Source organism: Paenibacillus sp. FSL R5-0749, from assembly GCF_038595085.1.
In the GTDB taxonomy this organism is placed as follows: Bacteria; Bacillota; Bacilli; order Paenibacillales; family Paenibacillaceae; genus Paenibacillus.
The window spans coordinates 3,053,301-3,110,971 of the sequence record NZ_CP152005.1; the positions used below are offsets into that span (position 1 = coordinate 3,053,301).

Annotated in this window: 47 protein-coding genes (1 of these 47 only partly in view); 42 read left to right on the top strand and 5 right to left on the bottom strand. The window is 45.7% G+C overall.

Annotated features, from left to right (window positions below):
* Window positions 1-104: 104 nt before the first annotated feature.
* The 4 genes from MKY85_RS13610 to MKY85_RS13625 are packed head-to-tail and all read left to right on the top strand — an operon-like array spanning window position 105 to window position 5,061.
* Window positions 105-1,094 carry an ABC transporter permease subunit gene (locus MKY85_RS13610; protein ID WP_342572911.1) on the top strand — a complete coding sequence of 330 codons (990 nt, stop codon included), beginning with the start codon at window positions 105-107 and terminating at the stop codon, window positions 1,092-1,094.
* Window positions 1,095-1,109: 15 nt separating this feature from the next.
* Window positions 1,110-1,997, top strand: coding sequence for a carbohydrate ABC transporter permease (locus tag MKY85_RS13615; RefSeq protein ID WP_342572913.1), 888 nt, complete (start codon window positions 1,110-1,112; stop codon window positions 1,995-1,997).
* 37 nt (window positions 1,998-2,034) lie between these two features.
* Window positions 2,035-3,678: a sugar ABC transporter substrate-binding protein gene (locus tag MKY85_RS13620; RefSeq protein ID WP_339242370.1), complete on the top strand. Its 1,644-nt coding sequence runs from the start codon at window positions 2,035-2,037 to the stop codon at window positions 3,676-3,678.
* 36 nt (window positions 3,679-3,714) lie between these two features.
* Entirely contained in the window at window positions 3,715-5,061 is a 1,347-nt protein-coding gene (locus MKY85_RS13625; RefSeq protein WP_342572914.1) for a glycoside hydrolase family 30 beta sandwich domain-containing protein, read from the top strand.
* 113 nt (window positions 5,062-5,174) lie between these two features.
* Here the strand turns inward: MKY85_RS13625 and MKY85_RS13630 are convergent, their stop codons facing one another.
* On the bottom strand, window positions 5,175-5,582 hold the full coding sequence (locus MKY85_RS13630; RefSeq protein ID WP_244660886.1) for a hypothetical protein: 408 nt from the start codon (window positions 5,580-5,582) through the stop codon (window positions 5,175-5,177).
* Window positions 5,583-5,889: 307 nt separating this feature from the next.
* Between MKY85_RS13630 and MKY85_RS13635 the strand changes: the two genes are divergently transcribed.
* Together MKY85_RS13635 and MKY85_RS13640 are read left to right on the top strand one after the other, a co-directional pair.
* Window positions 5,890-6,879 carry a hypothetical protein gene (locus tag MKY85_RS13635; protein WP_342572918.1) on the top strand — a complete coding sequence of 330 codons (990 nt, stop codon included), beginning with the start codon at window positions 5,890-5,892 and terminating at the stop codon, window positions 6,877-6,879.
* Between the two features lie 57 nt (window positions 6,880-6,936).
* The gene (locus MKY85_RS13640) at window positions 6,937-8,025 is read left to right on the top strand and encodes a glycoside hydrolase family 99-like domain-containing protein (protein ID WP_342572920.1); all 1,089 of its coding nucleotides are present in this window, start codon (window positions 6,937-6,939) and stop codon (window positions 8,023-8,025) included.
* A gap of 26 nt (window positions 8,026-8,051) precedes the next feature.
* Here the strand turns inward: MKY85_RS13640 and MKY85_RS13645 are convergent, their stop codons facing one another.
* Window positions 8,052-8,897: an AraC family transcriptional regulator gene (locus MKY85_RS13645; protein WP_339260947.1), complete on the bottom strand. Its 846-nt coding sequence runs from the start codon at window positions 8,895-8,897 to the stop codon at window positions 8,052-8,054.
* Between the two features lie 122 nt (window positions 8,898-9,019).
* Between MKY85_RS13645 and MKY85_RS13650 the strand changes: the two genes are divergently transcribed.
* A complete protein-coding gene (locus MKY85_RS13650; RefSeq protein ID WP_342572922.1) occupies window positions 9,020-10,477 on the top strand; it encodes an alpha-L-fucosidase in 1,458 nt (485 codons plus the stop codon).
* Between the two features lie 122 nt (window positions 10,478-10,599).
* On the opposite strand, the gene MKY85_RS13655 is transcribed toward MKY85_RS13650, so the two are convergent.
* Window positions 10,600-11,529, bottom strand: coding sequence for a ChbG/HpnK family deacetylase (locus MKY85_RS13655; protein ID WP_339260951.1), 930 nt, complete (start codon window positions 11,527-11,529; stop codon window positions 10,600-10,602).
* A gap of 360 nt (window positions 11,530-11,889) precedes the next feature.
* Between MKY85_RS13655 and MKY85_RS13660 the strand changes: the two genes are divergently transcribed.
* Window positions 11,890-13,275, top strand: coding sequence for an exosporium glycoprotein BclB-related protein (locus tag MKY85_RS13660; RefSeq protein WP_339260953.1), 1,386 nt, complete (start codon window positions 11,890-11,892; stop codon window positions 13,273-13,275).
* 130 nt (window positions 13,276-13,405) lie between these two features.
* On the opposite strand, the gene MKY85_RS13665 is transcribed toward MKY85_RS13660, so the two are convergent.
* Complete coding sequence (locus MKY85_RS13665; protein ID WP_339260955.1) at window positions 13,406-13,840, bottom strand: hypothetical protein; 435 nt, start codon at window positions 13,838-13,840, stop codon at window positions 13,406-13,408.
* A 1,002-nt stretch (window positions 13,841-14,842) separates the two neighbouring features.
* Between MKY85_RS13665 and MKY85_RS13670 the strand changes: the two genes are divergently transcribed.
* From MKY85_RS13670 to MKY85_RS13820, 31 genes are all read left to right on the top strand, one after another.
* The gene (locus MKY85_RS13670; RefSeq protein WP_342572925.1) at window positions 14,843-20,095 is read left to right on the top strand and encodes a S8 family serine peptidase; all 5,253 of its coding nucleotides are present in this window, start codon (window positions 14,843-14,845) and stop codon (window positions 20,093-20,095) included.
* A 201-nt stretch (window positions 20,096-20,296) separates the two neighbouring features.
* The gene (locus MKY85_RS13675) at window positions 20,297-21,058 is read left to right on the top strand and encodes a YheC/YheD family protein (protein ID WP_339260960.1); all 762 of its coding nucleotides are present in this window, start codon (window positions 20,297-20,299) and stop codon (window positions 21,056-21,058) included.
* A 187-nt stretch (window positions 21,059-21,245) separates the two neighbouring features.
* Window positions 21,246-22,418: a GntR family transcriptional regulator gene (locus tag MKY85_RS13680; protein WP_339261411.1), complete on the top strand. Its 1,173-nt coding sequence runs from the start codon at window positions 21,246-21,248 to the stop codon at window positions 22,416-22,418.
* Window positions 22,419-22,639: 221 nt separating this feature from the next.
* On the top strand, window positions 22,640-23,941 hold the full coding sequence (locus tag MKY85_RS13685) for a glycoside hydrolase family 125 protein (protein ID WP_342572928.1): 1,302 nt from the start codon (window positions 22,640-22,642) through the stop codon (window positions 23,939-23,941).
* A gap of 96 nt (window positions 23,942-24,037) precedes the next feature.
* Entirely contained in the window at window positions 24,038-25,417 is a 1,380-nt protein-coding gene (locus tag MKY85_RS13690; RefSeq protein WP_342572930.1) for an extracellular solute-binding protein, read from the top strand.
* A 67-nt stretch (window positions 25,418-25,484) separates the two neighbouring features.
* Complete coding sequence (locus MKY85_RS13695) at window positions 25,485-26,351, top strand: sugar ABC transporter permease (protein WP_091016580.1); 867 nt, start codon at window positions 25,485-25,487, stop codon at window positions 26,349-26,351.
* A gap of 22 nt (window positions 26,352-26,373) precedes the next feature.
* The gene (locus MKY85_RS13700) at window positions 26,374-27,198 is read left to right on the top strand and encodes a carbohydrate ABC transporter permease (RefSeq protein ID WP_339242395.1); all 825 of its coding nucleotides are present in this window, start codon (window positions 26,374-26,376) and stop codon (window positions 27,196-27,198) included.
* A gap of 18 nt (window positions 27,199-27,216) precedes the next feature.
* Window positions 27,217-30,009, top strand: coding sequence for an alpha-mannosidase (locus MKY85_RS13705; RefSeq protein WP_342572932.1), 2,793 nt, complete (start codon window positions 27,217-27,219; stop codon window positions 30,007-30,009).
* Window positions 30,010-30,481: 472 nt separating this feature from the next.
* A complete protein-coding gene (locus tag MKY85_RS13710) occupies window positions 30,482-31,486 on the top strand; it encodes a Gfo/Idh/MocA family oxidoreductase (RefSeq protein ID WP_342572933.1) in 1,005 nt (334 codons plus the stop codon).
* Window positions 31,487-31,510: 24 nt separating this feature from the next.
* Window positions 31,511-32,434 (top strand): AraC family transcriptional regulator, encoded by a 924-nt coding sequence (locus MKY85_RS13715; RefSeq protein WP_342572935.1) that lies wholly within the window; start codon window positions 31,511-31,513, stop codon window positions 32,432-32,434.
* A gap of 12 nt (window positions 32,435-32,446) precedes the next feature.
* Window positions 32,447-33,544 carry a Gfo/Idh/MocA family oxidoreductase gene (locus tag MKY85_RS13720; RefSeq protein WP_342572937.1) on the top strand — a complete coding sequence of 366 codons (1,098 nt, stop codon included), beginning with the start codon at window positions 32,447-32,449 and terminating at the stop codon, window positions 33,542-33,544.
* 157 nt (window positions 33,545-33,701) lie between these two features.
* Window positions 33,702-34,415 (top strand): glycosyltransferase family A protein, encoded by a 714-nt coding sequence (locus tag MKY85_RS13725; protein ID WP_342572938.1) that lies wholly within the window; start codon window positions 33,702-33,704, stop codon window positions 34,413-34,415.
* A gap of 178 nt (window positions 34,416-34,593) precedes the next feature.
* Window positions 34,594-35,346, top strand: coding sequence for an FCD domain-containing protein (locus MKY85_RS13730; RefSeq protein ID WP_339242408.1), 753 nt, complete (start codon window positions 34,594-34,596; stop codon window positions 35,344-35,346).
* The gene (locus tag MKY85_RS13735) at window positions 35,343-36,548 is read left to right on the top strand and encodes a M20 family metallopeptidase (RefSeq protein ID WP_339260979.1); all 1,206 of its coding nucleotides are present in this window, start codon (window positions 35,343-35,345) and stop codon (window positions 36,546-36,548) included. Before MKY85_RS13730 ends, MKY85_RS13735 begins: the two co-directional genes overlap by 4 nt.
* Window positions 36,549-36,550: 2 nt before the next feature.
* Entirely contained in the window at window positions 36,551-38,116 is a 1,566-nt protein-coding gene (locus MKY85_RS13740) for an ABC transporter substrate-binding protein (RefSeq protein WP_342572940.1), read from the top strand.
* A gap of 222 nt (window positions 38,117-38,338) precedes the next feature.
* On the top strand, window positions 38,339-39,256 hold the full coding sequence (locus tag MKY85_RS13745) for an ABC transporter permease (RefSeq protein WP_342572941.1): 918 nt from the start codon (window positions 38,339-38,341) through the stop codon (window positions 39,254-39,256).
* 16 nt (window positions 39,257-39,272) lie between these two features.
* Entirely contained in the window at window positions 39,273-40,202 is a 930-nt protein-coding gene (locus tag MKY85_RS13750) for an ABC transporter permease (protein ID WP_339242414.1), read from the top strand.
* A 21-nt stretch (window positions 40,203-40,223) separates the two neighbouring features.
* Window positions 40,224-42,242, top strand: a complete 2,019-nt coding sequence (locus MKY85_RS13755; protein WP_342572943.1) for a S9 family peptidase — start codon at window positions 40,224-40,226, stop codon at window positions 42,240-42,242.
* A complete protein-coding gene (locus MKY85_RS13760) occupies window positions 42,239-42,715 on the top strand; it encodes a hypothetical protein (RefSeq protein WP_342572944.1) in 477 nt (158 codons plus the stop codon). Before MKY85_RS13755 ends, MKY85_RS13760 begins: the two co-directional genes overlap by 4 nt.
* 165 nt (window positions 42,716-42,880) lie before the next feature.
* Window positions 42,881-43,243, top strand: a complete 363-nt coding sequence (locus tag MKY85_RS13765) for an Asp23/Gls24 family envelope stress response protein (protein ID WP_339242420.1) — start codon at window positions 42,881-42,883, stop codon at window positions 43,241-43,243.
* A 32-nt stretch (window positions 43,244-43,275) separates the two neighbouring features.
* A complete protein-coding gene (locus MKY85_RS13770; RefSeq protein WP_342572945.1) occupies window positions 43,276-43,884 on the top strand; it encodes a GNAT family N-acetyltransferase in 609 nt (202 codons plus the stop codon).
* A 247-nt stretch (window positions 43,885-44,131) separates the two neighbouring features.
* On the top strand, window positions 44,132-44,737 hold the full coding sequence (locus MKY85_RS13775; RefSeq protein ID WP_342572946.1) for a pentapeptide repeat-containing protein: 606 nt from the start codon (window positions 44,132-44,134) through the stop codon (window positions 44,735-44,737).
* Between the two features lie 232 nt (window positions 44,738-44,969).
* Complete coding sequence (locus MKY85_RS13780; protein WP_342572948.1) at window positions 44,970-45,506, top strand: GNAT family N-acetyltransferase; 537 nt, start codon at window positions 44,970-44,972, stop codon at window positions 45,504-45,506.
* A gap of 379 nt (window positions 45,507-45,885) precedes the next feature.
* On the top strand, window positions 45,886-47,364 hold the full coding sequence (locus tag MKY85_RS13785; RefSeq protein WP_342572949.1) for an Lsa family ABC-F type ribosomal protection protein: 1,479 nt from the start codon (window positions 45,886-45,888) through the stop codon (window positions 47,362-47,364).
* Between the two features lie 217 nt (window positions 47,365-47,581).
* On the top strand, window positions 47,582-48,148 hold the full coding sequence (locus MKY85_RS13790) for a helix-turn-helix domain-containing protein (protein ID WP_342572951.1): 567 nt from the start codon (window positions 47,582-47,584) through the stop codon (window positions 48,146-48,148).
* A 353-nt stretch (window positions 48,149-48,501) separates the two neighbouring features.
* Window positions 48,502-49,656 carry a glycosyltransferase gene (locus MKY85_RS13795; RefSeq protein ID WP_339242431.1) on the top strand — a complete coding sequence of 385 codons (1,155 nt, stop codon included), beginning with the start codon at window positions 48,502-48,504 and terminating at the stop codon, window positions 49,654-49,656.
* 37 nt (window positions 49,657-49,693) lie between these two features.
* Window positions 49,694-51,001, top strand: a complete 1,308-nt coding sequence (locus tag MKY85_RS13800) for an aminotransferase class III-fold pyridoxal phosphate-dependent enzyme (RefSeq protein WP_339242433.1) — start codon at window positions 49,694-49,696, stop codon at window positions 50,999-51,001.
* 41 nt (window positions 51,002-51,042) lie between these two features.
* Entirely contained in the window at window positions 51,043-52,074 is a 1,032-nt protein-coding gene (locus MKY85_RS13805; protein ID WP_339242435.1) for an alcohol dehydrogenase catalytic domain-containing protein, read from the top strand.
* A 92-nt stretch (window positions 52,075-52,166) separates the two neighbouring features.
* Window positions 52,167-53,411: an MFS transporter gene (locus tag MKY85_RS13810; RefSeq protein WP_339242437.1), complete on the top strand. Its 1,245-nt coding sequence runs from the start codon at window positions 52,167-52,169 to the stop codon at window positions 53,409-53,411.
* Window positions 53,412-53,490: 79 nt separating this feature from the next.
* Window positions 53,491-54,084: a DUF1349 domain-containing protein gene (locus MKY85_RS13815; protein WP_339242439.1), complete on the top strand. Its 594-nt coding sequence runs from the start codon at window positions 53,491-53,493 to the stop codon at window positions 54,082-54,084.
* Between the two features lie 39 nt (window positions 54,085-54,123).
* Window positions 54,124-54,765 (top strand): HAD family hydrolase, encoded by a 642-nt coding sequence (locus MKY85_RS13820; protein ID WP_339242441.1) that lies wholly within the window; start codon window positions 54,124-54,126, stop codon window positions 54,763-54,765.
* Here the strand turns inward: MKY85_RS13820 and MKY85_RS13825 are convergent.
* Window positions 54,762-55,577 (bottom strand): AraC family transcriptional regulator, encoded by an 816-nt coding sequence (locus tag MKY85_RS13825; RefSeq protein WP_339242443.1) that lies wholly within the window; start codon window positions 55,575-55,577, stop codon window positions 54,762-54,764. The genes MKY85_RS13820 and MKY85_RS13825 overlap by 4 nt on opposite strands.
* A 293-nt stretch (window positions 55,578-55,870) precedes the next feature.
* Here MKY85_RS13825 and MKY85_RS13830 point away from each other — a divergent pair, with 293 nt between their 5' ends.
* The 3 genes from MKY85_RS13830 to MKY85_RS13840 all read left to right on the top strand — a co-directional run.
* The gene (locus tag MKY85_RS13830; RefSeq protein ID WP_339242444.1) at window positions 55,871-57,013 is read left to right on the top strand and encodes an FAD-binding oxidoreductase; all 1,143 of its coding nucleotides are present in this window, start codon (window positions 55,871-55,873) and stop codon (window positions 57,011-57,013) included.
* Window positions 57,010-57,297: a hypothetical protein gene (locus MKY85_RS13835; RefSeq protein ID WP_339242447.1), complete on the top strand. Its 288-nt coding sequence runs from the start codon at window positions 57,010-57,012 to the stop codon at window positions 57,295-57,297. The genes MKY85_RS13830 and MKY85_RS13835 overlap by 4 nt, the downstream gene beginning before the upstream one ends.
* 211 nt (window positions 57,298-57,508) lie before the next feature.
* Window positions 57,509-57,671, top strand: the start of a protein-coding gene (locus MKY85_RS13840; RefSeq protein WP_342572957.1) for a cytochrome P450. 1,070 nt of this gene lie beyond the right edge of the window; the window shows 163 of its 1,233 coding nt (coding positions 1-163); it begins with the start codon at window positions 57,509-57,511; its stop codon lies beyond the right edge, outside the window.

The window sequence follows — 57,671 nt, forward strand, 5'->3', positions numbered from 1 at the left end:
GCTTCTCCGGTCTTTTTTTACATAAATACAAACAAAGGGGGTTTTTATGGCGAAAAATAAAAACGTTTTTATAATAAATGTAAGGCGGAGGGGAGTACAAAAACGTGGATAAATTAGCCGTAGAAACTTCAACCGGTAAACATACGGTCGGTCCTAACGGAAAGAAGCCCATCGGGCAACGGATCAAAGAATTCATAGTGGATTATCGAAGACAATGGGAGATTCAATCCATGATTATCCCTGGCATTATATTTATGATTATTTTCTGTTATATCCCGATCTACGGATTGACGATTGCCTTCAAAAATTACACGGTCATTGATACGCTTGCTACGGCTCCATGGGTAGGACTGGATAACTTCAGAATCATTTTGTCTGACAAATACTTCTGGGATGCAGTTGTGAACACACTGGGGATCAGCTTTTTGAAACTGGGGATCGGCTTTGTCATTCCAATTATTCTTGCGATCATGATCTATGAGTTAAACAGCGGACGCTTCAAAAAGTTTGTGCAAACGATTTCATATTTACCCCACTTTTTGTCCTGGATCGTACTCGGGGGAATGCTGATCACCTGGTTTTCAACAACGGGCTTATTTAACCAGTTGTTGCTTAGTCTTGGAGTGATATCGCAACCGCAGAACATTTTGCTGGATGCAGGCAAGTATTGGTGGATTGCTACCTTATCCGATATTTGGAAAGAGGCAGGCTGGGGAACGATTCTGTATCTGGCGATTATGGCGAAGATTGATCCTACGTATTATGAAGCTGCCAAAATCGATGGTGCAAGCCGTCTCAGACAGATATGGAATATCACATTACCTAATATGCGCTCCATCATCAGCCTCAATTTGATTCTAACTGTAAGCGGTTTATTGGGGTCGAATCTGGATCAGACCCTGGTTCTCATGAACTCCCAAAACCGCGATAAAGCGGAAGTCATCAATTCATACGTGTATCGTATGGGGATGTCTCAGGGTGACTTTTCATATGCCACGGCCGTTGGCTTGGGTGTCTCAATCATATCTGTCATTCTGCTCGTCACGGCGAACAAAATTACCAGCAAATTAAATGATAATCAATCTGTGTTGTAGAAGGAGGCATCCCGCGTGAATGGAAAGGTGGCAAAAGAAGATCTCGATAGTCGGATCTTTGATACCTTAAATATGATTTTGTTAATCATCTGTACGATCGTTATTCTGGTTCCGCTCTGGAATGTCATTATCTCTTCCTTTAGCTCAGGCAAAGCGTTGGCGGAAGGCGGATTCATCTTCTGGTCACCGGAATTCTCGCTAGAGAATTACAGAGCGGTATTCAACGATCAGGGCATATGGCAGGCTTTCTTCATATCGGTGTCCAAAACAACGATTGGTGTTGTTACACATGTGTTCTTCTGTGCAATGGTTGGTTACGGTCTGAGCAAAAAGTACATAAGAGGCCGTAAATTATACGTTGCCATGGGTGTTATTACAATGTTCTTCTCGGGCGGCATGATCCCGACATACCTATTAATCAAATCCCTTGGATTGTTAAACAGCTTCTGGGTGTACATTATTCCGGCGTTATTCAGTTTCTATGATGTCGTGATTCTGATGAATTTCTTCCGAAATGTCCCGGATTCTCTGGAGGAGTCGGCTAAGATTGACGGCGCAGGGGATTGGCATATTTTCCTAAAAATATTCATTCCACTCTCCATGCCTGCCATGGCTACAATTGCGCTATTTAATGGGGTGGGGCAATGGAACGACTTCATGACAACCAAGTTATACATTACCGATCAGTCACTGTATCCACTTCAGATGATGCTGTTTGAGATTATCGTTCAGTCCCAGACCCAATCCATGCAAAATGTTGGGGGTTCGGCTGTGATCGAAACAACGACGAAAGGCGTGCAGTTGGCCACGATTGTCATTACAACACTCCCGATCGTACTGATCTATCCCATCGTTCAGAGATACTTTATCTCGGGAATGATGCTGGGTGCGGTCAAGGAATAGAAGAAACAAATACCCCAATATGAGGAGGAACAAAAACATGTTGAAGTTGAACAAGGCATCAGGAAAAAAAGGGATTACATTGTTCGCGACATTACTTGCCGCAGTGATTATGATAACGGGTTGCAGCGGTGGATCTGGGGGCTCTAGTGAAGGGAATTGGGTATCCATTGAAGATCGGTATACGGTTGACCCGGAAAAGCCGGCTTGGCAGTTGGATAAAAAGGAAGAAGCTACAGACCTGACGTGGTACGTCAATGCGGACTGGTGGAACACCGATTTTGGCAAGGACATTGTCACGAAGAAAATTAAAGAGGATCTGAACATCAATATTAAATTCATCACGGGTGATGATACCAAGTTGAACACCTTTTTCGCCGGCGGAGATATGCCTGACCTGCTAACGGTATTTGACTCCAATTCTCCAGTGGTACAAAAAGCCGCTACCTGGGCTATGCCTCTGAACGATCTGGCGGAGAAATATGATCCTTATTTTAATAAAGTTGCGGCTGCCGATACATTGAACTGGTTCCAATTGGCGGATGGCAAAACCTATGGTTATCCGAACTATTCCAATACACAGGAGGATTATGATAGCGGTAACATTCCTGCCAAAACGGCATTTATCATTCGTAAGGATGTGTACGAAGCTTTGGGTAGTCCGGTCATTGGAACGCCAGAGGAATTCCAGAGTGTGATGAAACGAATTAAGCAGGAGTTTCCTGCGCTGATTCCGTTTGGATTCAACTCCATTGGTGAAGGAACGGGTTCACTCGGGGATACATTGCAAGATTTCATCGGCGTCCCGCTGGAGACCGAATCGGGAGAATTCTACGATCGTAATCTGGATGAAGATTACCTCACGTGGTTGAAGACATTGAACACCGTGTACAGAGATGGCAATATCAGTGATGACAGTTTTGCTGATGATGGAACGGCTTTTGAGGAAAAAGTAAAGTCTGGTAAATACGCGACCATGCTGCTTGACGGTACACCTCAACAAGGAGGAAACCTGCAAATATACATGAGTGCCAACCCGGGCAAAGAATATATTGCAATTGATGGTCCGCAGAGCACCAAAGGCAATGCCCCGACATTGAATCAATCCGGGATAACCGGATGGATGATCAATTACATCTCCAAGGATTGTAAAGATCCGGCCAAGGCGATTCAAATTTTCACATATTTGCTCAGTGAAGAAGGACAGACACTTATGAATTACGGGATCGAAGGGGAGACCTTCCAAACCAAAGCCGACGGTAGTGTCGAATTACTGCCAGCAGTGAAAGACATGCAACTGAATAACGCAGATCAATTCAAAAAGGATTATCGGATGGGTGAGTTTATGTTCTTCGGCCATGATCGTCACAAAGCACTCAGTGCAGATGCTTTTCCGGAAGCGATTAAACAGATGCAGGAGTGGGGCAAAGGCAAGCTGAAACCACACTTTATTCTGGAAAACATTAGTCCGGACCAAGGTACTCCTGAAGCTCGTGCGTTGTCAGCAATCAATACGAAATGGAATACGACACTGGTGAGCATGGTGCGGTCGAAGGATGATGCGTCGTATGACAATGCATTGGCTGCTTACAAGTCATTTTTGGGTGAAAACCGCTGGGAAGAGATTGTGAAGGTACGAAGTGAAAAGATGAAATTGAACAAAGAGAAACTAGGTATTCAATAATAGAAAAATGAAATATGAAATATGAAGGAGAATCTTATGACTACATTCAAAATGTACAAATCCACAGGAGAAGATGAATTATTTGTATCCGTGTCCTCGGATCAATGGCAACCTCTTGCCCCTGAACTGGAGACAACCACCATCCATCTGAATGATCAGCTAACGTATCAGGAGATGGACGGATTTGGTGCTTCTTTTACCGATTCATCTGCCTATTTGATTAACCAGATCTTGAGTGAGGAGCAGCGGGAAGAGGTTATGACCCGGCTGTTCCATCCTGAGAAAGGTATTGGGCTCTCGGTCATACGCAACCCGATGGGTGCTTCGGACTATGCGAGAACGGTATACAGTTATAACGATATGCCAGAACAGCAGACAGATCCAGAATTAACCCGGTTCAGTATTATGCATGATGAAGAGGACGTTATTCCGTTAACGCAAAAGGCGTTGGCATTGAATCCTGAACTGAAACTGTTTGCTTCACCATGGAGTGCTCCCGGCTGGATGAAAACGAGCGGATCGATGATTACCGGACAATTGAAAACGGAATGGTATCCTGTTTATGCCGAATATTTCGTGAAATACATTCAAGGGTATAGAGAGCATGGATTACCGATCCATGCCATCACACCACAGAATGAGGCGCTTTATGAACCAGGGCATTATCCCGGTATGTTGATGCCGGCTGAAGCGCAAGCGGAATTTATCAAAAACCATCTCAAACCAGCCTTTGTTCGTAACGATATTCAAACCAAAATTCTCTGTTACGATCATAACTGGGATCAACCGGACTATCCACTTACTGTGCTGGAACAAGTGGGAGAGGCAGTGGACGGCGTAGCCTGGCACTGGTATGGGGGTGATGCATCTGCTCAAACAAAGGTATACGAAGCCTTTGCAGGCAAAGAAGTACATTTCACCGAAGGCTCAGGTGGGGAGTGGATCCCGCCATTTGAACAAGCCTTCTCGAATGTGATGAGAACGGGGATTCAGATTCTGCGCAATTACAGCAAGTCGTTGGTACTTTGGAATATGGCACTGGACGAGAACAATGGGCCTACGGTTCCTGGTTTTGGCCGCAGTACGTGCCGTGGTATCGTGCAAGTGAATCAGCAGACGAAGGAGCTTACGTATACACTCGATTATTATGCCTTGGCACACTTTAGTGCCTTGATTCGTCCAAAGGCTGTTCGCATTGAATCAACGTCCAGTGATCATGCGATCTGTTCCGTGGCTTTCAAAAATGTAGACGGTTCCGTCGCACTAGTCCTCTTCAATGATGGAGATGGGACGGGTAACGTACAGGTCAAGCTGCGCGACGATACATTGATGAAGTTTCAGCTGGAAAGCAAGAGTGCCTTGTCTGTATTAATCAAAGGTTGATCAATGGATGAAGTTATAAATAGGTTTCATCAGAAACGAAAGCAAAAGAAGCGACGTCCGGAGAATACATGGACATCGCTTCTTTTGCTGACATTACTTGTGGATGGATCACCTTATAAAGGTTGAATGGCAAGATTGGGCGTTCCACTACTCTCATCTACGAACAGAATATATTGATTGCCAGCGGTCCCCGTTAAGACCAGACCGGGTTGACCTGCAACACCAGGATTGTAATACCTGAGCTGCTGTACAATCGGCAGAGCTACTGGAAGCACTGGTTGATTAAGTGCCATTAATTGTGTAGTAGCCTTGACGCTGTCTCCAGCTTCAATAACACCGCCTACACCCAGATTATTAACGATAGAGGAGCTGGCATTGATTTGGAGGCTGCCTGCTACGGTCTGGCTACCATTGACCTGTAGATCAACGCCAATGGTTTCATTACCATTGACTTGCAGATCCTGATTAATGGTCTGATTACCGGTGACAAGAATACTATCAAATGTTGGCAATGAGATCATCTCCTATATAGTATTCTTATATTCTATGAGGACAAGATTTGAACCGACCCGGGTGACTACACATTATATGTACGAGATAAAGCCCGTTTTACATGATGAGCCAGTGAAGTCATTCATTGAAGAAACCATGCCACGATTTCGTGCATATTGTAGCCAGAGAATGTTTTCGTACGGAACGGGAGGGTTTGCTATCCGAAAGAAGTCCAAAATGCAGGTTAAGTCTATAAAGAAGAATCGTTCAGTTCACGATGCAAACCAGTTATTTCTGAGACAGATGCATGCAGTACTGAACAGAAAACTCAAATCCATGCGCAAACATATGGCAGTACAGCAGTCGGATCTCAAGCAACAATGGTTGAAAATGATGCAGGAGGAACATGCAACTAATCGAGTAAAGTCCAAAGTGATCTATAAGGAGTTAAATGTGCTTCTGATTACACCGTGTAATGACCGGGAAATGTCATCACATTGTGTACTGATTGAACATAGCCTTAAACATCTCGTGAGGCATGTAAATGAGATTAAATATATAGAATCCGTTTCAGCCAGTCTGTCTGCTATGGAGGTTGACCTGATTCTGATTGTTGGAAGTAATGAACAATTGCCGAATGAGAATATCACAGCTCTAAAAGAATCAACCGCCAAAAAAGCAATTTGGTTGTCTCCGAATCAAAATGGAAGTCAGAGCGAAGCCATATTGCCATGGTTTGATCACGTGTTTGTGCAGCATTCATGGTCAATAAGCGAACAGTTGCATCTGGCAGGCTCTGCTCTTAATGAACTATTAATGCCCCCTGATCCCCATATTTTCTGTCCGCAAGCTGTTCCCCCGGAGTATGAATCGGATGTTTATATCATCGGGGATGCAGAACCGGGTAGCATCATCACAACTTTTGCCAAATCGGGTCTTCTGGATAACAAAAACGTTCGGGTGGACGGGAAGGGGTGGACTCCGCTTGGGGATTTCTATCCCGTTCAAAGACATGAAGCTCGTCAGATGTTGTATAACGGAAGCAAACTGGTCATTCATAGTGGAGAATCAATCAAACATTTGATGGAAATTGCCACATGCGGGACGTTTCAGCTCATAGGGCCATCGCTGAATCAGAGTAACATGGTAGACCTTGGTATCTTTCAGCAATACACTTCCGGTGAAGAACTCATTCAGAAGTTTGAATATTACTGGCAGAATATTGATGCAAGAAGACTGGCCGCTAGCCATGCTCTGGCATACATGAAATACAATCAATCCCATCTACAAAAAACACTGCGACTGTTGGATATCATTTTTATATAACCATCAAGAATCTCAGGGTGTATGCTGTATCATGTTGCTCCATTGGAGGCGTTCTGATTGAAGGTAATTGCTCTGCATCTACCCCAGTTTCACCAGATTGAGGAGAATGACCGTTGGTGGGGGGAAGGTTTTACTGAATGGACCAATGTAAAAAAAGCCACTCCCCTATATTCGGGTCATCATCAGCCGAACCAGCCATTTCAGGGGAAATATTATGATCTTTCCGATCCGGATGTGCGAAAGTGGCAAGCAGAAACAGCTAACCAGCATGGCATTTATGGATTTTGTTATTATCATTACTGGTTCAAAGGCAAACGATTGCTGGAAAAACCGGTGAATGAAATACTGAGCAGTGGAGAGCCTGATTTTCCATTTTGTTTGTCTTGGGCCAATGAAACATGGACAAGAAAATGGGATGGCCAGGAATCGGACATTCTCATGGCCCAGAACTATGGGGATCAAGATGATTGGGAAGAGCATTTTAAATATCTGGTAAACGTATTTAAGGATAAACGATATATTCGAGTCGAAGATAAACCGCTATTTCTGATCTATCGGCCAGCAAGCATTCCTCGATGTGAGGAAATGATACAGTTTTGGCGTGAATTGGCTCTGGAGCATGGCCTGAAAGGGATCCATTTTGTGCAGACCATTGGCGGGTTCCCTACATTTAATCATCAGATCTTTGATGCAAGTATGGAATTTGAACCACATTACACGTTTGCACATGGACATATGAATGGAATCTGGATCGAAATGAACATTGAGGGTCGGCAGCATATTGCTGTGAATTACGACAAAGTATGGTCCTCCATTCTGGAACGAACACCTCATCGTAACGGAGAAATGATCTATCCAGGTGCTTTTGTCAATTGGGATAATACACCGCGAAGAGGCGTTGACGGCCAGAGTACGCTAGGGTCAACCCCAGAGAAGTTTGGGATATATCTGGCGAGGCAGATGGAGAGAGCGAGGACAGTGTACAATAGTGAATATCTCTTTGTTAACGCCTGGAATGAATGGGCGGAAGGGGCATATCTTGAGCCGGATCAAAAATATGGTTGCGCTTATTTGAGAGAACTCAAAAAAGTAATCCAGCAAGAGTTGTTGAACAGAAACAAGTCTGAGGGAGGGAGTTCCGAATGAGGGAACTCTCTCTTAATTATGCTTGTTCATAAACCCTGTTTCGTAGTCAGTACTGTTGTTTGTCTACGGTACTCCGTAGGTGTGAGCCCTGTATGCTTTTTGAACTGTCTGGAGAAATAGTACAAATCACTGAAACCGAGATGCTCTGCGATGGCAGTGATTGTGTTCGGGGTGCAGGTCAGTAATTCCTTGGCTTTATCGATTTTTTTGCCAGTAATGTAGAGGATCGGAGGAAGGCCAATCTGCTGCTTGAAGAATCGAATGAAATAATTCGGATGCATGTAGGCAATCTGGGCCAGATCCTGAACTGAAATATTCTCTTCAATGTTGGAATCAATGTAAGCCAGAATGGTGGATAGCTTCTCCATAACCGGCACGTTAATAAAAGAGATCTGATCCAGATCGAGATTCATTATATAGTGGGACAGTAACTCGGTCAGTTTGCTCTTGGCCATCATATGGGCATAGACTGAGTCGGATTTGGCATATGCAAGGATACTGCTGAAAATCCCCTGAATCAACTCAGGTTGATCCAACGTGCAGCTATTCGGAAATTTCAGAATTTGGAACAGATTGATTCCCCCAACTTTTGCACTAAAGTGACACCAATATTTGAGAAAAGGACGGTCATTTATGGCAGAGTAGGATTGTTTGATTCCTTCCGGCATTAAAATAAGCTGATTAGGCGCAGGGTAAAACTCTTCGTTCCCAATCTTGAGCCAGCCTTCACCTTCACATATGAAATAAAACTTGCTGTAATCGGGTGTATAATCCAGATCTCTCCAATCGATATCGCAACGATTATAGTTGACCATGAATAATTCAACTTGCAGATTGGACAGGTAGTTTGTAAGCAACGTTTGGTGGTTCATGTTATTCATCTCCATACAAGGTTAGTATTGTCCATCTAAAAGTTAGTGTTCTGCATGTTTAACCTTTGGCCGTAACACTACAATACAAGTGCAGATGATAACGGAGGGAATGAGAACAGTTCATGGACAAAAATGAATATTTGCAACAGATCGAAGCAACAATTGAGAACGGTAAATTTAAGGACAACTGGAGTTCGCTCAGCGCTTTCCAAGTTCCAGAATGGTACCCAAAAGCGAAATTCGGTATATTCATCCACTGGGGGCTGTATTCCGTCCCAGCTTATGATAGCGAATGGTATTCGCGAAATATGTATATTCAAGGCTCCAAGGCTTATGAACATCACCTTGCGGTGTATGGACCTCATAAAGACTTTGGTTATAAAGACTTCATCCCGATGTTTCGTGCAGAGAAGTTTGATGCCGATGAATGGGCAACTTTATTTAAACAGGCCGGAGCCAAATATGTTATGCCTGTAGCTGAGCACCATGATGGTTTTCAGATGTACAAGAGCTCTATCTCTCACTATAACACATATGAAATGGGCCCCAAACGAGATATTCTGGGCGAGATGAAGGTTGCATATGAGAAGCAGGGATTAACCTTATGTGTATCGTCCCACCGTGCGGAGCATTGGTTCTTCATGTCTCACGGGAAGGAATTCGAGTCAGATATTCAAGAGCCCCTGAAACGTGGTGATTTCTATTGGCCTGCCATGCCAGAACCGGATCATCATGATCTGTATGGTTCGCCTCCGACCGAGGAGTATCTGGAAGACTGGTTGATTCGTTGCTGTGAACTGGTAGATCAATATCAGCCGAAGGTCTTCTATTTCGATTGGTGGATTCAAACGGTTGCATTCAAACCCTATTTGAAGAAATTTGCGGCCTATTATTATAACAAAGGTGAAGAATGGGGCGAGCCTGTTGCGATCAATTATAAACATGAGGCCTATATGTTTGGCAGTGCCGTTCCGGATGTGGAGCGCGGACAGTTCGCTGATCTCAAGCCTTATTTCTGGCAAACGGATACGGCTGTCGCTAAAAATTCATGGTGTTATACGGAAAATAATAACTATAAAACGGCCGAGGAGATCATTCGGGATCTCGTCGATATTGTAAGCAAGAACGGAAATCTTCTGCTGAACATTGGCCCCAAAGCAGACGGCAGTATACCCGATGAAGATCGCGACATTTTGCTGAGCATCGGCAAGTGGCTTGAAGTGAATGGAGAAGCGATCTATGACACGACATTCTGGCGTACGTTTGGCGAGGGTCCAACCGAGGTGAAGGAAGGGCAATTTACGGATGGGGATACCAAGGCGTTTACGAGTGAAGATATACGGTTTACGATAAAAGAAAGCAGTCTGTATGCCACGGTTCTTGCCTACCCGGATAACGGAGTGATTCACATTAAATCGCTGAAGGAAGGTTCTCATCATTTCCAAGGCGTTATTCAAGACATTCAGGTACTTGGATACGAAGAAAAACCGCAATGGGAGAGAACTACGGACGCACTGACAATCACAACGACAACTGTGAAGAGTAATGCACCGATTGTTTTCAAAATTGAATTGGATTAATCTCAAAGATCATTCTCAATACGGTTATTATAAAAAGGGCGCATCCAGGAGTATTGTTCTCATTGGATAGCGCTCTTTGGGTTGTTTAACTTTTGCAGTAATAATCAATATTCTGCAATGACTTACACTCTTCTCCGGGTTCGAGCGGTAGACAGGCGAGACTTGATACCTCGTTTTTTGAATAATCGAGGTGTTTTTCGTTTGCGTTTAACTGCACGATTCGGGTTGTGACGGGAAGTTTTCTTATTTATGGGTTCTGGTGTTGATGGACGTATGGGGAGTTCACATGGTTCCTCCGGTGATTTTTTCAACGCTGTGTAGTTAACAGGCAAGATATTCAATGCCCGCATCGTACGGGGAATTTCCTCGTTCATGAACACGGCAAGTTCCCGCTCACGAATGTCCGTCCATTCCGAAATCCCAAGCAGAATATCATCCACATAGCCGGGGTGACATACAATCTCAGTGGTTCCTTCTTGCAGCGTAAACAAATGATGAAGCAGTCGCTGCAAGCCTTCATTGTCTCCATAAGTATCCAACAATATCATCTCGGTCATTCGGGGGACAGGCGCTTGGGGAATGGAATGAACGATCTGAGATTTGCGGAGTGGTACATTTTCCCGAATGGCTTTTTCTGCCATAATTTGATATATCATGGGATCGTTCTGATGCAGCAAATGATGGGCATCCAAATGTGTAGGGTAACGGAAAGCTTCTATAAACCGATTCCATTGTGCATCAAGTTCTTTGATGATATCAGCGGGATCTCGTACATATACACTATTTCCGTTATGAAAAGAACCATCTTTTTTCACTAAAGAAGATACGCTTCCCGGATCGCAAACAGGGCATCCGTAGGTGAGGTTGAAATGCAAACCGATCCCGAAATCAGGTAGCGACTGTGCAGCATGCACTGCATGATCAAAGCCAGGCATATTGACCATCATCGAAGTACTCGTAATTCCTCCTGATTGATAAGCTTTAATAATGCCTTCGTTAATGGCAGGTGACAATCCAAAGTCGTCTGCATTAATAATTACTTGCCTGCTCATGTCCAGTGATCCCCCTCCCTCGGATTGAAAAAATCGAATAGTATCTAGCTAATATATTAAAGGAACAAACAAGGGGATCGTACATTCGCACAGGTTTGCTAAAAATCTTGCTCTTATCAAATCAATACATGACCGTTTCGTCGAATGTGTCAAATTCAGTCTAAACACTGCAAAGTAAGGATGTATGTCCATCCCTGGGGAGAGATATTCAGTTCATATTGCGAATATAATTCACGTAAGTGCTGTCAGTATGGCTCAAACAGACTTGGTATGAAGTAATCTCAGCTGCACAATATCGCGGAAGCACAATGGCGTTATGGGTATGTTTACTCGGACTCACTAAGGAGGCGATTCCGTCAGATGAAGCCAAAAAAACGTATAAAATTTGGTGGAAACATATTTAAGAAAAATAGAGGAGGAGAGGAACATCACAAGTGCTTTGAAATCGAAGCTGAATTGCTTTTCAAGCTGATTGGCGAGTTGAAAGGAGCCATTGTACAGGTTTTTGCCAATCCGACTTCACACAATGTTTCGCTTCTGATCGAGGTGTTGCGTAAATTACTGGCCCTGATTCATCACTCGGATTTGAAAAAGGGAACCCGCGCAGACCTCGAAGCAGTCTTGGAGCTCACAATTGTATCTGCAGAGGCTGTTCCATTCTCTCCAATTAGTGTGGCGACCAATTTGCAACAATTGCTGGATGTGCTGCTCTCTGTTATTTTACAGGGGAATATCGATTCGGCTGAAAAAGATCAACTGGTCATTTTGATTCGGGCAACTGAATTGGCTATTACTACAGGGCTAAGAAACATTGGGAGTCAAGGTCCGGCTGGACCTGCAGGGCCTGCGGGTCCTCAAGGCGTACCTGGACCACAAGGCCCGGCAGGCGCTGCCGGACCTCAAGGTAGTGCAGGACCTGCTGGTACACCGGGAACAGCAGGTGTCACGGGAGCTACCGGCGCAACGGGTGTGGCAGGCCCTGCGGGTGGTGCAACAGGAGCGACAGGTGCAACGGGGAGTACTGGAGCTGTTGGTGCAGCAGGTGTTACAGGAGCAACAGGTGATCCTGGTGTAGCGGGTGCCACGGGAGTGACAGGTGATACGGGTGCAGCCGGAATTGCGGGAGTAACCGGGGCTACAGGTGCCACAGGTGATACGGGACTGACCGGCGCAACCGGGATTACGGGAGTAACTGGCAGCACTGGCGTAACAGGCGCTACGGGTTCTGGAGCTATTATACCGTTTGCTTCTGGCGGACCTGCCATATTGACAACCATTGCTGGTGGACTGGTAGGAACGACAAGTCTCATCGGTTTCGGAAGCTCGGCAACCGGAGTCAGCATTCTGGGTGGCACGATTGATTTGACGGGGACGGTTGTCGGCCCACTCATTAACTTTGCGTTCTCTGCCCCACGTGATGGCGTGATCACTTCCATCGCGGCCTATTTTAGTACCACAGCAGCCTTGGCCTTGGTCGGTTCAACGGTGACCATCACCGCGCAATTATTCAGTTCACCTACTCCGGATAATGCATTCACTGCGGTACCAGGGGCCATCGTTACACTGGCGCCGCCACTCACAGGTATTATTGCTTTGGGAAGCATCTCCAATGGCATAACAACCGGATTGGCGATACCGGTGACAGCAGAGACACGTCTTCTGCTCGTATTCTCCGCGACGGCAACTGGACTCAGCCTTGTGAATACCGTTGTTGGTTATGCTAGTGGTGGCGTAAACATTACATGATGCGATATACATTTTGATCTGGGGCCGACTCAATCGTTTCTTTCAAAATTATAAAATAACCCCATGACTCATGAGAGCCATGGGGTTTGAACTTTTTATACATAGCTGTGATATCTGTTACTATCAAGCATTAGTAGTAAATGTCATAGCTTCCACCATAACTATTTGGTGAGTAAGCTACAATTTTATGATAACCATACAAGTTACCAAGTGTAATGCTTTTCGTTCCAAAATCAGACACGATTACTCTTCCACTTCCCTTCAGATTTCCACTCATATCTTCAACATTAAACACATATTCCCCTGTTGTAAGAGGATTAAATCTAAAGGTGACACTTCCACTCAAGTATATATCGGTACTGTATCCTCCATTGAAATATTCTCTTATGGGATTTTGAACAAAAATATTAATATCTTGTGCTTGGGACTGTTGTTGTGTCTGAACTTCCTGGGAGGAAGGGGGAGTTACCGTATGAGCTTCATCAGCGAATACCGCTGGAACAGATGCTAAAAGCATCGCCATGGAAGAAAGAGCTGCAATTGCTGTTTTTTGATATTTTTTCACAATCAAACATCTCCTTATGGTATATAAAATTTAAAATAGAGTAGAGTTCGTACTTGTCACAAAGACAAAAGATCAATAGAGCAGTAGCTTTCCTCACAGTCATTTCCTAGGATGAGAGTAAGGTTGATCTGGCGCCAAATGTATGTTACAAGATAATCGTACATTTTATTCCAAATATATACAATAACGTTTGCAGGATTTTCTATGCTGTTTTTGTTAAATATATACTTTATTCATATATAGTTCACAAATTAACATTTATTAGATCGAATGATTACGGAGAAGAGCCCCGCGATTCAAACGCACGATGAACGAAAAAGGTAACAGCAGGATAGATGTCTACTTGACCTCTTGGTTTGAATAGTAACCTTGACCTTCAAAAAGTAGTTTCATAGAACTACTAAATTTGATCATTTAGCAGAATGGAATGCATAATTACGAAAAAATAGTATGAACGCGTAAGCGACATGAGACACATAAAAGCATTTAATAGGCTTATTTTCTATATTTTTCAATAAAAGTGCTTGTATATATCGAATAATGATTCTATACTATACCAATAAAATCCAATTAAATTCCTAATTGACTATTATATGTAATTTAAATATTTGCACACTCACTCGAATCACGATCGAAAGTCATATCCACCACTCCTTAGAAAGCGTTCTGCTAACGCTCCTGATTACCCTTCCATATGAATGCTTATAGACATTCACTCTCGTCGCATAACTCAAACACCCAACCTTTTACACTCGCGTCTTAACCCTTGAGGTATCAAATCTCCTAAACTTCCAAGTGAAAAAACATAGATGAATCGGTATGTCTCTTCTGACTCATATTGTCCCTAATTCCCTAACCAAACCTGTAAAGGAGGTGAGGCTTTATGTGAAATCCAGGGCGTTTATTCCGTCCGTAATCAAGGTTAGTCTACCGTTTTATTCTGCAGAGAAGGGCATATGTACCAGACTAAATTACAAAACCGGGTAAAGGGAGTGGAAAAGTTTGATAAAGATTAATCGGTTACGCAAGCCCATCTCTATAGGGCTCTCGCTTCTCCTTGCATTTTCGATCATTCATCCGGTTTCAGCTGAAAACTCCACATCATCCAAATTGGATATGAAATCTGGACTTGCCAAAGTTTCGGAGGCCAAAGTAAACGCCAAGTTGACCAAAGAATTTGAAGGTAGTGAATATGTTACCTATCTGGTGAAAATGAAGGAACAGGTGGATACATCAGCAGTCTCCAAGCAGGCCCTCCAAAAGGCGACTATCGCCAAACAAACGCCTTCAGCCACAAAGCTGTCCGTTCGGAATTCAGTCGTCAGTTCTCTGCGAGAAACGGCCTCACGTACACAATATCCATTGGAAACTTATCTGGAAAAGGAAGTTGACTTGGGCAAGGTCAAAGAATATAAAAGCTATTTTATTGTCAATTCACTGGCAGTGACGAGTACCAAAGAAGTCATGGAACAGATTGCGCTGCTGCCTGAGGTAGAGAAGATTCTACCGAATGAGACACGATACTTACAGAAAGCCGAAGTGAGTAAAGAACCGGCGAGTGCGGCACCAGCCAAAGATGCTGTGCAAACGCCAGCAGCTAAAGACGCTTCAGTCGGAGTCAAAGATAAAGAGCCTGCTGCAAAGGACAAGCTTGCAACAGAGAACGTGGAATGGAACCTGGATTACATCAATGCGCCAGCCGTATGGGATCGGGGCATCGATGGAACGGGGATTGTTGTTGCCAATCTCGACAGCGGTGTGGACTATACCCACCCTGCGCTTCGCAGCAAGTGGCGAGGACTGGATGCTTCGGGCAATATTGTTGATCCCGAACTGAGCTGGTATGATCCGCACAGTCATGCTTCACTTCCTGCGGACGGAGACGGGCATGGTACACACACGATGGGTACGATGGTGGGCTCCGAAGCAGATGGCACTAACCAGATCGGGGTTGCTCCCGGTGCGAAGTGGATTGGTGTACGAATATTCAATCCGGAAACAACAGATGCCATTATTCTGGATGGCGGACAATGGTTGATTGCTCCGGTGGATGCAGAAGGCAATCTGCACCCTGAACTTGCTCCGGATGTCGTCAACAACTCATGGGGCGGAGGCCCAGGACTGGATGAATGGTTCCGGCCTATGGTCCAGGCTTGGCGAGATGCACAGATCTTTCCCGAGTTCTCTGCGGGTAATGTGACGCTGACCAACCCAGGCGGTCCCGGTTCAGTTGCTAATCCGGCCAACTATCCTGAAAGTTTTGCTACAGGAGCAACCGATATTAACGGAAATCTGGCTTCGTTCTCCCTGCTGGGTCCATCCCCGTATGAAGAGATTAAACCAGAAGTATCCGCCCCCGGGGTAAATATCCGTTCGTCTGTTCCAGGCGGTGAGTATGAAGGCGGCTGGAACGGCACATCCATGGCAGGCCCGCATACGACTGCGCTTGCTGCACTACTGCTTCAAGCCAATCATTCCCTTACGGTGGATCAGCTGGAGCAGATCATTACAGATACAGCCACGCCGAGGACAGATAGTCAGTATCCGACATCTCCTAATAACGGCTACGGTCACGGCATTATTAATGCGCTTGATGCTGTGGGTTCTGTACTCGAAGGAATCGGCACAGTATCCGGCAGAGTCGTTACAGCCGGAGATGATCTGGAAGAGCCGGTACTGGAACACACACCTGTCAATTCAGCCTTTACAGGCATTGATATTCCATTAACGGCTCATGTGACAGATAACGTCGCGGTAGTCTCCGTCGAGGCTTTTGCCAAAACGACAGGTACCAACCAGTACGTCTATCTGCCGATGAATCGGATTGCCGGAGATAGCAAAGATGGAACTTACACAGCAACCATTCCTGCCTTTCTCATTGAGCCACAAGGTGTGGAGTATTATATCCGCGTGAATGACTATGGCAATAACGGATTCGATAGTCAGGTATACAAGGTGGCTGTCTCCAATGGTGTTCAACCCGGATATCTTCAGGATTTTGAAGAAGATCAGCTGGGCTTCACCACTGGCGGTACGGGAAGTACATGGGTATGGGGAGCACCAAGCAGTGGTCCTGGAAGTGCATACTCCGGTGACAAGGTGATTGCAACCAACCTGCAAGGTACTTATCTGGCGAATAGCAATGCATATCTGCTTGCGCCGCCAATTGATCTTACTGAGAGCCCGGAAGGCGCGTTATTGTCTTTCAAACACTGGTATGATCTGGAGAATAACATCGACTTTGGCAAGGTATATATCGCTTCCGAGGATAGCGATTATGTGTTCGAAGAGTTGTTAAGCTTCACGGGTACGGGTGGTAACTGGAAGAAACAATATGTGGACCTTCGCGCATACGCGGGACAGCAGGTATTTGTCAAATTCAATCTGACCAGTGATAACTCGGTGCAGAAGGCAGGTTGGTATATTGATGATTTTGCAGTTGAAGAATTGGATGAGCTTGCACCGGGAGCTCCTGCGGGATTGACTGCAACTGCCGATATTCTGGGCAACGTAGCCTTGAGCTGGACTGGAGCGAGTGATGAGGATCTCGAATCCTATGTCGTATATCGTTCCACAACCGCAGGTACAGGTTATGAAGCTATTGGAAGCACGACAGGAACAACGTTTACGGATACAACTACAGTTACGGATTCGACCTATTACTATGCCGTTGCTGCACTGGATTATAGTGGCAATGAAAGTGACAAGTCGAATGAGGTCTCCATTACAGTGGAGGTGCCTGAGGATATCTACATCGATCACTTCGACGGCAGTGATGATAATGGCTGGACTCATTCGGGAACCAAAGATGAGTGGGAACGCGGCATTCCGGTAACGGGACCTGCCAGCGCCGTTTCTCCGCCGAATGTGTGGGCGACTGATCTCGACAATACGTACGAGAATGGATCCAACTATTCGCTCGTATCTCCGGTCATCGATTTGACGGATGTATCCGAAGGAACACTCACGTTTAATCATTGGTATGAGATTGAGAGCGGATACGATTATGGATATGTGGAAGTCACCAAAGATGGTGGGACAACATGGTCAGAACTGGGCAAATTCTCACATAGTACAAACGGTAAACAATGGACACCGGTATTCTATGACCTGGATACACTTACAGGCAATGAAGTACAATTCCGGTTCCGTCTGACTTCAGACAACAGTGTTGTGAAAACAGGTTGGTTCATTGATGATTTCCGTGTACTGGGTGTTGCGGTGGAGACGGTTACAGAGGACAATGCGGTTGTGCTTAACAGTGACAAACCGAAACCGTCCTATGATAACCCATGGTACAAAATTACGCGGACAGACAAAGCGGAATTCAACAAAACGAAACAGCAACAACCGGAAGTCGAAAAACCAGGCACAGGTTCGGTTAATCCACAAAGCCTGCCTGCAAGTGCAACGGTTACCGTACTGGAAACCGGACGTTCGGTGAAAACGGATTCGGCTACAGGCAAGTACAGCTTCACACACGTAGCAGGTGATTACACGTTAAAAGCTGAGGCATATGGATATTATCCTCGTACCCAGCAGGTGACAATCACCGATGGCAGTGGAGCCAAAGCCAACTTTAATCTGGAGGCAATCCCGCATGGACAGATTGAAGGTGTAGTAACGGATGAGCGGACAGGACAACCACTGGCTGATGCTTCCGTTCTCGTGGTGGAAGATGCGAATGTAGGTGAAGTTCACACAGGTTCAGATGGCAGCTTCGTTATTCAGGTATTGGAAGGAAGCTACACTCTATCCATCCGGGCTGCGGATTATTACAGTAAGACGGTTACTGTGACTGTACCTGGTAATGGTACGGCAGAGGCGAATGTTGCCTTGAAGCCGTTCATCGGTTTTCCAGGGGAAATTGCTTATGATGATGGAACAGCAGAGAACGCACGAGCTTTTAACGCTGCGGATAACGCTTGGGCAGTTCGAATGACACCAGAGCTGGAGACCGCACAACTGACGGGTGCATCGTTCCGCTTCTGGAACACCGAATGGCCTGTACCTGGAGGTACAGCGTTCCAATATGCCGTCTATGATGCATCGGGTGCTGGCGGAGCTCCGGGACGACAACTAGCTGGACCATTTGACGGTACTGCACTTCGTAACGATCAATGGACAACCGTTGAATTCCCGGAACCGGTCATTGTAACGGGTGATTTCTATATCGTGTATGTACAGAGCTTAGCTGGAACTAGCGCTCCGGGACTCGCTACCGATGAGGATGGTCCAAATGCAGGTCGAAGCTGGCAGCGAGTAGGTGGGGCGTGGAGCACTTCACCTGCAGAAGAAGGTAACTACATGATTCGTGCAGTTGTGAGATATCCGGTAAATGCACCTGTGCTCACAGCACCTGCGAACACATATACGAATCAATCAACTTTCACCGTGTCGGGAACCTCTCCGGCATCCGGCGCTCAGATTAAGATCTACAACGGCAAAGATCTGGCTGGTACAACAACTGTCGCAAATGGGAAGTTCTCATACGGTGTGAAACTACGTTCTGGGATTAATGCGATTACGGCCGAGGCTGTGGTGGACGGAAAAACAACCGATCGTTCACTGCCCGTTGTCATCATTTTGGATCAAACCAAACCACAGTTGACCATCACGAGCCCGACGGAAGGAAGCCGGATCAACACGGAAGTTGTTCATGTAACAGGTAATATCGTGGAACAATTCCTCGATAAGTTGACTGTTAACGGACAAACCGTACAAGTGGGCAAAGACAGAAGCTTCAGTCATCGCGTATTGGTTAACGAAGGCGAGAACACGATAACCATTACAGCAACCGATCTTGCTGGCAACAAAACAACGGTAACCCGCACCGTATACGTGGAAACGGCGTTGCCAGAACTTACGAATATTACGCCAGCTGAAGATGTTCGAATCACATCAGGGGAGAGTGTCACCGTATCGTTTGACAGTAAACCTGGACTGCAAGCATCTTTCCGGATTCAGTTACCGCTGAATCTAAATGCCCCAGGGGCAGGAGAGATTCCATTGGTGGAGACTGAGCCAGGTCGTTACACGGGTACGTACACAACACCTTCATCCCTTACTCTTGAGGGTGGAGTCATTGTAATTCGTGCTCAGGATGCAGCTGGCAACAAAGTAGAAGCCGAAGCAGCTGGACGATTGTTCGTCAGCGCAGCACAGGAACAATCCAATCCAGAACCAGATTCGAGTCCTGAAGTGGACGAATCCAATGAACCTGCTCCATCGTCTGCTGAGGGTCTTCAACCTTAATTATTTCAAAGTATGTCATGGAAGATAACTGTATTTAGCACATTGAAGCAAGAAGCCGATAAGCCGAGGTATCCTGGCTTGTCGGCTTTTTGTTATATCCTCTTTTCATAGCTGACGCCTAAGATTAGTTCGAGCAAAATGCATATACTGCATGGTTTGCAGCATTAGGATTAACAAATACGATGACAGGAGGAGTGAACTGTGGGAGTTGATGCAGTACAACGATCCCAACCGTTACGAAGTAAATGGCTCAAAACCAAAATGTTGCTGAATAACTCGGCGATCAAACCATTTATCCCTGATACACAACGATATAGCCAATCCAACTTGAAGACCATGCTGGAGAAATATAGGATGGTATATGTCAAACCCGAGATAGGCACCTTTGGAATGGGAGTCATTAAAGCTGAAATGCACAATCAGCACCACTTCGCTTACCAGATTGGTCAAAAGCGTCTGACGTTCAACAGCTTTGAGTCATTCTATCGAAGCCTGACCCATCGAATTAAGCAAAAAAGCTATCTTATTCAACGAGGTATCCATCTGCTGCAACATAATAACAGGCGCTTTGACATTCGGGTAATGGTTCAATTAAATCCCGGGCAGGCGTGGGAAGCGACAGGGGTCATAGGCCGACTGGGTCATCCAAAGAAAATTGTGACCAACTACCATAGCGGTGCGAAGCCAATGAGCATTCATACGTTGTTGAGATCCCATGCCTCTGACAAGCGGATTAACGAATTGATCCAGGAGATGAATCACCTGGGCATCCATATCGCTCGGCACATGCGGAAGAAATACACGCGTTTGAAAAGCATTGGGGTGGATATCGGGCTTGATCGAAGTCTGACTCCATGGATTATTGAGGTAAACGCGAAGCCAGATCCCTATATATTCAATCAGTTAAAGGACAAGACAATGTATCGCAAGGTGATTCGATATTATCGTCAGAACGCACTATAATGAATGACGATGTCAAAGCGAATCCAGAAAATCATGTGAAAATAAATATGTGAAAATGAAGCATCCATCGGGATGCTTTTTCTTTTGCTTGCATATGACAGCAGGGAAGTATTCTACTTTCTTCACATTAATGATATAACATGATATATTAGGATGTAGAACATGAGAAGTATGGGTATTTATGGAGGTGCTTGTATTGGGGAAAGACTCGGCATCCAAGCCGATGTATGAACAGATCTTTGAATCCTTGCGCGAACGGATACAGCTTCATCAATATCAAGTGGGTGAGCGTGTTCCTTCGGAGAAGGAATTATGTGATGAATTTGGAGTTAGCCGGATTACGACGAAAAAAGCGCTTGAGATGTTGGCGAGTGAACAATTGATTGTACGTCAGCCGGGACGGGGTTCTTTTGTAGCCGACACGGCAGAGGGTATGCAGGAAAGACCTAACAGACCTGCTCCGCATGGTGCGGTGAAAGATCCAGAGAAGAAGCTGCTCATTGGTCTGGTCATTACCAACTTCAGTGATATGTATGGTACAGAACTGTTATATGGCATGGAAGAAGCTTCACGAGAGCATGATTGTTTTCTCGTACTTAGACGATCCTTCGGGATTCCCGAGCAGGAGGAACGCAGCATTCAGGAACTGCTGGAACTGGGTGTGGACGGATTGATCATTTTCCCTGCACAGGGTGAATATTTCAGCGATGAGATTCTTAAACTGGTCGTGAACAAATTCCCGTTTGTTCTGATTGACCGGTATCTGAAAGGCATTCCAGCTTCTTCGGTCAGTACAGATAACGTAGGCGCGGCGAGAGAAGGGATGAATTATCTGTTCCACCTGGGTCATCGACACATTGCTTTTCTTACACAGCCTCCGGCCAACACCACACCGATTGAAGAACGAATTGAAGGGATTATTGAGGCACATCATGATCAAGGTGTGCTGGTGAACAGAGAATTGTGGTTGGAATCTTTTCTTTCGACATTGCCTAGTGTGTTCGATCCTCAGGTCGAGGTCCGCGATGTGGAGACACTGGTAGAACATTTGCAGAAATATCCGGAGATTACTGCACTCTTTGCTGCGGAATACCATATTGCTTTACTTGCAGAACAAGCAGCTGCTCGGCTGGGTCTGAAGATTCCGGAAGATTTGTCCATCATTTGTTTTGACAGTCCAAACGCTGCCGAAGGAAGCCGTGTAACACATATGCGACAGAGTCAGTTTGATATGGGGAAACAAGCATTCGAGATGGTGCTCCAAAATATGCAGAACAACGAAATGGCAGTGAACAGGGTTGTTTTGCCTGCCCGATTGGTGAAGGGGAAATCAACGAGTATAGTGAAACAAAAGGGTTAATTTTAGCGGCCTATATTCATTGGGTTTAATCAGAGACTTCGTGAAAACGAGGTCTCTTTTTGGTATGGATAAAAAGGGAAACATCACCTAGATTGGTATATTATTTAGATTAAAAAATGATAATAACATGCTAATATACAAATAAATATATTGACATAACATTATATTCGTTTTAGGATGATGAAAGCGGTTAATAAACTGGATTACATAAGGAGGACAACATGCTGACACCCAGAGAAGATCAAGACATTTCCCCCTCGATATACGACATGATTGATCGAGTTAACAAACGTATGCCGGATTATCCGGAACTTAACCAAATGTTTAAAACCTGTTTTACCAATACGATGGCGACTACCATTCAGCGCAAAGAAGATGGAACAACTTTTGTGATTACGGGAGATATCCCTGCCATGTGGTTACGTGATTCTGCTGCACAGGTCAGACCGTATCTGGTTCTCGCTTCAGAGGATGAAGATATCGCCGACATGATCGCTGGACTGGTTGAACGGCAACTGAATTATATTCTCCTAGACCCTTATGCAAACGCTTTTAATGAGACAGAGAGTGGGAAAGGACATCAGGAAGATCTAACGCAGATGAATGATTGGATCTGGGAACGGAAGTATGAGATTGACTCTCTGGCTTATCCAATTCAGCTCAGTTATCTCCTGTGGAAGAACACGGGAAGAACAACTCAATTCAATGATACGTTCCGCAAAGCAACCCAGATTATCATGCAGTTATGGCAAGTGGAGCAGCATCATGAGACGAAATCACCCTACACGTTCCAACGTCTGGATGCGCCCGAAACCGATACGCTCAGCCGAGATGGACGAGGTACTGAAACAGCCTATACAGGCATGACCTGGTCGGGATTCCGTCCCAGCGATGATCGCTGTGAATATGGTTATCTTATACCATCCAATATGTTCGCCGTTGTGGCGCTGAGATATCTACAGGAAATTGCCGAAGTCGTGTTCGAGGATAAAGGGCTGTCAGCAACTGCTCAGCAGTTGGAGGAACAGATCAACAAAGGTATTCAGGATTATGGTACTGTCGAACATCCGGAATATGGCACCATATATGCGTACGAAACCGACGGGAAAGGCAATCACAATCTGATGGATGATGCCAATGTACCAAGCCTGCTGTCTTTACCTTATCTCGGATATGTTGATGAGAACGACGAGGTGTATCAGAATACACGCCGATTCATTCTATCCTCACACAACCCGTATTTCTATGAGGGAACAGCAGCAGCTGGAATCGGTAGTCCACATACACCGGATGGGTACATCTGGCATATCGCTTTATCGATGCAGGGGCTGACTACAACGGATCGCAACGAAAAACTGCGATTGCTCCAGCTTATCCAACAGACGGATGCGGGCACCGGACTTACCCATGAAGGCTTTTCGGCTAACGATCCACATGAGTATACCCGCCCATGGTTTTCATGGTCTAACATGCTCTTTAGTGAACTGATAATGGATTATTGCGGATTCCGCGTAGAGAAATAGGATTACGCACAGAAATAGATAGGAAAGCAAGAGAGAACCTGCGAGTACATCATAACGTTCGGAGTTCGTTGAATTCCGACAAGAGGAGAGCGAACCATGAGAAAAATATCTTTGAAAATGCCGGTAGCAGCAGTTATGACATCCTTGCTCATTCTAACGACAGCCTGTTCAGGCGGAAGTTCAAGTACAGGCACAACCAGTGATGGCAAGAAGGAAGTAACCGTATCGTTCCGTTCTTCAGGATCTGAAGATACACTTACGAAGTTTTTCAAATCCGGATTGGTGGATCAATTCGAGAAAGAAAATCCGGATATCAAAATCAACATTGCGCCTGTATTGGCAAGTGAAGGTGATTATACGTCCAAAATGGTTTTGCAGATGAAATCGCCTGACACGGCGCCTGATGTTATTGCCGAAGATACATCTATTATCAAATCCGATGCTGCTGCGGGATATCTGGAGCCGCTGGATACACAGGTTCAGGGCTGGTCCGATTGGGAAGAACACATCATCGACAACCTGAAGGCAGGGGTTACGGGTGAAGATGGCAAGGTATACGGTGTTCCGGCTACCTCGGATACACGCGGGATCTGGTACAACAAGGAATTGTTTCAACAGGCAGGTCTGGAAGTTCCATTCAAACCTGCAAGCTGGGCAGAAGTACTCGAAGCAGCACGTACCATCAAGCAAAAACTGCCAGGTGTGACACCGCTTAATATGATCGTGGGCAAAGCAAACGGTGAAGGGGTTACCATGCAGACGCTGGAAATGCTGCTCTATGGTACGGCAGACACATTGTATGACGATACCAGCAAGAAATGGGTCGTGAACAGCCCGGGCCTTCTGGATTCTTTCAAATTCATAGATCAAGTGTTCAACACGGATAAAACAGGTCCGACCATGCAGGTCGCCTTGAATGGACAAGCTGGCAGTATTGCATTCCAGCAACAGTTCCCGCAAGACAAACTGGCGATGGCTGTAGATGGTAGCTGGGCAGGTTCGACATGGGCCGAGAACGGTGCTGCTCCAATTGCCAACGTCGAAGAGAAAATAGGTTTTGCGCCATTCCCGACACAAAATGGGGAAGCACCTGGAGCAACGACGATGTCTGGAGGATGGGCTTGGTCTGTTCCTGCACAAGCGAAGAACAAGGAAGAAGCTTGGAAATTTATCGAGTTTCTGATGAATAAGGAAAATGCGACTGCACGCGTAATAGCGGAAGGCAGCCTCAGTCCACGTAATGATTCCACAGAAGTTGAAGGGTATACGGATCGTCCATATACCAAAGAAGCACAGGAACTCTTGAATGTGGCTCACTTCCGTCCGGCGAACGATCAGTATGCAACGGTATCCGCACAATTGCAAAGTATCGTAGAGAGTATTGCCTCTGGCAAGCTGACGCCGGAAGACGGAATTACGCAATTGAAGGACAACGTATCCCGCTCCCTTGGCGCGGACAGCATCGAAGAGAAATAAGGATATCGATATATTCGGAGGGGGAGGAACAATCTCCCCTTTTTCCGGTTCGAATGGAGAGTGACTTATGAAAAGGAAAGCACCAGGCTCATTTCTGTTTCTCATGCCTTCCGTACTGTTATTACTCGTGTTTTTCATTGTTCCCATCATTCTGACGATCTGCTTTGCCTTTACGAATATGGCTCTGACCGGGGCGGCAGCCAAGAGTCTGGAGTTCGTCGGATTTCAGAATTTCATTAATATGTTCCATGATCCGGACTTTCGCATTAGTGTCTGGCGTACGCTGGTCTTTCTCATCTTCTCCGCAGTGATTGGTCAGGTATTGCTTGGGTTCATTCTGGCTCTTCTAATGAAGGAAAAAAATGTGACGTTCCGCCGGGTCATTGGCATCATCGTCATTGCTGGCTGGGTGACACCCGAGATTGTGGTGGCATTCTGTATGGTTGCCTTTTTCAGTGACAATGGTTCATTGAATCAGATTCTTGGCTGGTTTGGGGCGAATCCGATCTCCTGGTTGTTCAGTTTCCCAATGGTGAGTGTCATTATCGCGAATATTTGGCACGGCACAGCCTTTTCAATGATGGTCTACCAATCGGCTCTGGATGATATTCCGAAGGAAGTCGAAGAAGCTGCCATTATTGACAGTGCTACAGGGTTCCAGATCGTCAGACACATTACAATTCCAATGGTAAAAGGGTCGATCGTGACCAACATGATGTTGGTTACCCTACAGACACTGGGTGTGTTCACGCTGATCTATACGATGACCGGTGGTGGCCCGGGTACTTCGACACAAACCTTGCCAATCTTCATGTACAACCAGGCCTTTGTGAATTATCAGTTTGGATATGGTACAGCCATTTCGCTGGTTCTGCTGTTCATCGGTATCATCGCCAGCCTGTTCTACATGCGATCCATGAAAGTGAAAGTGTAACCATGAAGGAGGTTCGATCCCTATGGTCAAACATGGGCTTCAACGCAAAATCCAGTACGGGATTCTAGTCTTTCTAGGGCTCTGTTTTTTATTGCCGCTGCTCTGGATCATTTTGGCTTCATTTGATCCGAACGCACAGCAGGGCATCAAAATGCCCAGTACCTGGACCATTCAAAATTTCAAGGATGTACTCGGGGATGCGAGCAATCTTCGTTCATTCGGTGTCGGCCTGATTCTGTCGGGAGGGCAAGCGGTATTGGTTGTTTTGGTATCAGTACTTGCTGCGTATCCTCTGTCCCGTTATGAAATGAGATTTAAAAAGAGCTTCCTGTTATCCATTCTGTTCATGACAGCTCTTCCGATTACGGCCGTGATGGTTCCGGTATTTCAAATGTTTCTGTTCTTCAAAATGCAAAATAGCATCATTGCCACCATGCTGTTCCTGACCGCCTCTTCACTTCCTTACGGTATCTGGATGATGAAAAACTTCATGGATTCGGTGCCCATTGATCTGGAAGAATCGGCATGGATTGACGGAGCATCCGTCTGGAATGGCTTGAGACGAATCGTAGCACCATTGATGTTGCCGGGAATTGCAACAATAGCGATATTTACCTTTTCGGGAAGTTGGGGCAACTTCTTCGTGCCCTACATCCTGCTCCAGACACCGGAGAAACTTCCGGCATCGGTCACGATCTATCAATTCTTCGGCAGCCACGGCATGGTTGAATACGGCAGATTGGCTGCATTTTCACTACTTTATACGATGCCTTCGGTTGTGCTATATATCTTCTCCCAGCGTTACATGTCCAAAGGCTTCAGCATGGGCGGGGCAACCAAAGGTTAATGACAGGAGGTACGCAACATGACAACCAAAAAGACGGCTCATCTCATCTCGCATACCCATTGGGACCGGGAATGGTATATGCCTTATGAACATCATCATGTTCTTCTCATTGAGCTGATGGATAAACTGCTGGATACGCTCGATCAGGACCCGGAATATCGTTATTTCCATCTGGATGGGCAGACGATTATTCGTGAGGATTATTTGCAGGTTCGGCCTGAACAACAGGAGAGACTTGACCGCTATATTCGTGAAGGACGCATTCATTTTGGCCCATGGTATGTGTTACAGGATGAGTTTCTGACCAGCAGCGAGGCCAACTTGCGAAATCTGCTCATCGGTCATCGTGATGCTCGTCCATTCGGTGTGATATCCAAGACGGGGTACTTCCCTGACTCATTCGGAAATATGGGACAGGCACCGCAGATTCTGCAACAGGCGGACATTCATAACGCGATCTTCGGGCGCGGGGTAAAGCCTACCGGATTCAATAATGCCGTGGTTGATGCGGATAGTTACGAGTCTCCCTATTCCGAGATGATCTGGCGTTCGCCGGATGGCTCGGAAGTGCTCGGTATTTTGTTCGCGAATTGGTACTGCAATGGGATGGAAGTTCCGGTTGATCCAGAGAAAGCTCAAGTATACTGGGATAAAAATCTGGAGGATGCCGAGAAATTCGCCTCGACTCCACATCTGTTGTTCATGAATGGTTGTGATCATCAGCCGATCCAGACGGATCTTCCTGAGGCTTTACGCACGGCGGCCGCGTTGTATCCGGATGTGGAATTTATTCACTCCAATTTTGACGATTACATTGATGCGGTTACGAAAGATGTCCCTGAAAATCTGGCGACCATTGAAGGTGAACTTCGCAGTCAGCATACGGATGGTTGGGGAACACTGGTGAACACGGCATCCGCACGGGTTTATCTGAAACAGTTGAATCAGCAGGGGCAGACGTTGCTCGAAAAAGTAGCTGAACCACTGGCCGCCATGGCCCATGTAGCCGGGGTTAAAGATTATCCGCATCATCTGTTAACACATGCTTGGAAGATGCTGATGCAGAACCACCCGCATGATAGCATCTGCGGATGCAGTGTGGATGAGGTTCACCGTGAGATGGTGACCCGCTTCGCCAAGAGCAGACAGCTTGCAGAGAAATTGGTTTCCCAGAGCGCGCAAGCGATTGCTGAATCCATTCGTGCGCAACCTGCTGAGGCTTGGGGAGAGGAAGCCGTGCCGTTCACTGTATTCAACACGAGTGGGTGGAATCGAAATGGCATCATGGAGATGGATCTTATTGTGGACAAAGCCTTTTTCCCGGAAGGGCCTAATCCTCAGGCACTTGCACAGAAGGTGGAAAAAGATGCACTGCCAGCATATCAACTGGTCGATTCGGATGGACACACGTACTCGGCTGAAATCAAGGATCTGGGTGCGCATTTCGGTTATGAACTTCCGAAGGATCGCTTCCGACAGCCTTATATGGCTCGTAAAGTTAGAGTGACTTTCCAGGCGGTGGATGTACCTTCGCTGGGTTATAAGACGTATGCTCTTATTCCAGTTCAGAAGCAAACAGAGATTGCTGAAGTGCCCGCTACGAGCGAACTCGTTCAGGTTCAGGGAATGATGATGGAAAACGGTCATTTGCGGGTGACGATTGAAGAGAATGGTACGGCAACGATTGAAGATAAGGTCTCCGGTGCTGTATACAGGGGCTTGAATTCATATGAAAATACCGGTGATATAGGCAATGAATACGTCTATCGACAGCCTGACGGAGAGATGACGCTGACCACGAAGCATCTGGAGGCAGACCTGCGGATCGTGGAGCAATCTCCGTATCGTGCAGTCATGGAGAGTGTATTACACTGGGACATTCCTGCTGGAGCAGATGAACTGTTCGAGCTGGAGAAGCGCCAAATGGTTCCTTTTACAGAACGGAAGGCACAGCGGGTGAAGAACACGGTTCCGCTGGTAATTACGACAACGTATACGCTGGAAGCAGGCAGTAATATGGTCAAAGTAAAATCTGAATTTAACAATCAGGCCAAGGATCATCGGCTGCGTGCACTCTTTCCATCCGGACTGATGACAGAGGAACATTATGCAGATTCCATCTTTGAGGTAGCCAAACGTTCGAACACACCGGCCAAGGAATGGGTGAATCCGAGTAATGCGCAGCATCAGCAAGCGTTTGTACATGTGACGGATGGTGATCATGGCTTGATGATTGCAAACAAAGGGCTGAATGAATACGAGATTTTACAACATGAAGAGGGCGGTACGATTGCGGTTACGCTGCTGCGTGCCTCTTCGGAATTGGGAGATTGGGGTGTATTTGAAACACCGGAAGCCCAATGTCTGGGGCATCAGAGTGTGGAATATGCGATTATTCCATTTGCAGGGGATGCTGCACAGTCAGGCGCATGTGCATCCGCATACGTGTATCCGATTCCGTGGACAACTGTGCAGCTAGGGTCATTAGCACGCACTTTTGAGCGGGAAGGACATGCCGGAGCTGATGGGCAGAAGGTGGAGTTGCCTCTGTCGAAGCAATGGTTGGCGTGGAATGCACAAAGTTCGTCACTGGCCTTCTCCACATTGAAGATCGCAGAGGAAACCGGAGATGTGATTGCTCGCTGGTATAATTTGAACTCCGAAGCCGCTGAATTGAACGTTCAGCCTGGATTCGAGTGCGCCTATGTCTATGAGAGTGATGTGCTGGAACGGGTCAAGGACACGTTGGATGGAGACAGCCAGACGGTATCCGGGTTCAAGATTGTTACACAAGGGTATGCGTTAGGTTGAGTTGACGTTTGAACATTTTAATCTTAGGAACCTCCTGTTCACGGTAGCGTGGACAGGAGGTTTTGTCATGTGTCCCGTTAAATGCACCCACACCCAAAGTAGTATGGGAAAACCGCATACATACATAATGATATACGTGTCGTGATTTTATACATTTATTGTCGTGAGTTTCTATTAAAAATACATTAACTCTGTGATAACTTATAGATAAATGTCAGAATATTATATAAGATGAATGTAACATTTACATGTAAACGAAGAGTGCAGAACCAATCTGTAGAAGCGGAGCGTTCACCTAAAAGCTTTCTGAAAGAAAGCTCCACCGGAAGCATACGCTATCCCCGGATTTTCTCCATTAGGAAAAGATTCAAAAAATACGGGGATAACAGTGATCTGAAGATGGTACTGCAATCGGAGTGGCTCAGTGTAAATTTTACAGGTTCAGCTTATATCCTTTGGAGGTAAAACAACAGTGACCATTCGAATTGGTAAAATTAGTTTGTGGCATGTTCATGCATGGGATTACATCAAGCAGGCACAGGAACATGAGGATACAATCATCGCCGCCGTGTGGGATGAAGATGCCAAGCGGGGACAGGAAGCGGCTGAACGTTTAAACGTACCATTCTATGCTTCACTCGAAGATATGCTGGCTAAGGATGACATCGATGCCGTTATTGTAGATGCGCCAACCCGCATCCATGAAGAAGTGATCACCGCTGCTGCAAAAGCAGGGAAACACATCTTTACGGAGAAGGTTATTGCAGCGACACAAGCGGAATCCAACAGAATCCTTGATGAGGTAAAGGCAAACAAAGTCAAGATGACAGTCTCCTTACCACGTCTGAATGCAGGGTATACGCTCACGATTCAGGATGTACTTAACCAGGGATTGCTTGGCAAAGTGACTTATGTTAGAGCACGTTTATCGCATGATGGAGCGATTTCGAACTGGTTACCTGAACACTTCTATGATCTGAAGGATTGTCAGGGCGGTGCACTGATTGATCTGGGCTGCCATCCAATGTATCTGGCCAAACTGTTTCTGGGTCAGGAAGTAACAGCGGTTAATGCGAACTTCGGATACATTACAGGCAAAGAAGTGGAAGATAATGCAGTTGCAACGTTGTTTACGGATTCCGGAGCAGTTGGTGTTGTTGAAGCTGGTTTTGTAAATAGCCATTCTCCGTTTACGATTGAGGTTCATGGTACGGAAGGCACCCTTCTCTACGGAACACCTGATGATAAGCTGTTGATTCGTACAAAAGCAGCACAGGGTCAGTATGAAGAATGGACTGAACTTCCTTTGGCAGACAAAAGAGAAAGCGCATTCAATCAATGGGTTGCACATATACAAAATGATACGGATGCAACGGAAAACATGCAGATCGCTATGGAGCTGACCCGGTTGATGGAAGCTGCGAATCTCTCTAACAAGGAAGGGCGCAGAATCACTCTGAGTGAGTTGAAGGGTTAGGTTTTATGAAGGAGGTATGCAAACTTGAGCCTGTATCCTTATGAGAAAATGCTTGAACGGCAGGATCTCCTAGAGAGACTGGATATTGCAATGGTGTGGGGACATTATGAGATTCGCGTAATGCGATTTCATCTGACTTCTTTTCCAGCGGGCCGAGTTGTGGATTTCCATAATCATGCGGAGTTTGAATTTCATTTTATCCCGAGAGGCAAAGGTAAGGTTATTCTCGATGAACAGACACATGCACTCTCGGAAGGTATGCTGTATTTGACCGGTCCGGGTGTCGTTCATTATCAGGAGGCGGACGCCAAAGAGGATATGGATGAACTCTGTCTTCATGTGGATATCGTTCACAAGCCAAGAGAGCATGTCGATCCTTGGGAAGCCGCTGAATCTGAGGAGACGATTGAAAAGCTGAGAACGCTTCCGCATACTCCGGTGAATGATTATCATCGCGCGATGCAGTGTTTTTTGGAAGCCTATGAGGCATGTGATCAGAAATTATTAGGTTATTATACATCAATCAAGCAGCTGGTCATTAGCATATTACTCAAAACCGTGCGAGCATACGACACCGGTGGGAATCGACCGGAAGCCCCTGTTCGGGATATGTCGGCGTATCGTTATGAGTATGCAGTGCAGTATATGGAGGCGAATCATCCTACAGTAGTCACGCTGGAGCATGTAGCTGAGAAACTTCATATCAGCAGCAGACAATTGCAGAGAATCTTCTATCAAGTACAGCCTGAGATGCCGTTCAGCCGCGTACTGGAGGATATTCGTCTGCGCGCCGTGTGTCGTAATCTGGAGGAAAGTAACATATCCATCGAACAGATCGCTCTCGCTTCAGGCTTCAATAATGCCAACTATTTGCATGCTGTATTTCGTAAACGTCTGGGGATGACCCCGTCTGCATTTCGTAAAATGAAACAACCAATACTTAAGTGAGGGTGAATATATATGAGTAAAGTATATCGTATCGGAATTATTGGCTGTGGTGGAATCGCGAATGGTAAACATCTGCCAAGTCTGAGTAAATTGGATAATGTTGAACTGGTGGCTTTCTGCGATATTGTTCAGGAACGTGCAGATGAAGCCAAGCAAAAATATGGCTCTACAGATGCTGAGGTCTACACAGATTATCAAGAACTGCTCAAGGATGAGTCTCTGGATATTGTGCATGTGCTTACCCCGAATATTTCCCATGCCGAGATTTCCATTGCTGCCCTGGAAGCAGGCAAACATGTCATGTGTGAGAAGCCAATGGCGAAGACCTCTGCCGAAGCACAACTCATGTTGGAAGCGGCAGAACGTACCGGTAAGAAACTGACCATCGGATACAACAACCGTTTCAGAGAAGACAGTCAATATCTGAAGAAGGTGTGCGAAGCGGGTGATCTGGGAAATATCTATTTTGCCAAAGCACATGCCATTAGACGGAGAGCAGTACCAACCTGGGGCGTTTTCCTGGATGAGGAGAAACAAGGTGGCGGTCCGCTGATTGATATTGGTACGCACGCACTTGATCTGACGCTCTGGATGATGGATAACTATCAACCAAAGGTTGTACTCGGCACGACCTACCATGAACTCTCGCAACGTGAAAATGCGGCCAACGCCTGGGGCCCATGGGACCCGAAAAAATTCTCGGTAGAGGACTCGGCCTTTGGCATGATTGTGATGGAGAATGGTGCAACAATTATGCTTGAATCCAGCTGGGCACTTAACTCACTGGACGTGGATGAAGCCAAATGCAGCTTGAGCGGAAGCGAAGCCGGTGCAGATATGAAGAACGGACTGCGCATTAATGGCGAGAAATTCAGCCGTCTATATACGAACGAGATTGAACTGAGTGCAGGCGGGGTAGCATTCTACGATGGCAAGAGTGAGAGCGCACCGGATGTGGAGATGAGAAAGTGGATCGAAGCGATTGAGAACGATCAGGAGCCAGTCGTTACACCAAAACAAGCGCTCGTTGTATCTCAGATCCTGGAAGCACTCTATGAATCTGCTCGTACAGGCAAGGCTGTATACTTGAATAACGCTAACGAAGCATAGAACAGAACGAAATACAGAAAGAACAGATTACAAAACCCTTTGTCCCGCTAATGGAGACAGAGGGTTTTTTGGTGTTAGGCTACTAACTATTGGTCCATACCAGACACTATTTTGGTACATATGATGAGAGAAAACGGAGTTGAAAAGAGGGTATGTCTTGACTAAACATAAAATGAGTCACGGTGTTTCCATTGTTGTATGTACCAATCGGCCGCAATTTTTTGAGAACATCCTGCAGAATTACAGTCGGCAGCATTATCAAAGCAAAGAGCTGATCATTGTTCTGAACCATGACCGTATGAATCTGTCATTATATCAGAAACGCGTTCGAAATCTTGCCAATGTTCATGTATACCAAGTTCCGGAGAGCATTTCACTAGGACAGAGCTTAAACGCCGGAATAACAAGGACTCGCTTTTCGTTGATTGCCAAATTTGATGATGATGACTACTATTCACCGCATTATTTGACAGAACAGGTGAGAGAACTCAGACGGACCCACAGTGATATTGTGGGCAAACATTCCTGTCTGGTCTACCTGGGTGCTTCTAAGACACTTTTGGTCAGATCACCTACTGAGAAAAATAAACCGGTTGAATTTGTACAGGGGGGCACGATTTTATTCAAAAGGGAGATCTTGAAAAAAGTCCGTTTCACGGACCGTTCAATAGGGGAAGATGTAACCTTCCTGAGACAATGCAGGAAAAGAGGATTCAAAGCGTACGCGACCTCACCATTCAATTATGTCTATCACCGTAGACAGAACAAAAAAAGCCATACGTGGAGAGCGGATGATAACTTCTACCTGGAGGGAAGCACCAAACTTGCGGTTACGGACGATTTCAGCCCCTTTGCTAATAAGAAATTATAGAGGAGAAAGAGATGCTTCTGCCCATTGCAGATGCGTCTTTTTTGTGCCCAAAATGGTTCAATTGGGAGGTGGTGAGAAAAAAATATGAATTAACTTGAAAAAAAGTATTGCATATAAGTTTAGTCGGAATTATATTAATGGTATAAGGTCTAGACCATATACAGATCGGAGTGTTTAGATGTCCAGTACGTTTTCATTTCGTTTTGAGAAAGTATCTACCAAAAAGGTTAGTGAATTCATAAGAGAGCAACTGGAAGAAGCAATTATCTTGAAAGAATTGATGAGTGAAGAGCAGCTTCCAGCCGAGCGTGATCTGGCAGAGATTTTTAATGTAAGTCGCATTACCGTTCGTGAGGCACTCTCTTCACTGGAAGAGAAAGGCTTGATTGAAAAAAGGGTAGGGGCCAAAGGCGGAACATTTGTATTGCCTCTGACAGCCAATTCGCATAAACGGACCAGAGAAGAGATTAAACGGGATTGGGCACAGATGCTCAAGGTGTTTGAATATCGAACCATCATCGAGCCGGAGGGAGCTTTTCTCGCTGCTGAGCGGATCACCGCAGGCGAACTGGAGCTTCTGGAGAGCTATATGGAGCAAAGTATAGAGCCAGACTGTACAAGGGAATGGTTCCGGGCACTGGATGTGAAATTTCATCTGACCATCGCCAAAGCTTCCGGGAATCCCTATTGCGAGAAGGCAGTCAGACAGATTCGGACCAAAATTAATCCGGCGCTCGACTTGATGCCTTATGATGACCGGATACGTACGGTCAACCATGGTGTACATATGGAGATTCTTGAAGCACTGAAGGCACATGACCAATTCAAGTCCCGAGAGATGATGAAAAAACATATCGAATTCTCGGCGGATGCAATCTATGCCCGTTTGGTTTCTGAATCGGATGAAAATGAAGGGAATGACAGCGAATGAATCGTTCAGAACTAATACAGCTGGCTCAGCCACTACAAGCCCAGTTAACTGCTTGGCGCAGAGATTTACATCGCCATCCGGAAATTGGTTACGAGGAGCATCGTACTTCCGCTATCGTAGCTGAACATCTGGAGAGCCTGGGCCTGGAAGTTACACGTAATGTGGGACAGACCGGGGTTACAGGCCTGCTTCGCGGAGAGACCGACGGACCAACCTTTGCCTTGCGAGCAGACATGGATGCTCTGCCAATCCAAGATCAGAAAGCAGTGGAGTACCGCTCGCAAGTGGAAGGCAAAGCGCATCTGTGTGGACATGACGCTCACACCTCCATCCTGATGGGAGCAGCTCAACTGCTTACTGGACTTGGGAGACCGAAATCAGGCAACATCAAATTCATTTTCCAGCCAGCGGAAGAAGGACTTGCAGGAGCAAGAGCCATGATCCAGGACGGTGTTCTGGAGAACCCGAAGGTTGATGCCATTGCAGGGTTACACATGACCCCTGGACAGGACACGGGAACATTGGGCGTAAGTCAGGGCGTTGCATTTGCATCAGCTGATCCATTGGTCATCAAGGTGTTTGGCAAGGGTGGACATGCAGCTCGTCCGCATGAGGGCATTGACGCGATTGCGGTATCAGCACAGGTTATCACCGCCTTGCAAAATATCGTCAGTCGGATGGTAGATCCGCTTGAACCCGCTGTAATCACCATTGGCAAAATCACCGGAGGTTATATGGGAACAGCCATCGCCCCGGAAGTGGAGATGATTGGTACGGTTCGTACACTCTCACCTGCCATTCGTGAACAGATGCCAGCTTTGATCGAGCAGGTTGTTAAAGGGGTCTGTGATTCTTTCGGAGCAGGATGCGAAGTTGTCTATGGAGATGGATACCCTGTTGTTGTGAATGATCTTGGCATGGTTGATCTGCTGACAGAGACCTGTGATCAGGTTAATGCGCAGAAGGGATGGAACTATATCAAACCCTCTACAGGGGGCGAGGATTTCGCTTTTTATTGTGAGCAGATTCCGGGTGTGTTTTTCAGACTAGGATCTGGTAATGATGAGGAACGTACTCGTTATCCACTCCACCATCCCATGTTTGATCTCGATGAGACAGCGATGCCATATGGTGTGGGCATGTTGTCAGCAGTAGCTCTTGAATTTTTGGCAAGGAATACAACTTCTGAGGGGGAGCAATGACAATGAAAAAAAGACAATGGACAGGCTTGTGGATTACGTTACTGGCAATCGTAATGGTACTCAGCGCTTGTGGAGGTAAAACGACAAGCACGAATGATAATACCGCAACAGGAGGAACGGACAGTGGAAGTCCAAGTACAACACTGACCATTGCTGCGGCAACAGATATTGAGAGTTTCGATCCGCACAACAACAACAACACTTCCAGTGAAGCGGTTCTGGTGAACGTTTTCGATTATCTGATCAAAAATGACAGTGAACAGAAAAAAGTGGCGGGACTCGCGACATCATGGGATCAGGTTGATGATACAACATGGAGATTCAAGCTGCGTGAAGGCGTAACCTTCCACAATGGCGATCCTTTCACTTCAGCAGATGTAAAATACACGCTGGAGCGCGTAGCCAAGGATGAGACACTGAAACAAAACAGTTATTTCAAAAATATCGTAGAAGTTAAAGCGGTGGATGACTATACCGTAGACATCATCACGGATGGTCCAGATCCGCTCTTGCTGAATCGTTTGTCCAAAATGGGAGCTGGTATTCTGCCGGCAAAATATATTGCGGATAAAGGATTTGATACTTTCCTGAAACAGCCGGTAGGCACAGGTCCTTACAAGTTCAGTAAATGGGCCAAAGACGATCGTGTCGAATTGGTGAAAAACGAGAACTACTTCGACGGTGAACCCGAATGGAATGAAGTGGTATTCCGCGTTATTCCTGAAGCCTCCACACGTGTATCCGAATTGCTCGCTGGTGGTGTAGATGTAGCGTCTTCCATTCCGTCCACCGACATTGCCCGGATCGAAGGTGAAGAAGACAAGAAGATTGTCAAAGCACCAATCCAGCGTGTGCTTCAGTTGATCTTCCGTCAGACGGAAGGCAGCATCACGGCTGATCCAAAAGTGCGTGAAGCGATTGACCTGGCGATCGACAAACAAGGAATCGTGGACAGCATTGCCGGCGGGGCAGGTATTGTAACCCGCACATCCGTAACGCCGGGCAACTTCGGTGCTGATCCTTCATTGTACAAAACGTCACTCTATGACCTGGAAAAAGCAAAACAATTGCTGCAAGAAGCTGGCTATGCAGAAGGTGAAGCTGAGATGACCATCTCCGTTTCTGCACAATACAAAGAACAAGCTGAAGTTGTTGCAGCGATGCTGGAACAAGCCGGATTCAAAATCAATCTGGATGTCCTGGAAGCAAGTGCATTCAGTGAACGTTATAGCTCCAAATCATTCAAAGAAATCTTCATGATCGGTATTGGTAACTCCTTGTTCGATGCTTCGAATAACTACAATCGTTATATGTTGGAAGAAGCCAAAGGCGAGTCGGATTACAACAATCCTGAAGTAGAAAAACTGCTTCAATCTGCATTGGTGAATATGGACCCAGCGGCTCGTGAGAAAGAGTATCAGCAAGTACAGCAGATCTTCTCTGAAGAACGCCCAGCCGTATATCTGTACCAAATGGAAGGTGTGTACGGAACAAACGCCAAAGTGAACTTCGCGCCGCGCAGTGACGAGATGTTCTATGCTGACGAGATTACACCTGTTACACAGTAACATCGAGCATTATAACCGGTCATTGAAAAGATAAGGCCGTGAACGGCAGGGACTGGATAACCATGTTCCTGCCGTTCTTCTTTATTAAGATGATAGAATTTATACGTTTTCAGCGGAGCTGAAGGATTCGATCATCGCAAGAAAAACTTCAACTAACTGCGGTCTGTCTTCTGTGAAAGTACGTCGATAAGTGTTTTTCTTTACAAGGGAGGTGAACAAGGAATGGGCAAATACGTACTTAAGTCATTACTGCAGATCATTCCGGTGCTGTTCATTGTTTCATTAATTGTGTTCATTTTGGTTCGAGTCACCGGTGATCCGGTTGCGCTAATGTTGCCTGAAACGGCTACCGCTGAAGATCGTGCTGTCTTGACGCAGGCACTTGGTTTGGACAAGCCTTTATATACGCAGTACGTGAAGTTTCTGGGAAGTGCGATCCAGGGAGACTTTGGTCAGTCTTTTCGCTACAATCAGCCTGCATTAGAGCTAGTGCTGGAGAGATTGCCTGCCAGCTTTGAACTGGCTGTAGCCGCCATGTTTTTTGCTGTACTTATGGCTGTGCCACTTGGTGTCATTTCAGCTGTCAAACGCAATACGTTTACCGATCTCATCATTTCCGGAATATCCGTCATTGGTAAGGCCATGCCAAACTTCTGGATGGGGATCATGCTCATCCTCTTGTTCTCCGTCATGTTGGGTGTATTGCCGGTATCCGGTCGCGGAGGATTGTCACATCTGATCTTGCCGGCATTCACGCTTGGCGTTGGACTGGCTGCGCAGATGACCCGGCTGATTCGCTCCAGCATGTTAGAGATTCTGAATCAGGACTATATTCGAACAGCCCGGAGCAAAGGACTGGGTCGGATGGTTGTCATTGTGAAACATGCGTTTCGGAATGGTTTGATTCCTGTAGTAACAATCATGAGTTTGCAGTTTACAAGTCTGATCGGGGGAACCTTGATTACGGAAACGGTATTCTCTTGGCCTGGACTGGGTCAATTGCTGGTCGTTGCAGTCAACACACATGATATGGCGATTGTACAGGCCGCGGTGTTTGTCATTGCTTTTATCGTTGTGGTAATCAACATCTTGACGGATGTGGCCTACAGGCTGCTTGATCCGCGCATCAAATACGACTAGAAGGAGGTGCAATCATATGACAGGCAGCAATGAAATGCCAATTCCGGGTACAGAACAGGGACAGGACAATGGGCGTGCACCAACGGGATTTCGTTATATCTGGCAACAACTGATCATCAGCAAGACCGGAATGTTTGGTGCTGTGCTTGTATTGTTGGTGGTGTTAATCGCCATAGGTGCACCTCTATTGACGAGTCATGATCCAGCGGCAGTGAATCCGCTCAATCGCCTTAAACCGCCTGCATGGCTTGAGGGTGGAACGGCCGAGTACTGGCTGGGGACCGATAATCTGGGCAGAGACATGTGGAGCCGAATTGTATATGGTGCTCGGGTTTCCTTAATCGTGGGGATGGGTGCCGTGATTGTATCAGGCATCATTGGCGCCATTTTGGGGTTGGTATCCGGATTCTACGGGAAATGGCTGGATGCCATCATCATGCGTGTAGGTGATGCCTTCATGGCGATCCCAACCATTCTATTTATGCTCGTTGTGATGGCGATTGTTGGTCCGGGTATTACAACGCTAATCTTTGTCATCGGGGTGACAAATTGGGTTCCATTCACCCGTGTGGTCAGAAGTGAGGTCCTTAGTATCAAGGAGCGGGATTTTGTTCATGCGGCCAGATCGATCGGTGCGAAGAACGGAAGACTGATTGTGAAACATATTCTGCCGAATATCCTCTCGTCCTTTATCGTGATCTGTGGGATGAATGTGGGCACGACGATTATTATGGAAGCTTCACTCAGTTTCCTGGGTCTGGGCATCAAACCACCTGATGTATCCTGGGGAGGTATGCTCAGTGATGGCAGACAATATGTTGCAACAAGCTGGTGGGTCGCTACATTCCCGGGACTAGCCATTACTTTTACCGTACTCGGTGTTATTTTCCTTGGAGATTGGCTGCGTGATGTGCTTGATCCACGTACGGAGACAACCCAAAAATAAACGGAGAAGGGAGCCATCATTATGAATCAAAGACCAATTATGCCGGAGGATCTGCTTCACTATCGTTGGATAAGTCAGCCTGTTGTCAGCCCGAACGGACAAGTGGCTTATGTGGAACAAACCATTGATCAGGATAAAAACGAATATAACACGCAAATAAGAGGGATCTCACTCGATGGTGATGAAGATATTGCACTTTCAGATGGTACGAAGGATTCTTCGCCTGCATGGTCGCCGGATGGCACACAGCTCACATTCATTCGCTCTGTGGATGGAGGTAAAGGACTATGGGTGCTCGATTCGGATAAAAAAGAGTCTGTCATGCTGATCTCTCCCGCACGTAAGATATTGAATTATATCTGGTCGCCGAACGGGCATTACATTGCGTTTACCAGCAAAGTGCAACCGGAGGATCAACAGAAGGCAGCTGATCCCCAACAGCAGTCCGCACCTGAGCTACGAGGTAAGGTTTTTGAGCGTACAACGCCGAAGGCAGAAGGGGCTGGATGGTGGGATGGTCAATACAGCCATTTGTTTGTATATGAGATCGCCAGCGGGGAGATCACGCAGGTAACTTCCGGGCTGTGGAATATCAGTGCTCCGGCATGGTCGCCAGATAGCCAGTATCTTTCCTTCATATCCAAGCAAGTGGAGGATGAGGAACTTGATGCGGATCTGTTGTACTTTACAGATGTATACAGCATTCAATTGGGAGAGAATACACTCTTCAAAGTGACGGATTCCAGTCTGGCAATTAGCCAGTTTTCCTATTCACCGGACGGGCAGCAGCTGATCTTGATCGCCAGTGATCGTGAGTATGGGAGCGGGAGCCACAACAACTTATACGCTGTCCCTGTTCAACGGGGGGAACCCAGGATAATTGCACCACAGTTAGATATGCAGATTGGTAACGCAGCACTGGGAGATATGAAGTCAGCAGGTGCATCACCTTCTCCTGTCTCGGATATCCATCATCCGGAACGTGGTGTGTATGTACTCGGAACGCATTACGGGAATGTGGACGTGTATCGCATTCAAGAAGATGGAGCTTGTCAATCGGTGACGGGCACTCGTGAAATGGATGTTTATCAGTATACCTTAACGCCAGATGGTACGTCGCTCGTTATCGCTGCGTTGACTGATGAACATCCTGGAGAGTTATATCGCGTGAATATGGATAGTGGTGAGATGTTCAGGCTCACCCGGCGAAATGATGAATTCATGGCGGGTTTAGTTGTAAATGCGCCTGTGCGTGTAGAGTTTAAGTCTTCCGATGGATGGCCGATTCAAGGTTGGTTAGCTACTCCGGCAATACGTGGCAACCATGGGAAGCTACCACTCATACTTCAAATTCATGGTGGACCTCATGCGATGTATACGGGAACATACAGTCATGAGATGCAGACACTTGTTGCGCAAGGTTACGCTGTGCTGTGGATCAATCCTCGCGGAAGTATGGGATACGGTCAGGAGTTTGCCAGAGCTTGCCGTGGTGACTTCGCCGGAGGCGATTACCGGGATCTGATGGAAGCTGTTGATTATGCCCTGAATACCTATGATTTCCTGGATGCATCACGTCTGGGGGTAGCTGGTGGCAGTTATGGCGGCGTAATGACAAATTGGATTGTAGCACATACGGACCGTTTCAAAGCAGCTGTAACCCAGCGATGTATCTCTAACTGGTTATCCATGTACGGAACGAGCGATATTGGAATTTCCTATGTGGAGGGAGTCATTGGAGGTAATCCGGCGGAAAACGCTGAATTCCTATGGTCTCGCTCACCTCTTGCCCATGCACACCATATTGAGACGCCGCTTCTGATCATGCACGGGGAACAGGACTATCGGACACCGATTGCGCAAGCGGAAGAATTATATACAACGTTAAAACGATATGGCAAAAAGACCAAGCTGATCCGTTATCCGGGCTCCAATCACAGTTTGCTCAAAAGCGGTAAACCATCGCTGCGGATCGATAGCTTCGAACAGGTGAATGCCTGGTTCAATCAGTATCTCGGGAATGAGGAGGGCGAGCAATGAGTCGAACTCAGTTGTCCATTCCTGTAGGGCTTCTTGTAGAGAATGTACTGACAAGTGGTGCAACCAAGGAGAACATGATTGAATGGTTGCAACGTCGTGACTTTTCCCGCTTGCTGCCTCTGGTTAAAGAACCCGCGATGGATTTTGATGAAAGACTACAGACAGCAGCTGATATCGGAGACGACTGGGAGATGGCGATACATCAAGGTTATGAGTTCAAGTTTTTGCATATTAACGCATTGAAGAGATTGCTCGATTTCCGGTTTGACCGTAAGGTGGATCGGGATTATGTTCAAGACGATCTGTCATTGAAGCATGTTCATCTGACTGAACATGAGATTGAATTGCTGCAATCGTTAATTGGCAGGCAATGGATCGTGCACGTAGAAGAAACCGAGGCAGCAGAGGAAGGGAGAACAGACACCGGGTCATCCTCCCGCATTCCTGTCCTTATTCAATTGAAATTCCCATAGTATGACCAACAGAAGCCGCCGTGATCGCGGCTTTTTTGGTATGTACAGTTAGAAAAGTGGACGACTGAATTCAAAAAGTTGAAATTGAACTCTGTATGATTTATATTTATATTAAATGATATTATTATCTATCAAAAATGATGGATGTGAAAAGGAGGACGTGGGATGTCCATTCAAAATGTTCTGGGGAAAATTCAAATATCGGATGATGTGATCTCCAAAATTGTCGGCAAGATTGCAAATACGACCAGTGAGATTTCCTCCATGTCGACAGGATTTGTAGAAGGGATCACCAAAAAGTGGAGTGGGAAAAGTCTGCAAAATGGCATAGCAATCCGCAATATAGAATCCAGACTGGAGATTAACTTAAAGGTTGTGGTTCGTTATGGAACAAAAGTACATGAAGTCTGCAGGGAATTGCAAAACAATGTGAGAGTGCATGTAGAACAACTGACTGGACTAACCATTGAAACCGTGAACGTCATCGTTGAGGGCATATCCTTCAATCAACCTGATGTGAGGATGTAGTCCAATTTCAACTACCTGGAGGAGTGACAGCGATGAATAAGATTTCCATAATAAAAGCCAGTCCACAGTCCTTGGTCGGCGGGCAACTGAATCAGATGGCACTTGAATATATGGCCTATTCGCTTGCGGGTACCAAAGATACAAGCATTATAGAAAAAACCTTCAACAAGTTATGGCGTTCGAAACGAAACCGATTCAGTCACGAATACGCTTATGAAGCCAAAATGCAGAACAAAACGCTTGGCATGATCATGTGTTATCCGACCACTCTAATGAACAAGCTCGCTTTGCCAACGTTCACCAAATTGTTTGAACTTCGGAACTGGAGCCTGATTAAGTATAATCTTCAGCATTGGAAAGAGTTCTATTCCATGGTGACATTAAAAGAAGCGAAGAACGACGAATATCACATCGGGACATTGGCTACCTTGCCTGAGAGCAGAGGACTTGGTGTAGGGACACAGCTCATTCAATTTGCAGAGGAGCAAGCTGTAATACAAGGTTTCTCCAAGTCTTCACTTACGGTTAAAAGAGAAAATCTACTAGCTATTAAACTGTATGAACGTCTGGGATACCAGAGAGTGGGGGATATCAACAAACCTTCGCTTTCCCTGTACCGGATGTCCAAAATACTGGTATAGTGTTTCTCTAATACGAATAGATAAAGAAATGGCAGATTCATATACTTAAGCACACGTTGGAATATTCGATGGTGCGGGATGGAGGGACGCTTATTGCGTTCCTTTTGTAGTTTTAAGATCATTTTTACAAAAAAAGATACTTGACTTTCAGTGGTGTTTAAGCAGGTACTTGACAGGGGTGTGGTATAGTATAAAAAGTTCTTTTAATGAAGACAGACGGAGAAATATATAATGCGGGGTGTAACCAGTGTATCAATATAAGGACCAAGAATATGAGGCAGTACATTTTGAGGGGCGTGATCTGCGCTATGGAGAACTTATAAGTTGTATTTTTAAACAATGCACATTTATGAACGCTTCTATGGAAGAAATCGAAACCAGTAATTGTCGTTTTATTGAGTGTGACTTCAAAGGGGCTTCCATGAATGGTTCAATTCATACGGAATCGGCTTTTGAAAATTGCTTATTTGGTGGTGCGAATCTATTTGCTTCCAAATTCAGTTCTTGCAAGATGACCGGATCGGACTTTTCGGGTGCGCAAATGGATGGCATTACACTAAGTCACGGTGATTGGTCTTATACGAATCTGAGACATACCCGATTAGGCAAACAGGATTTGCGAGGAATTCGTTTCTTTGAAGCTGACTTTACGGACACGGATTTCACCAAAGCGGATTTGAGAGACTGTGATCTTACCAGAGCCGTATTAAGCAGAGCCAAGCTGCAAGGGGCCGATCTAAGAGGGGCTAATCTGGAAGGTATCGATCTGAAATCACTGGATATCAAAGGGGTACGATTGGATCGTGAACAAGCCGTTCTGTTTGTGCGCTCGCATGGTGCGAAAGTAGATTGAGTTGAACATACGCAGCATGAAGCCGCCGTTAAGGCGGCTTTTTGACTATAAAGCTTTCACATTTAAGAAAATAGGAGGGAATAATAGATATAAACAAGAAGTAGTTAACATAAGTTTCAACTAAATGAAGTTTATCATGACCGTCACATTAATTATTATTGTTGCTGTTATTGTCTTTGGACTTATAACGAAAGTAAAAGACAGAATCACTTGGTTTAGGAGGATATTTTTTTTGAAATTAATTAAAACATATGATGTGGAACTAAGTGAAGAATGGTCAACTCTTCTTCAGGAATTACTTGTTGCAAGCTTTCCAGAAGTTTATCCGAAAGACAGATTGTTCTTTAAGCAGATACCACAGAGTAGGGTATTGGCATTTACCCCAGATAACCAACTCGTTGGGCAAGTGGGACTGGATTACAGGATGATGAATTTAAATGGAACACCGATCAGAGTGATGGGGATCATCGATTTGTGTGTTTCTCCAGCTGCTCGCTCTCAAGGAATCGCTTCATTGTTAATTTCCGAAGTGGAGAGGATGGCTAAAGAGCGTGTTGATTTTGTCCTTTTATTTGCGGATCATGAGGAATTGTATCGCAAAAATGGATTCAAAACGGTAAGCAACACATGTACGTGGTTGAAAATTAATCATGAAACCTTAACCACAGTTGGAGTAGGGACTCAAAAGGTGGAGGGGTTAATGATTAAAGAGGTTGGAAGCCGGCTATGGGAAGAAGGAGAACTAGATTTCTTAGGGTACTTATATTAATCAAGTTGGTTGTGCGATGAGGCTGCTTTCTCGCCTTGACCCGTGTTGTTGTTCCATGTTAAGTTTTCTGTATTAAATTTTAAGCTTCGAAAGGGTGATAAAGTGGAGACAGAATTAGAGGTTGTAGATGTTTATGTGGACCTGTCAACGAACTTGAACAATGGCATGGTTCACAATATAGCTAATCAGAATCCGACACTTTATCCTCCTATGCATAGATCTACTTGGCGCTGAAGGTTATATCGCCAGGTTTCTTTATCGTATAAGCGAATCTAAATTCTGATTATGTTCAAATATTAAAGTGAGGGAATCCATGCCAGGTTCAATGGTGAAATCCCGTCAGTTTACTTTTATATTTCACATAAAAAGGATGATCAGCATGTCTTTAATTAACGTTACCAACCTGACCTTTGCCTATGATGGCAGTTACGATAATATATTTGAAAATGTTAGTTTTCAGTTAGACTCCGATTGGAAATTGGGTTTTACCGGCAGGAACGGCAGAGGCAAAACGACATTCCTCAATCTGTTGCTCGGTAAATATGAATACAGCGGACATATCTCTGCGAATGTTAGCTTTGAATACTTTCCTTTCCAGGTAGAGAATAAGGAAGCCATGACAATCGATGTCATCGGCGAGATTCATCCTGAATATCTGCACTGGCAAGTTGTGCGCGAGTTTAACCTGTTGAAGGTGTCGGAAGATGTATTGTATCGGCCTTTCGACACGTTATCCAATGGAGAACAAACAAAGGTGATGCTGGCTGCCTTGTTTCTGAAGGACAATCGGTTTCTGCTCATTGATGAACCAACCAATCATCTAGATCTTCATGCGAGACAAATCGTAGGTGATTATCTCCGCAGCAAGAGTGGATTTATTTTGGTGTCTCATGATCGATCCTTCCTGGATCAAAGTGTAGACCATATCCTTTCCATCAATAAGAGCAACATCGAGATTCAGAAAGGCAATTTCTCCGCTTGGTGGGAAAATAAAAGAAGGCAAGATCAGTTCGAACTTGCGAGTAATGAGAAGTTAATAAAAGATATCAAGCGTTTATCCGATTCTGCCAAACGAACCGGTGGATGGTCGCATGAAGTCGAGAAGACCAAAAATGGTACAAGAAACTCCGGTTCCAAAGTGGATAAAGGATATATTGGGCACAAGGCTGCCAAAATGATGAAACGTTCCAAAAATATCGAACAAAGGCAGCAGTCTGCGATTCAAGATAAGTCTAAACTTCTCAAAAATATCGAGAGTGCAGAACGTCTGCAGATCCATCAGCTGGATTTTCACAAGAATGAACTTGTCGAATTGGAACATGTTTCGATATCGTACGGGGCCAATACGGTGTGCAAGGATGTCAGTATGACGGTTGAAAAAGGAGATCGTATTGCCCTTTACGGTAAAAATGGATCTGGCAAATCAAGCATTCTTAAACTGATCTGTGGTGAAGATATTGCTTACACAGGACTTTTGCAAAAGGATCATCAGCTTAAAATCTCGTATGTGTCGCAGGACACGTCTGATCTCGGAGGGCAATTATCTGAGTACGCGGCGATACAGGGGATAGATGAGAGCCTGTTTAAATCGATACTTCGAAAGTTGGATTTTTCCAGACTGCAATTGGATAAAGATATCTCAACGTTTAGTGCAGGTCAAAAAAAGAAAGTGCTCATTGCCAAAAGTCTTAGTGAGAGGGCTCATCTGCACATTTGGGATGAACCACTCAATTATGTAGATGTCATTTCACGTATGCAGATCGAAGACCTGCTGCTGGAATATACACCGACCCTGCTTTTTGTAGAGCATGATCGTGAATTTTGTACCAATATTGCAACAAAAATTATTGAACTATGAGCAACAGCAACAGACTGCGTTAAAAGGTAACGATGCTAAGAGCCGCCGAATGGCGGCTTTTAAGCTTTATATGTACAGCAAGAGTATAGCAGGTAGCGTGTAACGTTCAGACTTCGATATGGTGAGAATGTATGCTATAATTTTATAGTCTAATCCAATCATATGATGGATAAATAGATCAATTGTTGAACTATACTCGCTAAGAGGTGTAATACCAATGAAAAAGGAAATGACCACAATCAAACAAACCAGGCTCAATTCCATTTTGGACGAGGCCACCAAATTATTGATTGAAAAACCGAATGCTTCCATGAATGAAATTGCCGAATCTGCAAAAATCGGGATCGCTACATTACATCGATATGTGGAAAGTCGCGAACAACTCATGGTTCATCTGGGATTACGGGCAATCGAGGTGGTCAGTGAGACCATGCGACAGATTCAACTGGATGAAGAGCACTGTGAAAAGTACATACCTGAGCTGATCGAGGCGCTAATTCCATTAGGCGACAAAATATATTTTCTGGCTCATGACACCACCATTAACTATAATCCAGAGATTGAGGGAGCAGATCTGAAGCTGAGAGAACCGGTACTGCATGCGGTCGGTCTGTTACAACAGAAAGGTTATTTTCGCTCCGATCTTGATAAAACCTGGATTGTCGATGTGCTGTACTCCATCATGTTCCTGACATGGCAGCAGGTTGTAAGTGGTCATATCGCGAGAAAAGCAGCTCCAGCGCTTGTAGTAGACACGTTTTATCATGGGTTTAAGCAGCACTAGGTCAGCGCCAATAGAAGGAAAAACATTAGAATTTAATAGTGAAAACACGCTCAAACAGTCAATCGTATCGTTAGATATGCAGACTCCTTGAGGGTGTTTTTTTGCGTTTGCAACAGCTTTCCCCAGTGTACAGACATTATGGACTTGATTTTTACTAATATTCAAATATTAACAGGGTTCAGAATTTAAGATTTCAAGTTTACAAAAAATGATATAAATTTCTAGTAGATTCAAATCATTACCAAATAAAGACAAAATATTCAGACGAGGGGGACAGACAGAACGACCTGCAATTATCCAGTTCAGAATCAGCTCAAGTACTCATTCCATCAACCCAAATCAGGAGGGATTCCATGCTTTACACCATTATTGTGCCAGTCAACCAGGACTATAACATTTTGAACCTGTTCACAGATTCGCTGCTCCGGACGGTAAGCCCATCCACTCAGATTATTTTTATCAACGACGGTTCCGGCTCAGCAGTCTTTCAACATCTGGATAAACTGAAGCAAGAAGTAAAAGAAGGTGTGACCATCGAGATTCTTCAGCATGATTTTCCACTCGGTTGCGCCGTGTCGATTAATAGCGCACTGAGTCTTGCCAAGGGAGAGTACATTTTCTTCCTGGATTCTGACACGATTCTAGAGCCGAACTGGCAACCGATGATGAAAGAGACACTGGACAGCGATATTACGATCGGCATGATTGGAGGCGTTCTGTTGTATCCGCAAACCGGAGGTGTACAGCACTGCGGGATTGCTTTTGCAGACACCATCGGTCGTCACCTGTTCCTGAACGCATCCCCTGATGATATCCCAAAAGAAACCTTCTCTGTTCAACTGGTGGTGTTTGCCATGTTCGGCATGAAGCGGGAGGTCTACGAGACCATCGGCAACCTCGATGAGAAATTCTTTAACGGGTACGAGGACTTTGATTATCAGATGCGGGCACGAGCTGCCGGATACGATACAGTCATTAATCCGAATATTCAAGCCTATCACTGGGAACGCAGCAGCGGCATTCACCGGAACTTCAACCGCAAGAACAATCTGGCACGCTTCTGGAAAAAGTGGGGCGGTCAAATCGAGGCTGATGTGTGGCCTTTCGTTTTCAGTCATCTGAAAGCGCAGCTAGAGAGTCAAGCTGAATACCAGCATCTGCCGATTGTTGGCATTGACCTTGCCGAGGTTCGCAGTGATGCGGATACATTCTGGACCAAGTTGGAGGAAGCTGACTTTGCCAATGTAACCGAGGTACGTGACTATTCCAATCGCTTCAATTCCAACGGGGCCATCTGGCTGCCACAGGTACTGGGTAAGGAACTGATTCATAGTGAGAATCGGTTACTGTTCTTGGTGGACAATTTCGCCCGTTTATTAGAGAACCGCTACTGGATAGAGATGAGACATGCTCATCGAGCCAAGGATCTGATCATTGATCTGTATGGCAATGTAATTACGATGGATCGCATCTACGATGGATGCTGGCCTGGAACCAAAGTACGGTAATTCACGCACAACGAAAATAAACAGGGAGGTACTTAAGGTGAAAGAAAAAGAGAGCACGCTCGATCGTGCCGTAAGATTTACCCGTAATCTGGAGTGGTTGGAGCAAGTCGAAAAGGTAATTCCGAGCGGATGCAGCACTTTAGCCAAAGCACCTGAACGTTTATTTCCGGGGCATACACCCGTATGCTGTGCAGAGGCCTACAAATCCCGATTTACAGATATCGACGGTAATGAATGGCTGGATTGCGAAATGGCCATGGGTACGGCGTCTTGGGGCCATGCGAGGCATGAAGTCCAACTAACCGTCATCCACCAGCTGAAAAAAGGGACAAGCTTTTCGGTACCGGCCGACATCGAGCTTGAATGCGCCGAGTTAATTTTGGAGCGGTTCGAGGGTCGTTATCCGTCGCTGCGCTTCACCAAGAGTGGTGCCGATGCAGTGAGTGGGGCCGTACGACTTGCTCGTGCCGCAAGTGGCAAGAGCAAGGTTATTGCGACGGCTTATCATGGGTGGCATGATTGGTCCGCATACGGTTATTATGGTGGCCAGACGAAAGAACGGGGCATTCCAGTAGATATCGAGCGTTCGACAATCTGGGTCAACAAACCTACTGCAGAACGAATTGAGGCCCAGATTACCTCATCTCCCGAGGATATCGCATGTATTGTTTTATGTCCCAACGAGTGGAAAAGGGACGCACTGGAGGAAGTCGTAAACCTATGTCGGTCTCTGGACATCATTATCATATTCGATGAGGTTACTTCCGGTATTCGAATGGGCAAACAGGCTACAGCAGGAGAATATGACATCTGGCCTGATCTGCTCTGTATCTCCAAAGGTATGGCAAACGGTTTACCTCTCGCAGCGGTTTTGGGGCCTGAGCACTTGATGTCTCTGTCGGGACAAGTCCGATTCAGCAATGCCCATTCCAGCGAAACAACAGCGCTCGCGGCAGCCATTGCCTGTGAACGATTAATGAAAAATGCGAAAGTATGGCCGACCTGGCGAGATCCGGCAACCCGGATTATGGATCGTCTGGCATCTGAACTTGTGTTACTTGGATTAACAGATCAATTGGAAGTGAAGGGGACGTATGCGAGCTTCTGCATTCAATCCCTGGCCGAGAATAACTTTCAAACGGACCCTTTCCGCGAGTTCATGGTGAAGAGAATGGCTCACTTCGGCATTTTCACCAAAGGTTACTTTATTTTCTCAGATGCCCATACACGGGAAGAATTGCTGTGGGTTGAGGAAGCACTGTTACAGACCCTGTCAGACTGGAAAGAGATTCAGAAGCAGGAACATCTCCATTCGATGCAATTATCGAAAACGTTTGAAGTCTAATCCATAATTTAGAAATTACAATCAACTAGGAGGAATATTCAATGAAAGCACTCGTATATCAGGATCTCAAACAGGTGACATATCAGGAGATTGAGGAGCCAACCATTCAAAAGCCAAACCAGGTGAAAATCAAAATCTATGGTTCAGGTATCTGTGGTACAGATCTGAACATTGTCAAAGGCAAAGTACCTGCCAATAAAGGCACGATTATCGGTCATGAGGGTGTGGGCACCGTTGTTGAGGTGGGTGAAGAAGTTCGCGGTTTCAAGATTGGCGATCGGGTATTGGTTGATCCCACGCAATCTTGCGGAACCTGCTCCTATTGCCGTGAAGGTCTGTTCATCTACTGCGAGAATTTTGATGACTATCAAGTAGGGATGACGACACATGGAACCTTTGCTGAATATTTTGTTGGGGACGAAAAGTATATCTATGCCATCCCGGATTCCATGAGCTGGGAAACGGCCATGATGATCGAACCACTGGGATGTGTGCTTCAGACGTTCATGAAAGCAGGGACTAAGCCAAGCGACGCTGTGCTGGTCCTCGGTTCAGGTGCAATCGGTTCCCTGTGTCAGCTTGTGAGTAAACGATTGGCAAGGCTTACTGTAGGCACGGAAGTTGATCCATATCGCAAAGAGTTCGCTTCAGGGATCGCAGATCATGTGTTCTATCCTCAGGATCTGACACTGGATCAAGTATACGAGATCAATAATAACAAGAAGTTTGATATTGTGGTGGACGCGGTTGGTAACCAGCTTCATGTGGGATTTGAGATGATTGCCAAAGGTGGAAAGATTATTCCGATGGGATATGACGACAGCTATGAGGTGACTTTCAAATCAACAGCCGTGATTAATGATGGCATCAGTATCATCGGTGCAGTTGCTAACCACTCGATGATCAGCACGGCACTGAAATTTGCCCAAAGCATCCCGGAGCTGGAACAAATGGTGACAGCCAAAGAACTGCTGAGTGATTATGAACGGGCCTTTAATGGAACGATTGGTTATGACATGCATACTGGAGAGAAATTGCCGATGAACTCGGTCAAAACAGCTCTTATCCTATAAGAGGTACTATAGGCATGTAGACATTAGCGGGTTTGCCGCTGCGAGAAGTTGGAATTCGCAGCGGTGAAAACCGCAGAAGGAAGGGATATCGATTGAAATTGCTTCAAGATTTGCCGAAGAATCCACGCTACTCCATTTTACTCGAACCGGTATGGGCCATTCCGGGCACGATCGTTCTCTTCTACGCTCCTTTATATATGAAGGAAGCCGGACTTTCGGATATCGAAATCGGTTTAATCAATTCGGTGAATCTTTATTTTGCTTTTATCTTTCAATTGTTTGCGGGTTCCATTACCAATAAGCTGGGGCGTAAACGAACAACGCTGATCTTCGACCTGCTTGCCTGGAGTGTTCCCATGTTCATCTGGGCTTTCTCCCAGAACTTCTGGCTGTTTCTGATCGCCTACTTGCTTAACGCAACATCGAAGTTTGTAACGGTTGCCTTTAACTGTCTGATCATAGAGGATGTTGAGGAACACAAACGATCCAAGGTATTTGCTATTCTCAACATGATTATTACAGGAGCCGGGGTACTTACGCCAATTGCAGGAGTTGTTATAGCTGATTTTGGAATTGTACCTACACTGGCCAGCATTTACTTTGTCGGGGGCATCCTCATGACGGCCATGTTTTTCATTCGTAATCGATACACGGATGAGACCGAGGTTGGTAAGGAGCTTATGGGATTGCATAGTAAAACCCGCGTGCTTCAGAGCTTGGGAGCCAGTCTGCGCCTGTTCGGCAAATCGTTCTATAAACGAAGACTGTTCCCGATCATTCTGATTACGGTGTTGTCGAATCTGATTTTGCAGCTGAATTTCTTTCAGGTCATTTTCTTCAAGGAACAGTTGAAATTCGATGACCGTGTCATTTCGTTTATCCCAGTGGTGACTGCGGTCACTGTCATGCTGCTCTATCTGGTCATTATTCCGCGACTGAAACGGCGTTCGGAAGAGAAGTATGTTGGTTTTTCCATTGTGCTTAGTACGGCGGGGGCCATTCTCTTTCTGTTGATTCCGGTGGGGAATATAGGCATGTTGTTTCTCACGCTAATCGTGCTCGCTGCGGGTAACTTCATTTTGCAGACGTATCGAGATTCCCTGCTGATGAACCGATTGGGGACGCATGAAAAAGCCGACATGTTCTCGGCTGTGCAGACGGTTATGACGTTAACAGCTATTCCATCGGGTTACCTGACGGGCTTGCTCTACCATCACAATCCAACGCTGTTGTTCAGTGTCATTCTTGGTCTATACATCGTACTCATGATCATCATGTTCTTCCTGCCTGATCCACAAAAGCACTCCCAAGTGCTGAAACCTTACAAAAATATGTAGAAGAAGGGGTTTTCTGTATATGAATCGAATATGTAGTACAGAAAAAACTAAAAATTAACTTCACTTGGGAGGATACGGAATGACGAACATAATGACAACAGAAGCGCGGAATCAGTGGAGCTGGATGAACGAGCCCGAGAGCTGGTCCTACACGGATCAGGGAGGTGTGGTGGTGGAAGCGAAAGCGGATACTGACTTTTTCCAGGACCCTGCGGGCAAGCATATTCGTGCAACTGCACCCTTCCTGTCCATGCCTGTACCTAGTGACTTCGAAATCACAACCCAGTTAACCGTAGATATGAAAAATCAATATGATTCCGGATGCCTGATGGTCATGGCGGATGATCTCAATTGGTGCAAAATTTGTTTTGAGTATGATGGAAAAGCACCTACCATCGTGTCGGTGGTCACACGTGATGGTTCATCCGATGATTGTAATTCGGTTGAAGTCTCTGTATCTAATCCCTATCTGCGTATACGCAAAGTAGAGGACTGCATATCATTCTTTTATTCTCCTGATGGGGAAGAGTGGAAACTTATTCGATATTTCGGCATGCCGACACAAGGGGAACTTCGAGCTGGATTAGTTGCACAATCGCCGACTGGAACGGGCTGTACATGTCACTTTTTGTCTGTCAATGTTACTCGTCCGGACTTGACTGCACGCTTCTAATCCGCTCCCCCGGCCGATCATTGGAGGGAGAACAGGTTCATGGTAAAAGCTTTCATATTTGATTTTGATGGACTCATTGTGGATACAGAGACGCCGTGGTATTATGCGTTTCGCGATATCTATGAAGAGCACGGTGTTGAACTTGGTCTGGACCTATGGTCGAAAAATGTGGGAACATCCTTTGAGGAATTTCATCCTTTTTTGTATCTGGAGCAGGCGCTTCAAAGAAAAATTGATCATGAGCATATCAAACTGCTCTCAGAACAGAAATACGAAGCTTATTTGGGACAGGCGGCTATTCTTCCAGGGGTGAATGAGTTGCTTCAGTCTGCGAGGGAAAAGGGGATTCAGCTTGCTGTTGCTTCCAGCTCCACACGGGACTGGGTTCATGGTTACTTGAAGAAATTAGGCATTTTTGATTATTTCAAAGTCGTTCATACATCAGAAGATGTGAAGCGAGTCAAACCTGATCCTGAACTGTACCTTCTTGCTCTCCAGAGTCTGGGAATCGAGGCTTCGGAAGCGATTGTGTTCGAAGACTCTCCTAACGGACTGAAAGCAGCCAACGCCGCAGGTATTCGTTGCATCATCGTGCCTAACGAGGTAACGCGTAGTCTGGAATTCGCCATGCATGAACTGCGGTTATCCTCGCTGGCCGAGATTGATATGGAGATTCTCTAATCCAGATATTGCTTGCGTAGCTCGATCGGGGAGATCCCTTCGTATTTTTTGAACACCGATCCAAAGTAACTGGCACTGTTAAATCCAACGGCATGCGCTATTTCATGAGCCGTAGTTGCATCATTTTCAATAAGCATTTCCTTGGCTTTCAACAACCGATATCGCATCAAATACTCCAATGGAGTCATTTGGAATTCTTTTTTAAATATCCGATTCAGGTGTTGTTCGGTCACGTCCATCTGCTCAGCCAACATGGGGAGAGAGAGATCCTGATGATAATTTTGTTTGATAAAAGTAATGAGTTCATCCAACCGTAATCGGGCATTGGAACGTTCGTAAGCACTATAGCGTTCACCTTCAATGGTTAATCTGACCAAAAGCATGTACAGTAATGCGGATACGTGCCAGATCTGATCCTTGTGCCGGGACTGCAGCGCCAACGTAATTTCATGCAACAGGATATGAAGCATTCCATCCGGCTTGAAGGCGCGCAGCTCCCCGATCTGCAAGGTATGCAAGAATCGTGGTAATAAATAGCCATTGAAAGACAGACAATCAAATCGTAATGAATCACTCAGATTGTGGTAACGGTATGTTACCTCCGGAAACAAAATGAGAGCTGTCCCTTTTTTGATCGAAAATTCATGATTCTTAGCTGCGATTCGCCCTGTTCCTCCGATGCACTGTACAATGCTGTAATCCCGTGAATGGTCGCTCCAATTCATCAATTCATCAACGGTCAACTGGTTTTGCCCTGTAATCATGAGCGGCATATCGGTATCCAGTGGATTCCCCATGCTAGGTTTCGGCATCGTCGTGTTATTCCTCTTTTCGTTAAAGGATCATGTGCGTAAGTGGCGTGGTTACAGAGTTAAAAGAAACCTAGAATGAATTATATTACATAAATGGAATAATTTTAATTGAATGGCGAGTGATAATAAAACGTTTTCAAGAAAACGATGCAACTGTTTTATCTGGATGGACTAGCATGAACCGCAGTCAGATCAGTCTCCATTTATGGACCTGAAAGTACGCTTGCCTTGCCAACAGAATGCGAAACAGTATACGCTATAACGGATGAGTGATTAAGGAAAGGGATGCAAACATGAAGAAAGTCATCGTAGTTGGATCGGGTATTCTGGGGGCATCAACAGCCTATCAATTAGCCAAACGGGGCGCAGAAGTAATCATCATAGATCGAAAAGATATAGGACAGGCAACCGATGCAGCAGCCGGTATCATTTGTCCATGGTTGTCACAGCGACGCAACCAGGACTGGTATCAGCTCGCCAAGGCTGGTGCGCGATTCTATCCTGGTATCATAGCGGAGCTTGAGGAAGAAGGAGAAACGGAAACCGGATATGCTCAAGTGGGCGCGCTCAGCATTCATACGGATGAGGATAAAATCAACAAAATGGAAGAACGGGCACAGCTTCGAAAAGCAGATGCACCGGAGATTGGTGAGATTACACCTCTTGATGCCAAAGGAACTCGTGATCGTTTTCCATTGCTGGATGAACGTTATCAATCGGTACATATTAGCGGTGCTGCACGTATAGATGGACGGGCGCTGCGGGATGCCTTAATCCGGTCTGCACAGCGTAATGGAGCGAAAGTGGTCCATGGAGACGCCACGCTTCAATTCGAAGCAGATCGGGTCATTGGTGTGAGTGTTAATGATCAGCATTTGCTGGCAGATGAAGTCGTTGTATGTGCAGGTGCGTGGGCCAATACACTCCTGAAGCCTCTCGGAATACACTTTAAAGTACACTATCAAAAGGCACAGATTATGCATTTGCATGTCACGGAGGAGGCGGATACAGGCCGCTGGCCTGTGATTATGCCCCCGTCAGATCAATATCTGTTGGCCTTTGATCAACAGAAGATTGTGATTGGGGCCACTCATGAAAATGATGTGGAAGGTTATGATACAAGAGTAACTGCAGGAGGTATGCAGGAGGTTTTGAATAAAGGTCTGGAACTGGCACCGGGTCTCACAAACAGCACATTCCAGGAAGTGCGAGTTGGATTCCGTCCGTTCACACCTGGATTTCTGCCCGTAATGGGAGCTGTGCCGGGGTGGCTGGGGCTGATTACGGCGAATGGCCTGGGTGCTTCTGGCTTGACCATGGGGCCATTTATCGGGAGTCAATTGGCCAAATTGGCTCTTGGCATGGAACTGGATATCGATATTGAGCCGTACAATGTTGGCAAAGCAATGGATGAGATGGAAAGAGGTGAGTCATGACCTATTCACAACGTTTATCCGATGGAGCGAACTCGTCCGACATTATATATCTGGAGCATCAGATTGGTACGACAAAAGAAGAACTGCGAATCGCTATGGAGAAACAAGAAACATACGAGCGGGAAATGTCGGAATTGAAGTCATCACCAATCGGTAATGCATCGAAAGTCGGTTCGGACGAGCAATTCTTAAAGGAGAAGGCTAGTCAGACGCAGAACTTGATTGAAATCCTGTCTGCACAGCTGAATCAGCTAGAGGAAGCATTGGTGAAACTGGGCGATTAATCGGCTCATATCTCGTGTTTTCTGAAACTCTGACAATAAAATATACGATATGTATACAACAAAACCCCTTATTCAAGGGGTTTTGTTGATTTAGTTCAAATTATTTATACCAATAAATGAACGGGTGGTATAAAATAGAAGTGGGTGCAGAACTGTCAATTCAGGTACCCATGTAACCAATCATGAAACTATTCTGAGAGGTGGCTTTCGAATGTATAAAGAAGTGATACGTGTTGAGGACATCACAGGGTTCCAGACCAGATCTGAAGAGTTTTTTCCACTTCACTGGTTTCAACAAATGTTGTCCGATCATCCTGTGTACTATCACGAAGATACAGATACCTGGAATGTGTTCAGATACGATGATGTGAAGC

Bases quoted from the DNA above. Each gene is read 5' to 3' on its own strand.
- MKY85_RS13790 (WP_342572951.1), top strand. From the start codon at position 47,582: ATGAAAAAGGAAATGACCACAATCAAACAAACCAGGCTCAATTCCATT.
- MKY85_RS13760 (WP_342572944.1), top strand. From the start codon at position 42,239: ATGAGTCGAACTCAGTTGTCCATTCCTGTAGGGCTTCTTGTAGAGAAT.
- MKY85_RS13630 (WP_244660886.1), bottom strand. From the start codon at position 5,582: ATGATCTCATTGCCAACATTTGATAGTATTCTTGTCACCGGTAATCAG.
- MKY85_RS13815 (WP_339242439.1), top strand. From the start codon at position 53,491: ATGACGAACATAATGACAACAGAAGCGCGGAATCAGTGGAGCTGGATG.
- MKY85_RS13700 (WP_339242395.1), top strand. From the start codon at position 26,374: ATGGTCAAACATGGGCTTCAACGCAAAATCCAGTACGGGATTCTAGTC.
- MKY85_RS13745 (WP_342572941.1), top strand. From the start codon at position 38,339: ATGGGCAAATACGTACTTAAGTCATTACTGCAGATCATTCCGGTGCTG.
- MKY85_RS13765 (WP_339242420.1), top strand. From the start codon at position 42,881: ATGTCCATTCAAAATGTTCTGGGGAAAATTCAAATATCGGATGATGTG.
- MKY85_RS13755 (WP_342572943.1), top strand. From the start codon at position 40,224: ATGAATCAAAGACCAATTATGCCGGAGGATCTGCTTCACTATCGTTGG.
- MKY85_RS13820 (WP_339242441.1), top strand. From the start codon at position 54,124: ATGGTAAAAGCTTTCATATTTGATTTTGATGGACTCATTGTGGATACA.
- MKY85_RS13805 (WP_339242435.1), top strand. From the start codon at position 51,043: ATGAAAGCACTCGTATATCAGGATCTCAAACAGGTGACATATCAGGAG.
- MKY85_RS13735 (WP_339260979.1), top strand. From the start codon at position 35,343: ATGAATCGTTCAGAACTAATACAGCTGGCTCAGCCACTACAAGCCCAG.
- MKY85_RS13635 (WP_342572918.1), top strand. From the start codon at position 5,890: ATGCGCAAACATATGGCAGTACAGCAGTCGGATCTCAAGCAACAATGG.
- MKY85_RS13785 (WP_342572949.1), top strand. From the start codon at position 45,886: ATGTCTTTAATTAACGTTACCAACCTGACCTTTGCCTATGATGGCAGT.
- MKY85_RS13825 (WP_339242443.1), bottom strand. From the start codon at position 55,577: ATGCCGAAACCTAGCATGGGGAATCCACTGGATACCGATATGCCGCTC.
- MKY85_RS13650 (WP_342572922.1), top strand. From the start codon at position 9,020: ATGGACAAAAATGAATATTTGCAACAGATCGAAGCAACAATTGAGAAC.
- MKY85_RS13705 (WP_342572932.1), top strand. From the start codon at position 27,217: ATGACAACCAAAAAGACGGCTCATCTCATCTCGCATACCCATTGGGAC.
- MKY85_RS13720 (WP_342572937.1), top strand. From the start codon at position 32,447: ATGAGTAAAGTATATCGTATCGGAATTATTGGCTGTGGTGGAATCGCG.
- MKY85_RS13730 (WP_339242408.1), top strand. From the start codon at position 34,594: ATGTCCAGTACGTTTTCATTTCGTTTTGAGAAAGTATCTACCAAAAAG.
- MKY85_RS13655 (WP_339260951.1), bottom strand. From the start codon at position 11,529: ATGAGCAGGCAAGTAATTATTAATGCAGACGACTTTGGATTGTCACCT.
- MKY85_RS13740 (WP_342572940.1), top strand. From the start codon at position 36,551: ATGAAAAAAAGACAATGGACAGGCTTGTGGATTACGTTACTGGCAATC.
- MKY85_RS13770 (WP_342572945.1), top strand. From the start codon at position 43,276: ATGAATAAGATTTCCATAATAAAAGCCAGTCCACAGTCCTTGGTCGGC.
- MKY85_RS13690 (WP_342572930.1), top strand. From the start codon at position 24,038: ATGAGAAAAATATCTTTGAAAATGCCGGTAGCAGCAGTTATGACATCC.
- MKY85_RS13620 (WP_339242370.1), top strand. From the start codon at position 2,035: ATGTTGAAGTTGAACAAGGCATCAGGAAAAAAAGGGATTACATTGTTC.
- MKY85_RS13645 (WP_339260947.1), bottom strand. From the start codon at position 8,897: ATGAACCACCAAACGTTGCTTACAAACTACCTGTCCAATCTGCAAGTT.
- MKY85_RS13750 (WP_339242414.1), top strand. From the start codon at position 39,273: ATGACAGGCAGCAATGAAATGCCAATTCCGGGTACAGAACAGGGACAG.
- MKY85_RS13625 (WP_342572914.1), top strand. From the start codon at position 3,715: ATGACTACATTCAAAATGTACAAATCCACAGGAGAAGATGAATTATTT.
- MKY85_RS13695 (WP_091016580.1), top strand. From the start codon at position 25,485: ATGAAAAGGAAAGCACCAGGCTCATTTCTGTTTCTCATGCCTTCCGTA.
- MKY85_RS13795 (WP_339242431.1), top strand. From the start codon at position 48,502: ATGCTTTACACCATTATTGTGCCAGTCAACCAGGACTATAACATTTTG.
- MKY85_RS13830 (WP_339242444.1), top strand. From the start codon at position 55,871: ATGAAGAAAGTCATCGTAGTTGGATCGGGTATTCTGGGGGCATCAACA.
- MKY85_RS13660 (WP_339260953.1), top strand. From the start codon at position 11,890: ATGAAGCCAAAAAAACGTATAAAATTTGGTGGAAACATATTTAAGAAA.
- MKY85_RS13835 (WP_339242447.1), top strand. From the start codon at position 57,010: ATGACCTATTCACAACGTTTATCCGATGGAGCGAACTCGTCCGACATT.
- MKY85_RS13685 (WP_342572928.1), top strand. From the start codon at position 22,640: ATGCTGACACCCAGAGAAGATCAAGACATTTCCCCCTCGATATACGAC.